Below are 57,173 nucleotides of genomic sequence, written 5' to 3' on the forward strand. Positions count from 1 at the left end.
AGTGTCGGCGAGACCGTTGTTTACCCCCACCACGGGGCCGCACTCATCGAGGCAATCGAGACTCGGGTCATCAAGGGCGAGCCCAGGGAGTACCTCGTCCTGAGGGTCGCGCAGGGTGACCTGACGGTCCGGGTGCCCGCCGAGAACGCCGAGATCGTGGGTGTGCGCGAGGTGGTCGGCGAAGAGGGCCTGGGCAAGGTCTTCGACGTGCTCCGTGCTCCGCACACCGAGGAGCCCACCAACTGGTCGCGGCGTTACAAGGCAAATCTGGAGAAGCTGGCCTCCGGCAACCCGCTGAAGGTGGCCGAGGTCGTCCGCGACCTGTGGCGCCGGGAGCGGGAGCGGGGCCTGTCGGCGGGCGAGAAGCGCATGCTCGCCAAGGCCCGTGACATCCTCGTGGGTGAGGTCGCGCTGGCCGAGAAGAGCACGAAGGACGAGGCGGAGTCGCTGCTCGACAAGGTGCTGACCGAAGCCTGATCCGCACCGCTGCCTCTACCCGCAGCACCATGAACGAAACCGAGGACCGCGACGTGACCGCGCAGCTCAATCCGCGCGGTGACGTCGCGGTCCTCGTTCCTGCGGCCGGTGCCGGCGTACGCCTCGGCCCCGGCGCTCCCAAGGCGCTCCGGGCGCTCGGCGGCGAGCCGCTGCTGGTGCACGCCGTCCGCCGGATCGCCGCCGCGCCGTCGGTGCACACGATCGTGGTGGCCGCGCCGGCCGCCGACGTCGAGTCGGTGCGGGCGCTGCTGGCCCCGGTGGCGCCGGTGACCGTGGTGCCGGGCGGCGCCGAACGCCAGGCTTCCGTCGCGGCGGCGCTCGCCGCCGTGCCGGCCGGGCCGGAGATCGTCCTGGTCCATGACGCGGCCCGGGCGCTCACCCCGCCCGAGCTGGTCGAGTCGGTGGCCGCGGCGGTCCGTGGCGGGCACGACGCGGTGATCCCGGTGCTGCCGGTGGTCGACACGATCAAGGAGGTCGACACCGTCGAGCGGGTGCTCGGCACCGTCGACCGGGCCGTCCTGCGCGCGGTGCAGACGCCGCAGGGCTTCCGCCGGCCGGTGCTGACCGCCGCGCACCGGGCGGCAGGTGATCCACTCACCGACGACGCCGGCCTGGTGGAGAAGCAGGGCGTCACGGTGTTCTGCGTGCCCGGCTCCGAGCTGGCCCTGAAGATCACCCGCCCGTTCGACCTGACCCTGGCCGAACACCTCCTGGCCACCGGCGCCTGACCTTCCGCACCCTCCGCCCTCCGGAGTTGACCAAGGGGTTTGCGTCGCCGTCCGGCCCGACGGTGACCCGAACTCCTTGATCACGGCGTACGCGTACGCTCGGCGTCATGATCGTTCCTCGGGTGGCCGTCGGCACCGACGTGCACGCGTTCGCGGCCGGTCGGCCCTGCTGGGTCGCGGGCCTGCACTGGCCGGGGCAGGACGGCCTGGCCGGCCACTCGGACGCCGACGTGGTGGCGCACGCCGCCTGCAACGCGTTGCTCTCCGCCGCCGGCCTCGGCGACCTGGGCGCCAACTTCGGCGTCGACCAGCCGGAGTGGGCCGGTGCCTCCGGGGTGGCGCTGTTGACCGAGAGCGCGCGCCGGGTGCGGGCGGCCGGTTTCGTGATCGGCAACGTGTCGGTGCAGGTGGTCGGCAACCGGCCCCGGATCGGGTCGCGGCGGGACGAGGCGCAGCGGGTGCTCTCCGAGGCGGTCGGCGCGCCGGTCACCGTGTCCGCGGCGACCACCGACGGCCTGGGCTTCACCGGGCGCGGCGAAGGACTGGCCGGCATCGCGGTGGCGCTGGTGTACCAGGCGCCGACGGCCTGACCCGGCGACCGGGGACGCCGGTCGCCGGGCCGGCGTTCAGTCCACGTCGGTGCAGACGTTGTGGGTCGTGCCGTGGAGCATCGTGATGGTCTTGTCGAAGGTGGGCGTGAACGCCACCCGGAACTGGCCGTCGACGATCCACAGCCCCTTCGGCAGCGTGCCGGCGTTCTCCCGGAAGCCGAGCAATACCGGGCCCGTGACGTACCAGGTCATCGACCCGTCCGTGGCGTGGACCACGAGCGAGGTGCCGCTCGCGTCGGCCGTGGAGGTGGCACCGGTCTCCAGGTTGGTCACCCGGTCGAGCAGGGCGCCGGTGAACAGTTCCCGCTTCGGTGAGCCGTCCGGGTAGGTCTCCAGCGTCAGCTTCCGCACCTCGTCGACGATCGGCTCCACCCGAACCGCGAACGTGCACCGGGCGCCGGCGGGCAACTCGAACGCCTCCTGCGGCGCGGGCACCCAGGCGCCCGGAGAACGGTCGGCGGCGGATGCCGGACCGGGAAGGCTCGCCACGACCGCCGCCACGACCGCCGTCACCGCGGCGCTCATCCTGACTCGCATGGTCACTCCATCCTGTTGCTGACCGGGGCCGGACCAGGATCGTGCCGCCGGCTCACCACCGGCTCACCGCTTTCGCCCCGGCAGTCGGGTCGATCGTTCGGCCGTCCCCGCCCGGCGACCGGGCTGCCCACCACGCGCTCACCGCCGGGTGACAACCGCAGGCCCCGGTCCCCCCGTCCTGTTCGGTATGGAGTTCCGCCTGCTCGGGCCGTTCGAGGCCCGCCACGACGGCCGGACCGTCGAGCTGGGCGTCCGGCGTCAGGAGCGCTGCCTGCTCGGGCTGCTGCTGCTCGACACGGGCCGGGTGGTGTCGACCGACCGGCTCGCCGACCTGCTGTGGAACGGCCGGCCACCGGCCGCGGCCCGGGGCGCGGTGCAGACGTACGTCGGGCGGTTGCGGGCCGCGTTGCACCCGTACGGGGTGCGGATCGGCACCCGGGGCGGGGGCTACGTCGTCGACCGGGTCGGGCATCGGGTCGACGTCGACGAGTTCGGCGACCTGGTCCGGGTGGCCGGCGTCACCGCCGAGCCGGACGCGCGGGTGCGGCTGCTCGACCGGGGGCTGGCCCTCTGGCGGGGGCCGCTGCTCGCCGACGTGGCGAACGGCGAGCTGCGCGACCGGCTGCACGGAACCGTCGAGGAGCTTCGCCTGGTCGCGGTGGAGCTGCGCGCCGAGGCGCAGCTCGCGTTGGGGCGGCACGGGCCGGCGATCGCGGATCTACTGCCGCTGGTGGCCCGGCACCCCACCCGGGAACAGCTCGTGGCCGTCCTGATGACCGCGCTGTACCGGGGGGCCCGACGGGCCGACGCGCTGCGGCTCTACCGCACCACGCGGGAGCGGCTCGCGGTGGACGTCGGCGTCGAGCCGGGGCCCCGGCTGCGGGAGGTGTACCGCCGGGTGCTCGCCGGTGACGACCGGCTGGAGCGGTCCGGGCGGCCGGTGTACGAGGTCCGGGTCCGCGACGAGAGCCTGCCGTGGAGCGTCGGCGGCCACCCCGCGCTCGACTTCTGCAACACGTACGCGGGGTGGGGTCGAGACTCTCCCCTGCCTGGCGCGGAGTGGCTGCGCGGCTATCGGACGCTCGCCGTCTGGGCGGGCCACGTCGGGCTGACCGACGAGGTGTCGGTGAACCGGCTGCTGCACCTCGCCCGACGTGACCCCGGCACCGCGGAGGCGGTGCTCGCCGAGGCCCGTACGCTGCGGACCGCGCTCTACGCCAGCCTGGTCGATCCGGCGGACCGTCGGGCCTTCGACGCGGTCGCCCGCGCCGCCGGAGCGGCTGCCCGGACGGCGGTGTTCCGGCGGACGGCGGACGGGCGCGGTCGCTGGTGGATCGACCTCGCCGCCGGGCTGCGGCTGCCCGTGCACGCCGCCGCGTTCAGCGCCGCGCAACTGCTCGCCGATCCGGGCCGGCTCACGGTTCGGGCCTGCCCGGACGAACGCTGCGGGTGGTTGTTCCTGGACGACAGCGGCCTGCGCAGGTGGTGCAGTCTCGGGACCTGCGGGGGCGGGGCGGGCGCGTCCTGCCGCAGCATCTGACCGCGCGCTGACGGGCAGCTGACCAGCCGGGGCGGCTAGGCTCGCCGGGATGCCGAGTGACGCCGCCCCCGACCAGTCCGCCGCCGACGGCTACCTGCAACGCGCCCACCTCCTCGCCGAGCTGGGCCGCTACGACGAGGGGATCGGCGAGCTGACCGCGCTGATCGCGGCGGAGCCCGCGCACCTCGCCGCGCTGACCATGCTGGCCCGGATGCAGCTCGCCGCCGGTCGTCCCGCCGAGGCGCTGACGGTGGCCGAGGCGGCGGTCGCCGCCGCGCCGGGGAACGCGCCGGCGCTTGTCGCACGCGGGTTCGCGCTGCTCGACCTGGAACGTTGGAAGGCCGCCGCGGGCACCGCGGACGAACTCCTGGCGCTGGGCCCGACCGACGCGTACGCGCAGCGCAGCGCCGCCGCCATCCTGTCCGCCTCGCGCAACGGGCAGCTGGCGCTGGACGCGGCCTGGCGGGGTGTCGAGCTGACGCCGGACGAGCCGGAGGCGCACCTCGTGCTCGGTCTGGTCGCGGTTCGGCTGGAGCTGTTCGACCTGGCCGAGCGGGCCTACCGGGAGGCGTTGCGGCTGGACCCGGAGCTGGCCGGCGCGGGGCGCGACCCGGGCGTGGCCCGGCTGGAGCGACGGCGGTACGCGGAGACACTGGAGCACCTGACCGAGGTGGCCGACATCTCCCCGCCCGGCCCCGATCCGGTGCGCGCCGTCGACGGGGGCGTACGCCGGCTCGTGCTGTCCGCCGCCGGCTGGTCGCTGGCCGCGACCGTGCTGGTCGCCGCGCTCGGACCGACCGCGCCGGTCGCGTCCCGGCTGCTCGCGGTGCTGGCGGCGGTCGGGGTGGGACTGCTGGCCTGGCGGCCGGTGACCCGGCTGCCCGGCGCGCGGGACGCGATGTCCCGGGGGCTGGCGCCGGCCGTCTACGCGGGGGCCGCCGCGCCGGTGCTGCTGGTGGTCTACGCGCTGGTCGGCGGCCCGTGGCCGCTGGTGGGCGCCGTCACGGCCTCGGTGGTCGCCGGATTCGCCCTGCTCAACCGGGGGTAGGAAAGTCGAATGCTGACTGTCAACGCCTACGCGGCGACGTCCGCGACCGACCCGCTCACGCCGACCACCATCGAGCGGCGGGACCTCGGCCCGGACGACGTCCTCATCGACATCAAGTTCGCCGGTATCTGCCACTCCGACATCCACACCGCGCGCAGCGAGTGGGGCCCGACCCGCTACCCGATCGTGGTCGGCCACGAGATCGCCGGCGTGGTGCGGGAGGTCGGCTCCGCGGTGACGAAGTTCGCCGTCGGCGACCGGGTCGGCGTCGGCTGCCTGGTCGACTCCTGCCGGGAGTGCGACAGCTGCCGCAAGGGTCTGGAGCAGTACTGCCTGAAGGGCAGCACCGGCACGTACGCCGGCGTGGGCCGGGACGGCAAGCCGACCCAGGGCGGCTACTCGCAGGCCATCGTGGTTACCGAGGACTTCGTGCTGCGCATTCCGGACGGCATCGAGCTGGACGCCGCCGCGCCGCTGCTCTGCGCCGGCATCACCACGTACTCGCCGCTGCGGCACTGGAACGCCGGGCCGGGCCGGAAGGTGGCCGTGATCGGCATGGGTGGTCTCGGCCACATGGCCGTGAAGCTGGCCCACGCGATGGGCGCCGAGGTGACGGTGCTGTCCCAGTCGCTGAAGAAGCGGGAGGACGGGCTGCGGCTCGGCGCCGACCACTACTTCGCGACCTCCGACGAGGACACGTTCACGGAACTGGCCGGCTCGTTCGACCTGATCATCAACACGGTGAGCGCGACCATCGACATGAACGCGTTCCTGCGGCTGCTCGCGGTGGACGGGACGCTGGTCAACGTCGGCGCCCCGGAGGAGCCGCTGTCGGTGCACGCGTTCTCGCTGATCCCGGGCCGGCGGTCGTTCGCCGGGTCGAGCATCGGTGGCATCGCGGAGACCCAGGAGATGCTCGACTTCTGCGCCGAGCACGGGCTGGGCGCCGAGATCGAGGTGATTCCGGCCGAGAAGATCAACGAGGCGTACGAGCGGGTGCTCGCATCCGACGTGCGCTACCGCTTCGTCATCGACGCGTCCACGTTCTGACGCTCCGACGTGTGACGAGGGGCCGCCTCCGGGTGGCCCCTCGTCGCGTACGTCAGGGCTTGCGCGCCCAGGTCCAGGCGTAGCCGTCGTCCTCGCAGGCGGTGCCCGCGTCGCAGAGGTCCAGCGGGCGGAACGTGTCCACCATGACCGCCAGCTCGTCGAAGAAGTCCGCCCCGATCGACCGCTCGGCGGCACCCGGCTGCGGACCGTGGGTGAAGCCGGACGGGTGCAGCGAGATCGAGCCCTGCTCGATGCCGGAGCCGCGCCGGGCCTCGTAGTTGCCGCCGGTGTAGAACAGCATCTCGTCGGAGTCGACGTTGTGGTGGTTGTAGGGCACCGGGATGGCGGCCGGGTGGTAGTCGACCTTGCGCGGCACGAACGAGCAGATCACGAAGTTCGGGCCCTGGAACGTCTGGTGCACCGGCGGCGGCTGGTGGATCCGCCCGGTGATCGGCTCGAAGTCGTGGATGGAGAACGCCCACGGGTACAGGTGCCCGTCCCAGCCGACCACGTCGAACGGGTGGTTCGCATAGACGTACCTGGTCCACCCTCGGCGGTGCTTGACCAGCACCTCCACCTCCTCGCCGTCGACCAGCAGCGGGGTGTCCGGTCCCCGGACGTCGCGCTCGCAGTAGGGCGAGTGCTCCAGGAACTGCCCGCGTACGGAGAGGTAGCGCTTGGGCGGGCCGATGTGGCCGGACGCCTCGACGGCCAGCAGCCGGGCCGGCTCGTCGCCGGTCGGCACCAGGCGGTGGATGGTCGAGGTGGGGATGACGACGTAGTCGCCGGCCACCGCGTCGAGCACGCCGAACGGCGACTCCACCCGCATCGAGCCGGACTCCAGGTAGAGGCAGTGGTCGCCGGTGGCGTCGCGGAACAGCGGGGACGGCCGGTCGGCCAGCACGTACGCGATCCGGACGTCGTCGTTGGCGAGCAGGTAACGCCGGCCGAGCACCGGGTCCGCGCCGCTGCCGTCCAGCTTGTGGGTGCGCAGGTGGCGCGGCTTGAGCGGCAGGTTCGGCACCCGGGTGACGGTGGGCGGGGCGAACTCCTCGGCGGCGAGGATCGCGGTCGGCGCGTGCCGGTGGTAGAGCAGCGACGAGTCGGAGGAGAAGCCCTCCTGACCGACCAGCTCCTCGGCGTAGAGCGTGCCGTCGGGCTGCCGGAACTGGGTGTGGCGCTTGCGGGGCACCTCGCCCACGCTGCGGTAGTACGGCATCTCGCCTCCGTTATGTCCCGTTGGCCGGCCAGTGGCGTCCGATAATCGGACGCGGTTGTCCGTTCCTCGTAGCGTCCCGTACATTCTTCTCTCGTGTCAACGCAGGTGCCTCGCCTCCTCACCGGCCTGGTCGACGACGCCGCGGTCTTCCCGCCCGGCAACGCCGCGCTGCCCGACGCGGTGACCGCGCACCGCAGGCACCGGGACGCCTGGTACGCCGGCCTGGTCGGCCCGCTGCTGCTGCCCGCCTCGGAGATCGAGGACGGCGCGCTGCACGGCCGGGTGGACCCGGCCGAGGGCTTCGTCATCGGGCTGATCGGCGACACCGGCCTCGACCGGCTGCCCGCCGCGCTCGCCGCCCTGACGCCGGACGGCGTCACCGCCCGGCAGGTCGAGGCGCCGGTCGCCAAGCGGGGCGAGGACCCGCAGCCCGGCCTCGCCGAGCTGGTCGCGCTCGCCGGGCGGCTCGACGACACCGCCGTCTACGCGGAGATCCCGCTGACCTTCGGGCTGATGGGGGCGCTGGACGCGCTCGCCGAGGCGCGGGCCGGCGGACTGCCGGTGGCGGCCAAGTTCCGCACCGGCGGGTTGGCCGCCGAGCTGTTCCCGACCCCGGTCGAGCTGGCCGCCGTCATCTGCGCCTGCCGGGACCGCGACCTGCCGTTCAAGCTCACCGCCGGGCTGCACCACGCGATCCGGCACCGCGACCCGGAGACCGGCTTCACCCACCACGGTTTCGTCAACGTGCTGGCCGCCACGCTGGCCGCGGTCGACGGCGCCGACGTGGACGGCGTGGCCGAGCTGCTTGCCGTCACCGACGTGGTGCGCGTGGTCGAGGCGGCCCGGGGCCGGCGCGAGGCGCAACGCCCGCTCTGGGTCGGGTACGGGTCGTGCAGCATCTCCGAACCACTTACCGATCTGATCCGGCTGGGGCTGGTGAACGGAGGCTTCGAGGCATGAGCGAACGCACCGAGCGGAGCGAGGGCCGTGAGGGCATGCCCGGCCAGCACGGCGTGACGTGGGTTGAGGGGGCGGCGGGCTCGCCGTACGGGGTGACGAACCTGCCGTACGGCGTGTTCCGGCACGGCGACCGCGAGCCGCGCGTCGGCGTCCGCATCGGCGACCTCGTGCTGGACCTGGCCGGCGCGGAGGCCGCCGGTCTGGTGCTGGCCGGCGGCGCGCTGGGCCGGCAGACGTTGAACGCGTTCCTGGCGCTCGGCCGGCCGCAGTGGACCGCCGTCCGGGAGCGCGTCACCGAGCTGCTCACCGATCCGGCGCACCGGCCGGCGGTGGAGCCGCTGCTGGTGCCGGTGGGTGAGATCGAGCTGGTGCTGCCGTTCGAGGTGGCGGACTACGTCGACTTCTATTCCTCGGAGCACCACGCCTCGAACGTCGGCCAGATCTTCCGGCCCGGCCAGCCGCCGCTGCTGCCGAACTGGAAGCACGTGCCGATCGGCTACCACGGCCGGGCCGGCACGGTGGTCGTCTCCGGCACGCCCGTGGTCCGCCCCACCGGGCAGCGGGCCAGCGCCCAGGGCCCCACCACCGGTGCCTCCGTACGCCTCGACATCGAGGCCGAGGTCGGCTTCGTGGTCGGCGTGCCGAGTCGGCTCGGCGATCCGGTGCCGGTGGCCGACTTCGCCGACCACGTCTTCGGCGTGGTGCTGGTCAACGACTGGTCGGCCCGGGACATCCAGGCCTGGGAGTACCAACCCCTCGGCCCGTTCCTGGGCAAGTCGTTCGCCACCTCGGTCGCCGGCTGGGTCACCCCGCTGGACGCGCTCGCCGACGCCTTCGTGCCCGCGCCCGACCAGGACCCGCCGGTGCAGGAGTACCTCCGGGACACCCCGCACCTCGGGCTGGACCTGACGCTGTCGGTGGAGTGGAACGGCGAGCGGGTGGCCGAGCCGCCGTTCGCCACCATGTACTGGACACCGGCCCAGCAGCTCGCGCACCTCACCGTCAACGGGGCGTCGCTGCGCACCGGCGACCTCTACGCCTCCGGCACCGTGTCCGGGCCGGAACGCGGCCAGGTCGGCTCGTTCCTGGAACTCACCTGGGGCGGGTCCGAGCCGGTGAAGTTCGCCGACGGCAGCCAGCGGACGTTCCTGGAGGACGGCGACACGGTGACGATCACCGCCACCGCGCCGGGACCGGACGGCACCACGATCGCGCTCGGCGAGGTCACCGGGACGGTCCTTCCGGCCCGCTGAGATCCGGCTTTCCGAGCCCACGGCCCTGGTCGCACCCACTGTGCGACCGGGGCCGTTTCCTCGCGCGTTGATCGACGCGGATCGGGTGCGCCGGGGCGGTGCCGGCCCGGGGCGCACCCAGGAGGAAGCAGAGGAAGGACCGAGCATGACCGAGTTGATCGGTGCCGTGTGGCGTACCAGCAGCCGTTCCAACGATCAGGGCCTCTGCGTCGAGGTGGCCACGAACGTGGTGGCCGCGCACGGCGTGGTGGGCGTACGCGACTCCAAGGACCCGACCGGTCCGGCGCTCGCGGTGAGCCCGCCGGGGTGGAGCGCGTTCGTCACGGCGTTGCGACGCGACGCCTTCCGCGACTGACCGACCACGGTGGCCCGGTGTCCCGCCGTGGGGCACCGGTGGCGGAAATGTCACGGTGGGGCTCCCCCACATCGGTGACGGGCCGTACCGTGGACGACACGGGAGGTGCCATGTCGACGGTGACCGTTTCCGCCTTCATCGAGGCGCAGGACGCCGACCTCTGGCGCCTGCTCACCGACCTCCCGGCGCGCGCCGACTGGCTCTCCGCGGTCGGCGCGGTCGAGGTGCTCACCGCCGGTGCGTTCGGGCCGGGCACCACCTGGCGGGAGACCCGCCTCCGCCCGGACGGCGGGGCCGAGCCGGAGGAGTTCGAGGTGGTCGAGGCCGTCGCCCCGCGCCGCCTGGTGCTCGGCTCACCCGGGTCCGGCGTCGACTACCGGATCACCTTCACGTTGCGCACCGTCGAGCGTCGGCGGCGCGGCTGCACCGAGGTCACCGTCGAGCAGGAGGCGGTGCCGAACCGGCCGTACGGCCGGGTGCTGGCGCTGATCCTCGGCGGCCTGGCCGCCCGGGCGGTGGACAGCGCGCTCCGGCGCGACCTGGCCGACCTGGCGCTGGCCGCCGGTCCCACCCGCTCCACCGAGGCGGCCTGAGCCGCCCGACCGCTCGCCGCCGTAGCGGGTGAGCGGGCCTCCCGGGCCACCGGTCGCCGTGCCGCCCGGCCGTCGGCCGGGCGACCGGATCACGGCCCGGCCCCGGCCGGTAGGGTGCCGGGGCGGAGGTGGCGGATGGCGAAGGCCGGCAGGCGGCGGGCCGTGGTGGCGCTGGTGGCGGTGCTGGCCGTCGCGGCGTCGGTCGCCGTGGTCGCCCGGGTGCTGGCTCCGGCCGAGGTCGAGACCGTGGCCCGGGACCCGTACCCGGAGGCGCCCGCCCCGACCGTCGGGGTGATCGGGCGGCTGCCGGTGGCGCCGCTGGTCGTGGACGGCCGGCTCCGCGTCTACGCCGGCACCCGCCAGGTGTACGCGGACCAGCCGGTCACCGGCCGGCACCGGGTGACCCCGTTCTGGTCCTACCGCCGGTGGCCGGCGACGCTGGTCGGGGTGCTCGCCGAGGGCACCACGGTGGTCAGCCGCTGGTCCGACGGGAAGCTGGTGGCGCTGGACGCGCGTACCGGGCGGGTGGCCTGGCGGGCCGACGGCCCGGTGCCGGGGTCGGTGCCGGAGCCCCGCCGCACGTTCGCGGCCACGGTCTGGGGCCCGGCCGGCCTGCACGTCGCCCGCACCGCCGACGGCCTCGACGTGCTACTCGCCGCCGGTCCGGGCGCGGTCGGCGGATACGCGCTGGCCGACGGCCGCCGGCTCTGGCGTGCCGACGTCGGCCGGGGCTGCCGGACCGACGTGGGCAGCACCGCGAGCGGCGACCTGGTCGGGGTGGACACCTGCGCGGGACCGGCCGCGGTCGAGCTGCGGGACGCGGGGACCGGCGCGGTACGGGCCCGCTGGCGGCCACCGGACGCACCGGGCCAACTCGTGGTCACGCCGGTCGGCTGCCGCGACGGGCACTCGGGCTGTCGTGGTCTGCGTACCGCCGGGCCGGGCGGCGAGCACAGCCGGGGCTGGCTGGTGACGGATCCCGGCGAGCCGGTGGCCGCGCCGGGCCTGGACGCCCCCGGCTCCGTGCTGGACGGCGAGCGGGTGGTGGACACGTCCGGCGGCGTGGTGGTCGGGCGGTCCCCCCGCACCGGCGAGGAGCTGTGGCGCCGGGCCGACGTCCACCCGGCCCGGGTGCTCGCACAGGAGCCGGGCCGGGTGCATCTACTGACCGACCGGCGGGAACTGGTCACGCTGGACCCGCTCACCGGCGCGTCCCGGTCGGAGTTCGTGCTGGACGTCGGGCGGGACGGGATCGGGTGGCGGCCGGGCCGGGCGTACGCGGTGGACGGCTACGTGGCGGTGGAACGGGTGCGGGAGCACGCCACCGAGACCGACGACGACCAGGGCTGGTTCCTGATGGCCGAGCCGGTGCTGCTCGCTTCCACCTGAACGGCCGGCGCCGGCCGGTGAGAAGGGGCCCCTTCTCGACGCCAGGCGTTAAGCAGGGGCCCCGCCTTGCACGTCAGGCGAGGGCGGCCTCGGCGGCGGCCAGGAACGCGCCGTTCTCGGCCGGGGTGCCGATGGTGACCCGTACGCCGTCGCCGGGGAACGGCCGCACGATCACGCCGCGCGCCTCGCACGCCTTGCCGAACTCGATCGCCCGGTCGCCCAGCGGCAGCCAGACGAAGTTGGCCTGGCTGTCCGGGACGTCCGGCACGAACTTGCGCAGCGCCTCGGTGACCCGGTCCCGCTCGGCCACCACCAGCGCGCAGCGCCGCTGCACCTCGTCGGCCTGGGCGAGCGCGGCCAGCGCGCCGGCCTGGGCGGCCATGCTGGTGGAGAACGGGGTGACCACCTTGCGGACGGCGGCGGCCACGGCCGGCGCGGCCACCAGCCAGCCGATCCGCAGGCCGGCCAGGCCCCACGCCTTGGACAGCGTGCGCAGCACGGCGACGTTCGGCCGGTCCAGGTAGCTCAGGCCGTCCGGCACCTCGGCGTCGGTGACGAACTCCCGGTACGCCTCGTCGATCACCACGAGCACGTCGTCCGGCACCGTGTCGAGGAAGCGGTCCAGCTCGGCCTTGCGCACCGCCGTACCGGTGGGGTTGTTCGGGTTGCAGACCAGGATCATCCGGGTCCGGTCGGTCACCGCCGCCGCCATCGCCGCGAGGTCGTGCCCGTGGCCGGCGTCGTTCGGCACCCGCACGCTGGTCGCGCCGCTGGTCGCCGCGATGATCGGGTACGCCTCGAACGAGCGCCACGAGTAGAGCAGCTCGTCACCGGGCAGACAGGTGGCCCGGACCAGGTGCTCGGCCAGCGCCACCGAACCGCAGCCGGTGGCGATCCGGTCGGCGTCCACGCCGTAGCGCTCGGCGAGCGCCTGACGCAGCGCGACCACGCCCATGTCCGGGTAGCGGTGCGAACCGGCGACCGCCTCGGTGACCGCCTCCACCACGCCGGGCAGCGGGCCGTACGGCACCTCGTTGCTGGCCAGCTTGATCGCCTCGGCGAGACCCAGCTCCCGGGCCAGGTCGGCGGGGCTGCGACCGGGCACGTAGTTGGGCAGCGCGTCCAGGTCGACGCGGGTGAGCCGCAGCGGAGGCTGGTGACGTCCGGTCTCGGTCATGGGGTGTCTCCCGGGGGGTCGGCGCGGTCGCGCGGGGCGGTACGGGGGTCGGGCCGGTTGCGGGGGAGTTGGACCACCACGGTCTGCGCCCGCTTGTCGTGCAGCGCCTGGCGCAGCGGCTGGTCGAACAGGGGCGAGACGGCGTCGACGAACTGGAGCAGCAGGCCCAGCCCGCAGCAGTACCAGAGCAGCGTGGGCAGGCCCATCGTGCTCCACCGCCGGGTGGCCCGGCCGAAGCCGAGCGGCTGGTCCGCGTCGACCGACACCGCGCGTACGCGGGCCACCCGCTTGCCGAACGTCTGCCCGCGCGCCGCCATCGACGGCACCTCGTACGCGAACCAGAGCGCGGTGGCGATCAGCAGGATGGCGACCTGCAACCCGCCGGCCTGGTCGTCGATCTGGGGCAGCCCCTCGGTGGAGGTGTCGCCGTTCAACGCCCGACGCATCGTCTCCCGCAGGTAGGGCTCGATCGCCTCGAAGTAGCGGTAGACGAACCAGCCGTTGACCACCACGTTGAGCAGGAACACCACGCCCAGGTCGATGAGGCGGGCGACCAGCCGGGCACCGTACGAGGCGAGCGGCAGCCCGTGCGGACGCGGCACCGGCGGCCGGCCCGGCCACTGCGGGTACGGCCACCCCGGCGGCGGCCCCTGCTGCCCGGCCTGTCCGGGCCACGGTCCCGGCTGTCCCGGCTGCCCCGGCTGTCCGGGCCACGGTCCGGTCTGGCCGGGTTGACCCGGCTGTCCGGGCCACGGGCCCGCCTGGCCCGGCTGCCCGGGCTGTCCCCACCCGGGTCCGGGTTGACCCGACGGGACCGACCCGGCCGGCTGACCGGTGGGGCCACCCGGCGCGCCGGAGGCCGGCCGGTCGGGGGCGGAGCCGGTGACCGGCGTCGTGGCGGCCGGTTCGGGCTCGGCGGGCGGTGGACCGTCGGGCGGGGTGACGTCGACCGGGATCGGCGCACCGATCCAGCCCTCCCCGTCCCACCAGCGGCGGGTCTCCGGTTCGGCGGGGTCGACGTACCAGCCAGGTTCCAGACTCACGGACATGCCTCGCTGCACTCGTTCACGCTCACAGGGCTCCCCTCAGTTCGCGACTGCGGGGCTCGCAGGCCCGGCTCGCTCCTCACGCTCACGGTGCCACCTTAACGACGACCGTGCCGGCGGCCTTGTCGTGCAGGCACTGCTGCCAGGGCTTGTCCCAGAGCTGCCAGAGGCCGTCGAGGTAGTTGAGGAACGGCACCAGCGAGGCGGCGACGAACTCGACCAGGTAGCGCTTGCCGAGCATGCCCCGGGTCAGCGTGGCGTCGGGTCGCGCCGGAATGATCCGCAGGTTCATCACCTTCTTGCCGAGCGTCTGCCCGGTCCGGCGGGCGTACTCCACGTGGTAGAGCCAGTAGAAGACCAGCAGCAGGAGGAACAGCCCCAGCTCGGCCAGGAGCACCGGCAGGAGGAGGTCGCCGAAGATCACCAACGGGTCGGGCTCGGCCACGGTGCCGTCCGGGCCGGGTGCCGGCATCTGGTCGATCATGCGGAGGACGAGCCAGATGAACACGGGCGCGAAGAGCACCATCGCCACCGCCGTGGCGACCGCCGTGTCGATCAGCCAGGCCACCAGCCGCTCGCCGAACCCGGCCAGCGGCTGGCCGTTCGGAGCCAGGGCCGGTGGCCGGGGCACGGCATGCGGGGCGTACCCGGGTGGGGGTGGCGGGTAGCCGGGGAGCGGCGGGTACGTCTGCGGGACGGGCTGTGCGGGCACCGCCGGGCCGCTGGGCGGCGCGAAGCCGCCGCCCACGGGCGGGGGCCCGGCGGGCGGCGGCGTCGTGTTCGGGGGAGGCTGGGTCACGCGGACAGTGTCACAGATTGCCGCGCTTCTCCTGCTCCCGCTCGATCGCCTCGAACAGGGCCTTGAAGTTGCCCTTGCCGAAGCCGAGGGAGCCGTGGCGCTCGATCAACTCGAAGAAGACGGTGGGGCGGTCCTGCACCGGCTTGGTGAAGATCTGGAGCAGGTAGCCGTCCTCGTCCCGGTCCACCAGGATCTTGCGGGACTGGAGCTCCTCGATCGGCACCCGTACGTTGCCGATGCGGGCGCGCAGCTCCGGGTCCTGGTAGTAGGAGTCCGGGGTGTCCAGGAACTCGACGCCGGCCGCCCGCATGGCGTCCACGCTGGCCAGGATGTCGTTGGTGGCCACCGCGACGTGCTGGGCGCCGGGGCCCTGGTAGAACTCCAGGTACTCGTCGATCTGCGACTTCTTGCGGGCCACCGCCGGCTCGTTGAGCGGGAACTTCACCTTGCGGGTGCCGCTGGCCACCACCTTGCTCATCAGCGCGGAGTAGTCGGTGGCGATGTCGTCGCCGATGAACTCGGCCATGTTGCTGAAGCCCATGACCCGCTTGTAGAACTCGACCCACTCGTCCATCCGGCCCAGCTCCACGTTGCCGACCACGTGGTCGACGGCCTGGAAGAAGCGCTTCGGCTGGAGGCCGGCGTCGATCATCGGCTGGCGGTCCACGATCGGGGCGCGGGCCACGAAGCCGGGCAGGAACGGCCCGGTGTAACGGGACCGGTCGACGAGCGTGTGCCGGGTGTCGCCGTACGCGCCGATGGCCGCCATCCGGACGGTGCCGTGCTCGTCGCTGACGTCGTGCGGCTCCAGCAGGCCGGTCGCGCCCTGCGCGGTGGCGTGCGCGTACGCGGCGTCCACGTCCGGCACCTCCAGCGCGATGTCGGAGATGCCGTCGCTGTGCTTCGCCACGTGCGCCTCGCCGTCGGCGCCCGGACGCACCACGCCGGTCAGCACGAACCGGGCCGAGCCGCTGGTCAACACGTACTGGGCGTGGTCCCGGTAGCCCTGCTCCGGGCCCCGGTACGCCACGCAGGTCATGCCGTAGGCGGTGGAGTAGTAGTGCGCCGCCTGCTTGGCGTTGCCGACCAGGAAGTGCAGGTGGTCGAGGCCCTTGACCGGGAACGGGTCCCGGCTGATGTCGTGGTTGACGGCGCCGACGAGCACGTCGGCGTCGACCTCCTCGGTCAACTGGGGTCGGTCGATCGCCTGGGTCATGGTGGCCTCCCTCGCGTACCGGCCGGCCTCGTGGGCCGCCGTGGATGTGCTTCCGGCGAGCATCTCCGGACCGCCTCCGGTTGGGCAATAGTTAGTGGTTTTCCTGGTCAGGTTGCGCATTCGGTATCGTCAACCACCGTGAACACTGGTCAGGATGTACAGCTCGACGAGTTGGACGCGCGCTTGATCGAACTGCTCGCCGAGGAACCTCGGATCGGGGTGCTGGAATGCTCCCGGCGGCTCGGCGTGGCCCGGGGCACCGTGCAGGCCCGGCTCGACAAGCTGGTCGGCCGTGGCGTGGTGGGCGGCTTCGGGCCGGAGATCTCCCCGGCCGCGATCGGTTTCGGGGTGACCAGCTTCGTCACCCTGGAGATCAGCCAGCGGCACGGCCACGACCAGGTCACCGCGCACCTGGCCGCCATCCCGGAGGTGCTGGAGGCGCACACCATCACCGGCTCCAGCGACCTGCTCTGCCGCATCGTGGCCCGGTCGAACACCGACCTCCAGCGGGTCATCGACCAGATCGTCGCCTCGGAGGGCATCCGGCGCGCCTCCACCATCATCGCGTTGGCCGAGCAGATCCCCTACCGCACGCTGCCCCTCGTGCGCTCCGCCGCCAGAGGCGAAGGAAGGGCCCCCGCTTAACGCCTCCGGTAGAGACGGGGCCCCCTCTAACACCTCGGGCCGGGCAAGAAGCGGCGCGACACGCCCCGCACGGAGCCCGGGGAACGGTGATCGTCGCTACCGTGTCCGGTGTGAAGGGCCTAGGCATACGCGGCTGGTTGCTGCTCGGGCTCATCACCGTGGTCGTGCTCGCCGCCACCGGCGTCTGGAACCCCTTCCCCCGCCTCTGGGACTGGGTCGACCGGAGCAAGCCGATCTCCGAGCCGGACGTGGTCTGGCAGCAACGCGTCGGTGGCACCCCGCGCAGCGTCACCATCGCGGGTGACACCGTGATCGTCGAGCAGCGCACCCGGATCGAGGCCCGCAAGCTCGCCGACGGCAGCCAGCTCTGGGAGCGCAAGGCCGACTGGTCGGCGGTGGCCGGCAGCGGCCGGGAGTCGGTCGTCGCCGTGGGCAAGCTGCTCGACAAGGGGTACGAGGTCCTCGACCCGACCACCGGCGTGACCCGCCGACGCGACGAGCGCGCGATCGCCGTCTGGACGTACCGCAACCTGCTGCTCGACGCGTACTGCGTGCAGGCCACCGACTGCACGCTGCGGGCCTGGGACCCGCGCGGGACCGCTCCGCTGTGGAGCGCGTTCCTGCCCGGCGTGCACAGCGGAGTGCTCGCCGACAATCCGGAGCTGCTCGGCACCCGCCGGCTGGGCGCGACCCGTATCGACGGCGGGGTGGCCGGACCGGAGTCGGTCCCGCCGCTGCTCGGCTTCCCGGTCGACGGCCGGGTGCACGTGGTGGACACCGCCACCGGCCGGGTGCTCCAGAACGTCCAGCCCGGTCGGGAGGAGCGGCTCGCGGTGGTCGGCGGCCGGCTGCTCCGGGTCGCGGCCACCTCCCGCGACGGGAGCTGCTACTTCGTCGTCACCGCCGTCGACCCGGCCACCGGCCAGCAGGTGTGGCGGCGGGCCGGGATCAACCTGCGTACCGCGGACGCCGCCGGCTGCGTGCAGCGGGAGGACCCGCAGGGTGCCCGCAACGTGCTCATCGGGGTGGCCCCGGACGGCCGGGAGGCGGTGCTCGACGGCTACGACGGCCGGCTGCTCCAGGTGGGCGCGGAGGGCGAGAAGCTGCTCGCCGTCGACGACCGGTACGCGGTGGTGCGCAGCGCCGACAAGGACTCGCTGCTCGGCCGCGAGCTGTCCGCCGACCGGACCCGGTGGACCCGGCCGGCCGGTCAGAAGAGCGGCGCGGCCCTGACCCCGTACGCGGTGGTGATCACGGAGGAGAAACCGTCCCGGCTGGTCGCTGTCGAGCCACGCGGCGGTCGGGTGCTGGCCGAGCTGCGCACGTCGGCGAACGCGCTGGCGGTCGGCCCGAACGGCATGATCGTCGGGGAGGGGCGGGAGATCGGGTACGTCCGCTGGGGCACCGGTGGCGCCGGTGCGCCGCCGGCCGACCAGGGTGCCGTGCCGGCGCCCGACCCGGGCGACACCTGGCGTCCCCCGGGCGGCCGGGGCGACTGCGGGCCGAAGAAGGAACTCTGCGCCGACGGGAAGTGACGCCGGGTGAGATCGGCGTCCCAGGACCCCACCGGCGGGTGTCACCGATCGACTGCTCTGCCCTAGGCTTTTCGGTCATGAGCAGTGCCGCCGCCTTCGCGTACGCGCCCCTCCTGCCGACCGGTCCCGACCAGACGGAATATCGCCTGGTCACCGACGAGGGCGTGGACGTCGTCAACGGCCCGGGTGGTCGCCGCTTCCTCACCGTGGAGCCGGCCGCGCTGACCGCGTTGACCGCCGAGGCCATGCACGACATCGCCCACTTCCTGCGCCCGGCCCACCTGGCCCAGCTCCGGTCGATCATCGACGACCCGGCGGCCTCGCCGAACGACCGGTTCGTCGCGCTCGACCTGCTGCGCAACGCCAACATCGCGGCCGGTGGCGTGCTGCCGATGTGCCAGGACACCGGCACCGCGATCGTGATGGGCAAGCGCGGCCGGCACGTGCTCACCGACGGCACCGACGCGGAGGCGATCTCGCGCGGCGTCTACCAGGCGTACACGAAGCTGAACCTGCGTTACTCGCAGCTCGCGCCGCTGACCATGTGGGACGAGCGGAACACCGGCAGCAACCTGCCGGCCCAGGTGGACCTGTACGCCGAGGACCCGGACGGCCACCCGGACGCGTACAAGTTCCTGTTCATGGCCAAGGGCGGGGGCTCGGCCAACAAGTCCTACCTCTACCAGGAGACCAAGGCGCTGTTGAATCCGACGCGGATGATGCAGTTCCTGGAGGAGAAGCTGCGGCTGATCGGCACCGCCGCCTGCCCGCCCTACCACCTGGCCGTCGTCATCGGCGGCACCTCCGCGGAGTACGCGTTGAAGACCGCCAAGTACGCCTCCGCGAAGTACCTGGACGCGCTGCCGACCCAGGGCTCGATGAGCGCGCACGGTTTCCGCGACCTGGAGCTGGAGGCGGAGGTGCTGGAGCTGACCCGCAACTTCGGCATCGGCGCGCAGTTCGGTGGGCGCTACTTCTGCCACGACGTGCGGGTGGTCCGGCTGCCCCGGCACGGCGCGTCCTGCCCGGTCGCCATCGCGGTCTCCTGCTCCGCCGACCGGCAGGCGGTTGCCAAGATCACCCCGTCGGGCGTGTGGCTGGAGCGCCTCGAAACCGACCCGGCCCGCTACCTTCCCGACGTCACCGACGAGACGCTGGACACCGAGACCGTCGTCCGCGTCGACCTGAACCGGCCGATGGACGAGATCCGCGCCGAGCTGTCGAAGTACCCGGTGAAGACGCGCCTGTCCCTGACCGGCCCGCTGGTCGTCGCGCGGGACATCGCGCACGCCAAGATCGCCGAGCGGCTGGACGCGGGCGAGCCGATGCCGCAATATCTGCGCGACCACGCGGTCTACTACGCCGGCCCGGCCAAGACCCCCGAGGGCTACGCCTCCGGCTCGTTCGGCCCCACCACCGCCGGGCGAATGGACGCCTACGTGGAGAAGTTCCAGGCGGCCGGCGGCTCGATGGTGATGCTGGCCAAGGGCAACCGGTCCGCCCAGGTCACCCGCTCCTGCCACACCCACGGCGGGTTCTACCTCGGCTCGATCGGCGGCCCGGCGGCCCGACTGGCCCAGGACTGCATCAAGCACGTCGAGGTGCTCGAATACCCGGAGCTGGGCATGGAGGCGGTCTGGCGGATCGAGGTGGAGGACTTCCCGGCCTTCATCGTGGTCGACGACAAGGGCAACGACTTCTTCGCCGAGGTCACCAAGCCGGTGCTCACCGTCGGCCGTCGCTGACGCCGCTCCGCGCGGCCCGGTTCCACCTTCCGACATCGGTGCGCTCGCCCGACCTCACGACCGGACGGGCGCACCGCCCCCGTCGGATGTCGTCACCGACAACCGCGACGAGTCTGTCCGGCGGCGCTGTCGATCCGCTATCAGATCACTATCGCCTCGACGCGTCATGCGGTTACCACCGGGTTACGCTGCTGTAAGTGCACAAAGGCGTACGGGGGCGGCGCATGCGGTTCGGGATCCTGGGACCACTGCGGGTAGGCGGGGGCGAAGCCACCGTCACCGCAGGTCGGGACCGGACCGTGCTCGCCATCCTGCTGCTGCGCGCCGGTCGTGTGGTGCCGTTCGGCGAGCTGATCGACGCCGTCTGGGAGGACCGGCCGCCGGCCACCGCCCGGGCCCAACTGCAGATCTGCGTGTCGCGACTGCGACAGCGCCTCACGGTGCTGGGGTTGCCGCCGGACGTCATCGTCACCGATCCGGCCGGCTACGGCATCCGGGTCGCACCGGACGACCTCGACGCCGACATCTTCGGCCGGACGGTCGACGCCGCGCGGGCCGCGGTCGCCGCGGGCCGGTCCGAGGAGGCGCGACGCCACTACCGGGCCGCGTTGGCCCTCTGGCGGGGGCCGGCGCTCAGCGGCGTTCCCAGCCGGAGCGTACGCCGGCGGGCGCTGGCCCTCGACGAGCAGCGACTGGCGGCGTTGGAGGAGCGTGTCGAGATCGAGCTGCGCCTGCGGCCGGCGACCGACCTGGTCGACGAGTTGGTCGAGAGCGTCGAGCGGAACCCGCTGCGGGAGCGGCTGCGCGGCCAGCTCATGCGGGCCCTCGCCGCGGTGGGCCGGCAGGCCGACGCGCTCGCCGTCTACCGTGATGGCCGCCGTCTTTACGCCGAGGAGCTGGGCATCGAGCCCGGTCCGGAGTTGCAGGACCTGCACCAGCGGGTACTCGCCGGCGACCTGGCCCTGGGGGTCGCGGAGCACCGGTCCACCGTGCCGGTCCGTTCGCTGCCGCGGGCGATAAGTGACTTCACCGGCCGTCAGCAGACCGTGGTCCGGCTGGTGAAGGAGATCGAGGAGGACAGGGTCCGGGTCCAGCTCATCGACGGCATGGCCGGCAGCGGCAAGACCACGCTGGCGGTGCACCTGGCCGCCGCCCTCGGCGACCGCTACCCGGACGCGCATCTCTTCGTCGACCTGCACGGGCACAGCGAGCGCATGCCGTTGACCCCGGCGGCGGCGGTGGCGGTCCTGCTGCGCCAGCTCGGGGTGCCGCCGGAGCGGATGCCGCTGGATCTGGCCGACCGGTTGACGCTGTGGCGTACCGAGTTGGCCGGCCGCCGCGCGCTCGTGGTGCTCGACAACGCGGCCGACAGCGCGCAGGTCACGCCACTGTTGCCGAACGGCCCGGACTGCCTCGTCCTCATCACGAGCCGCCGCCGACTGGTCGGGTTGGACGAGGGGCGCCCGTCGTCCCTGCCCGTGCTCGACCCGGAGGAGGCGGTGGAGCTGCTCGGCCGGATCGTCGGCCGGGACCGGGTCGCCGCCGAACCGGAGGCGGCTGCCGAGGTGGCGCGGCGCTGCGGGCACCTGCCGCTGGCGCTGCGGCTGGCGGCGGCCCGGCTGGCGCACCGGCCCCGCTGGCGGGTCGCGGATCTGGCCGAACGGCTGGCCACCAGCCGGGACCCGCTGGCCGAGCTGGCCGCCGGGGAGCGTTCCGTCGGGCAGGCGTTCGCGCTCTCGTACGCCCAGGTGTCGCCCACGGCGCAGCGGATGCTGCGGCTGCTCGGTCTGCCGCCGGGTGGCGGGTTCGACAACCGGGTGGCCGCCGCGTTGGCCGACATCCCGCTGGCGGAGGCGCAGGATCTGCTCGACGAGCTGGTGGACGCGCACCTGGTGGAGGAGGCCGACCCGGGCCGTTACCGGCTGCACGACCTGATCCGCGAGTACGCCCGGACGCTGCTCGCCGAGCCGGGTCGGGCCGGGGAGCGCCGGGCGGCCCTGGAACGGCTGCTGGACCATCATCTCGACGTGGCCTCGGCGATCGCCCGGACGATCGAGTCGGCGGGCAGCCTGCGGTCCCTGCCCGCGAACCCGCCGCGCCGGCCCGATCTGGTCGACGCCACCCTGCCACAGGGCCGGGCCTGGTTCGACGAGCACGCGGCGCTGTTGACCGCGTTGGTCCAGCTCGCCGAGGCGGAGGGCTTCCGGCGGCACTGCTGGCAGCTCGCCCGGGCCTGCTGGCGGGCCAACTTCGACAGTGGACACCTGGACGACCTGCTGGAGACGCACACCGTCGGCCTGCGCGCGGCCGAGGCGCTCGGGGACGAGGCCGCGGTGGGCACCATCTACAACTACCTGTCCTCGGTCTACTACCGGCAGGCCCGGTTTCCCGAGGCCATCCGGTTGATGCGGCGGGCCCTGGAGATCCGCCGGCGGCTCGGGCTCCGCGACGAGATGCGGGTGTCGCTGTGGAACCTCGGGGTGTCCTACTCGGCGAACGGGGATCACCAGCAGGGGATGGAGTGCCTCGACACCGCGATGCAGATGATCCGCGGTGCCGACCACACGGCGGAGCTGGCCAACCTGATCAACAACGTGGCCTACGCGCTGCTGTCGGCCGGCCGCCACGCCGAGGCGCTGCGGCTCAGCCGGTCCCACCTGGTGTTGGCGCGGCAGAACGGGGACTTCCGGCAGTTGGCGAACGCGGTCGCGCACACCGGCATGATCCGGCACCGGATGGGTCACCTGGAGCCGGCCCAACGGCTGCTGCGGGTCGCCCTGCGCCTCAAGAAGAAGTACGTCGGCCGGTACGGCGAGGCGGAGGTGCTCAACGAGATGGGCGCCCTCCAGCGGCGGGTCGGCCGGCCCGAGCGGGCGGCCGACCTGCACCGGGAGGCGCTGGTGGTGGTGACCGATTCCGGTGACCGGATCGGTCAGTGCGCCTCGCGCAACCTGCTCGCCCAGGCGCTGCTCGACCAGGGTGACGTGGCCAGCGCGCTCGACCTGCACCGCCGGGTGCTCGCCGACGCGACCCGGCTCGGGGCCCGTTACGAGCAGGCCCGTGCGCTGGACGGCATGGCCCGGTGCCTGCGCGACACGGATGCGGGACAGGCCCGCCGGTACGCCGGCCGGGCGCTGGTGTTGTTCCGTCAGATCGAGTCCCCGGGCCGGCGGGCGACCGAGGAGCTGGTGGCCGAGCTGGGCTGAGGCCCGCGTCGCTTTCCCTGCGTACCGGCCGGCGGCGCGGCAGGATGGTACGCGTGACGACTCCAGAGGCGACCGGTTACCGGATCGAACGTGACTCGATGGGCGAGGTGGAGGTGCCCGCCGAGGCGCTGTGGCGGGCGCAGACCCAGCGCGCGGTGCAGAACTTCCCGATCTCGGGGCGCGGGCTCGAACCGGCCCAGATCAAGGCGCTGGCCCAGATCAAGGGGGCGGCCGCCCAGGTCAACGGCGAGTTGGGGGTGATCGACGCGGACGTGGCCGAGGCGATCGCCACGGCTGCCGCACACGTCGCCGCCGGGGGCTACGACGACCAGTTCCCGGTGGACGTGTTCCAGACCGGTTCCGGCACGTCGTCCAACATGAACACCAACGAGGTGATCGCGTCGCTGGCGAGCCGCGAGCTGGGCCGCGACGTGCACCCGAACGACCACGTGAACGCGTCGCAGTCCAGCAACGACGTGTTCCCGACCTCGATCCACCTGGCCGCCACCCAGTTCGTGGTGGAGGATCTGCTCCCGTCCCTGACGCAGCTCGCCATGGCGTTGGAGGCGAAGGCGGCCGAGTTCGAGACCGTGGTCAAGGCGGGCCGGACGCACCTGATGGACGCCACGCCGGTCACGCTCGGGCAGGAGTTCGGCGGGTACGCCGCCCAGGTCCGCTACGGCGTCGAGCGGCTGGAGTCGGCGCTGCCCCGGCTGGGCGAGCTGCCGCTCGGCGGCACCGCGGTGGGCACCGGCATCAACACCCCGCTCGGGTTCGCGGGCAAGGTGATCGGGCGGCTGCGGGACTCGACCGGCCTGCCGCTGTCCGAGGCACGCAACCACTTCGAGGCGCAGGGCGCGCGGGACGCGCTGGTGGAGACGTCCGGGCAGCTCCGCACCGTCGCGGTCGGCCTCTACAAGATCGCCAACGACGTACGCTGGATGGGTTCCGGTCCCCGCGCGGGCCTGCGTGAGCTGCGCATCCCCGACCTCCAGCCCGGCTCGTCGATCATGCCGGGCAAGGTCAACCCGGTGGTGGCCGAGGCGATGCGGCAGGTCTGCGCGCAGGTCATCGGCAACGACGCGGCGGTGGCCTTCGCCGGCTCGCAGGGCGACTTCGAGCTGAACGTGATGCTCCCGGTCATGGGCCGCAACCTGCTGGAGTCGATCAAGCTGATCGCCGCGTCCAGCCGGCTCTTCGCCGAGCGGCTGGTGGCCGGCCTGGTCGCGGACGCCGAGGTCTGTCTGGCGTACGCGGAGGGCTCGCCGTCGATCGTCACCCCGCTCAACCGCCATCTCGGGTACGACGAGGCCGCCTCGATCGCCAAGGAGGCGCTGGCCAAGCAGGTGTCCATCCGCGAGGTGGTGATCTCGCGCGGGCACGTCGACTCGGGCAAGCTCACCGAGACCCAGTTGGACGAGGCGCTGGACCTGCTCCGGATGACGCACCCCTGAGGTCAGGGCATGGCCCGTCGTCGCGCCCAACCGAGGAAGCGGGCGAACAGGACGGCCGGGTCGAGCCGTTCGGCCGGGTGCAGCCGGTGCAGGTCGGCGGTCGCCTCGTGGAGCACGCCGCAGAGATAGACGCTGAGCCCGACCGGGTCGCCCGCGTGCTCGTCGAGCAGGATGAGGCGTGCGTCGGCGCACGGCCAGGGCGTGCCGCACGTCCGGCAGAGCCAGAGCGGGCGCAGCGGTAGGTGGGGCGGCCGGTCAGGTAGGGGCATGTGCGGTCCCTTTCGAGCTGAGTCGTCGGTGCTGTCGCTGCCGCCCCGGCGGGGGTGGGACCGCCCGGCCGGGGGAGCGGGACGGTCCCACCGCGACGCCGTCCTGGGGACCAGGCCCCATGTCTGCTCTGGACCGCCGCATGGCTCGGTTGTCGCTTGCCGAACGAGGGACCTCGCCACAGCCGCCATGTTAGAGACCTTTAGTACCTAAGGCAATGTTGGTCTTGAAGGCGGGTTTTGCTCATGATCCGATGGAAGGTGCCGAACGAAGGAACCTCCCATGCCCATACCGAGCGGTGGCTACCGAGAGGTGGCCGAAGACCTGACGACCCGGATCAGAAGTGGCGAGTACCCGCCGGGTGAGCGGTTGCCGACCTACAGGGAACTCGCCGACCTGTACAGCGTGAGCGTCACGACCGTGCAGCGGGCGATCATCATCCTTCAGGACCGGGGCCTCGTCGTGGGCTTGCAGGGTCGTGGCCTGTGGGTCGCGGAGGTGCTGCCGAGCTGACGCGGTGACCGCAGATCTTGGTACCAAACGGCCCTCGGAGGGGCGTAATTCTTCCAAGATCTACCGCAACCCAGCCCGCAACGCGGGTTTTCCTGGCTCGCCACCGCGGCGGTAATTGCCTCGCCCGGACGACGGGTCGGCGGGATGATCCGACCGTGCCTGACGACGACGGGGTGTTGCGGGAGACCGCTCGGCTGACGCTGCGCCGGTTCACCATGGCCGACGTGGACCGACTGGTCGCGCTGGACGCCGACCCGGAGGTCATGCGGTTCCTCACCAACGGCGTGCCCACGCCGGCCGCGACGATCCGCGACGAGGTGCTGCCCCGGCTGCTCGCGCAGTACGACCGGCATCCCGGGCTGGGTCGGTGGGCCACGCTCGACCGGTTCACCGGGGAGTTCCTCGGCTGGCTGGCGCTCGATCCGTCCGACGACGGCGGTGAGGCGGAGCTGGGCTACCGGCTGCGGCGCGCGGTGTGGGGGCACGGGCTGGCCACCGAGGGCGCGCGGGCGCTGGTGCGGCACGCGTTCGACACGGTCGGCGTGCGGCGGGTGTGGGCGCAGACGATGGCGGTGAACGACAGGTCCCGCGCGGTGATGACCCGCGCCGGGTTGCGCTACACCCGCACGTTCCACCTGGTCTTCGACGACCCGATCCCGGGTACGGAGCACGGCGAGGTGGAGTACGAGCTGCTCCGGGCGGACTGGCCCGCGATCCGTCAGGAGTGGGACGCCGCCCTGCGGGCCCGGTAGGCGCTGACCGCGGCCCGGTTGCCGCAGCCGGCGTCGCAGAACCGGCGGGACCGGTTCTTCGACAGGTCGACGAGCACGTTGTCGCAGTCGGGGTGGTCGCAGCGGCGCAGCCGGGTCAGCTCGCCGGAGCGGACCAGGTCGGCCACGGCCATCGCGGCCTCGACCGCCATCCGGGTGGCTAGCGGCGCGTCGCGGGGCACGGCGTGCAGATGGTACGGCTCGTCGTCGTGCCGGATGAGCTGCGGCAGGGCGTGCGACTCGCGGAGCAGCCCGTTGACGATCTCCACCACCTCGTCGGTGTCGGCGTACCAGATCCGGCGCAGCCGGGGCCGCAGCGTGCGGACCTGCCGCAGTTCCGCCTCCGTGTGCTCGTGCCGGCCGCTCCACCCGTACGCGGTGAAGAACGCGTCGAGCGCGGTGACGTCCGGCAGGTCCTCCCGGCCCGGGCCGGTGGTGTTCACCAGTGCGGCGGCGGCCACCAGCCCGCACTCGGTGTCATGAGCGAAAAGCAACTTGACTCCTGTCGGACGGCACCCCTAACGTCATCAGCGTAACGCTTCTTCACTCATGACCGGGGGAATGTCGATGCGCGAACGGTCCGGCACCGGGCTCGGCCTGGCCCTGCTCTCCGCGCTCACGTTCGCCACCTCGGGCACGTTCGCCCGGCCGCTGATCACCGGTGAGTGGTCGGCGGTCGCCGTGGTGATCGCCCGGGTCGGCATCGCCGCGCTGGTGCTGGCCGTGCCCGCCCTGCTGGTGCTGCGCGGTCGCTGGCCGGTGTTGCGCCGCAACGCGCTCACCGTGGTGCTGTTCGGGCTGCTCGGGGTGGCCCTGGCCCAGGCGTGCTTCTTCAACGCGGTCCGGTACCTCCCGGTCGGCGTGGCGCTGCTGCTGGAATACCTCGGCATCGTGCTGGTGGTCGGCTGGATGTGGCTGGTCCACGGCCAGCGACCCCGGGTGCTGACCGTGGCCGGTTCGCTCACCGCGCTGGCCGGGCTGGTGTTCGTCCTCGACCTCACCGGCGCCGGCCGGCTCGACCCGGTCGGCGTGCTCTGGGGGCTCGGCGCCGGCGTGGGGCTGGCCGGCTACTACGTCATCGCCGGCCGCGTCGACGCCGACCTGCCCTCGGTGGTGATGGCCAGCGGCGGCATGGCCGTCGGCGCCGCGATCCTGCTCCTGCTCGGCGCGGTCGGGGTGCTCCCGCTGGCCGCCGGCACCGCCGACGTCAGCTTCGCCGGGCATCGGGTGAGCTGGCTGGTGCCGATCGTCGGGCTGTCGCTGATCGCCGCCGTGGTCGCGTACCTGGCCGGGGTTGCCGGGGCGCGGCTGCTCGGCGCCCGGCTCTCCTCCTTCGTCGGGTTGACCGAGGTGATGTTCGCGGTGCTGATCGCCTGGTTGGTGCTGAACGAGCTGCCGAGCGCGATCCAACTGGTCGGCGGGGCGCTCATCGTCGGCGGCGTCGCGCTGGTCCGGGTGGACGAGCTGCGGGCCGGCCCCGGGGAGGCGTCATCGGCCCCGGTCGGGTCGGCGCTGGTCGGTGAGCGGTGACCGCACCCCGGACCGCCGTCGTCTTCGACGCCGACGAGACCCTGGTCGACCTGCGCCCGGCCGTCACCGGCGCGCTGGTGGCCGTACTCGAGGAGATGCGGCGGTGGACCCCGGCGGCGGCCGAGGTGTCGCTCGCGGACCTGGAGGGGGACTGGGGTGCGGTCTTCGGCGCGCTCAGCGCGGCCCCGGTCGGGGAGATCCGCCGCGCCGCGCTGGCCCGGTCGCTGGCCCGGGCCGGGCTCGGCGCCCACCTGGACGAGTTCGCGGCGCTCTTCTTCGCCCGCCGGTACGCCCTGAGCCGGCCGTTCCCGGACGTGCTGCCGGCGCTGGCCGCGCTGCGCCCGCACCACCTGCTGGGCTTCGCCACCAACGGCAACAGCCGCGCGGAACGCTGCGGCCTCGACGGCCGGTTCGCCTTCGCCCTGTACGCGCACGAGGGTGGCCTGCCGAAGAAGCCGGCACCGGCGTTCTTCGCCGCCGTGGTGGCCGCCGCCGGGCTGCCCGCCGCCCGGATCGTCCACGTCGGCGACTCGCCGGAACACGACGTGGTCGCCGCCCAACGCGCCGGCCTGCGGGCCGTCTGGCTCAACCGGGCCGGACTGCCCCGGCCGGCCGGCCTCGAACCCGACGCCGAGGTGTCCACGCTGGCCGAGCTGCCCGGGGTGCTCGCCGCGTTGACGAGCGCGAATGCCTGATTGTGGCGTATTCCGGGCGCACACCTGGCGAAACCCGCTCCCGTGATGTGGGATGACTGCCACGTCCCTCAACGAGAGGATCTGAATGTGGTGAGCAAGCGCTTCACCGCCGGTGCGGTCGCGGTCGCGGCCTCGCTGGCACTCACGGTGACCGGTCTGGGTGTTCCGGCGACGGCCGCGCCGTCCAGCACCCGGACCTTCACCGTGCTGGCGGAGAGCGGCGTCTCCACCGACGCCGCGATCGCCGCGATCAAGGCGGCCGGCGGCACTGTCGTCTCCCGCACCGACGACGTCGGCCTGTTCCAGGTGCGCAGCGACCGGGCGGACTTCGCCAGCCGCGCCACCGCAGCCGGCGCGCTCCTCGGCGCCGCCGAGGAGAAGGCGATCGGCCGCAAGCCCAAGCTCGACCGGGTCGAGCAGGAGCACCTGGTGGCCGCCGCCGCGACCAAGGGCAAGGTCGCCAAGGGCAACGCCAGGAAGATGGACCCGCTGGACGACAAGCTCTGGGGCCTGGACATGATCCGGGCCGACCAGGCTCGCAAGATCGAGCCGGGCGACCGCCGGGTCACCGTCGGCGTCCTGGACACCGGCGTCGACGCCAGCCAGCCCGACCTGGCCCCGAACTTCAACTGGGCGCTGTCCCGCAACTTCGCGCCGGACATCCCCGACGTCGACGGCCCGTGCGAGGTGGCGAGCTGCCTCGACCCGGTCGGCACCGACGACGGCGGTCACGGCACCCACGTGGCCGGCACGATCGGCGCCGCCGCCAACGGCTTCGGCCTCTCCGGCGTGGCCCCGAAGGTCTCCCTGGTCGAGCTGAAGGGCGGCCAGGACAGCGGCTACTTCTTCCTCAACCCGGTGGTCAACGCGCTGGTGCACGCCGGCCGTTCCGGGCTCGACGTGGTCAACATGTCCTTCTACGTCGACCCGTGGCTCTACAACTGCACCGCCAACCCGGCCGACAACCCGGAGCAGCAGGCCGAGCAGCGGACCATCATCGAGGCCATGAAGCGGGCGCTGAATTTCGCCCACCACAAGGGCGTCACGCTGGTCGGCTCGCTCGGCAACAACAACGAGGACCTGGGCGCCCCGCGGACCGACGAGAGCAGCCCGGACTACGGTGACACCCCGCCGTACCCGCGGCCGATCGACAACGCGAGCTGCTGGGACCTGCCGGTCGAGGGCCCGCACGTGATCGGCGTCTCGGCGGTCGGCCCGTCCGGCAAGAAGGCCGACTACTCGAACTACGGCACCGAGCAGATCTCGGTGGCGGCTCCGGGTGGTTGGTTCCGGGACGGCTTCGGCACCGACACCTACCGCACCGACGCCAACATGATCCTCTCCACGTACCCGAAGAAGGTGCTCCAGGAGGAGGGGTCGGTCGACGAGAACGGCAACATCGTGGCCGGCTTCGAGGACTCGGTGTTCAAGCAGTGCACGGCCAAGGGTGAGTGCGGCTACTACACCTACCTCCAGGGCACGTCGATGGCGTCCCCGCACGTCTCCGGCGTGGCCGCGCTGATCGTCAGCCGGTACGGCAAGCAGCAGGGCCGCAACGGCTACGGCATGGCGCCGGACCAGGTCGAGCAGCACCTCTACCGGACGGCGGCCGAGCACGCCTGCCCGGAGCCGCGGCTCCAGACCTACACCAACGAGGGCCGGGACGAGACGTACAACGCGTACTGCGCGGGTTCGTTGAACTTCAACGGCTTCTACGGCTACGGCATCGTCGACGCCTACGCCGCGGTGAAGACGCCGCTGAAGCCCAACGCGCGGCCGTAACGACATTCGCGGTTCCGAGAAGCCCGGGCGACGCACGTCGCCCGGGCTTCTCCGTGTCGACGATTGCGCACAGTGGTCTTCCCGTCGAGCGCTGTCCGGTTGGTGCGAAATGGCATTTGTGCAGCTCAGCCCCCGTGCGGAGGTCGAAGGTCCCTTCCGTTGACCGAACTCCTCGACTTCAATTGTCACTGAGAGTGATAATTGGGTCGACGGGCTGTGTGCCGCGGCGGCCCTCGGCGAGGAGGAGAACCATGTCCGAGGAGACCATCCGCAAGGCGGCCATCCCGAAGCAGAACGCGGTCGAGGAGCCGGCGCTCGGCCCCGGCGACCCGCCCGACTACTTCGGATTCACACCCAACTACGCCAACACCGCGCTCCCGACCGTCGTCGGGGGAGTGGTGCAACCGGGCACCGGTGTCCGCAAGTTCGTCGACTCGCTGCCCGGCGTGGGCCCGGCCAACGCCAACGACCTCAACCACTACATCCCGGTCGCGGTGCCAGACACCATCACCTACCCCGGAAGCGACTACTACGAGATCTGCGTCCAGGACTACGGGAAGATGTTCAACCGGGACATCTCGCCCCCCGCCCGCCTGCGCGGATATCGACAGGTCAACAACGGCACCGACGCCAGCGGACACAACACCATCGCGCCGCCGGTCCGCCCCTACTACTGCGGGCCGCTCATCTACGCCCGACGCGACCGGCCGGTGCGGATCAAGTTTCTCAACCTGCTGCCCACCGGCGCGGCCGGCAAACTCTTCCTGCCGGTCGACACCACCCTCACCGGCGCCGGCACCGGCCCGCTGAACACCACCGAGCTCTACACACAGAACCGGGCCGTCGTGCACCTGCACGGTGCGGAGACGCCGTGGATCAGTGACGGCACCCCGCTCCAGTGGCTCACCCCGGCCGGCGAGGTCACGTCCTATCCGCGCGGTGCCAGCTACGCCAACGTGCCGGACATGCCCGACCCCGGACCGGGCGCGGTCACGCTCTACTTCCCGATGCAGCAGAGTGCCCGGATGATGTGGTATCACGACCACACCGAGGGCATCACCCATCTCACCCCGTACAGCGGGCAGATCGCGATCCTGATCCTCCGGGACCCGGTGGAGCAGCAGATGGTGACCGACGGGGTCATCCCGGCCAGCGACATCCCGCTCATCTTCCAGGACAAGACGTTCGTGCCGCCCCCGGCCCAGCTCGCCCGGCAGGACCCGACGTGGGACACCGTCAACTGGGGTGGGCAGGGCAACCTGTGGATGCCACACGTCTACATGCCCAACCAGAACCCGTACAACGCCGCCGGCGCCAACCCCATGGGCCGCTGGGACTACGGACCGTGGTTCTGGCCGCCGTTCACCGGCATCGAGCAGGGCCCGGTGCCCAATCCGTACTTCGACCCGGTCACCCGGCCCTGGGAGCCGCCGGTGCAGCCCGGCACGCCGCTGCCCACCATCACGCCCGAGGCGTTCATGGACACCCCGATCGTGAACGGCTGCGCCTACCCGACGTTCCAGGTCGAGCCCAAGGCGTACCGGTTCCGCATCCTCAACGCCTGCAACGACCGGGCGCTCAACCTCCAGCTCTACCACGCCGCCTCGAACGGCACGATGTGGAAGCCGGACGGCACGTTGAACGACGGCGCCGCCGGCGAGGTGCCCATGGTCGAGGCGTGCCCGAACCCGGACTTCCCACCCACCTGGCCCACCGACGGCCGGGAGGGCGGCGTGCCCGCCCCGAGCGCGGTCGGCCCGGACTGGATCCAGATCGGCAACGAGGGCGGGCTCCTGCCGGAGGTCGCGATCATCCCGCCCCAACCCATCAACTACGAGTACGACCGCCGCTCGATCACCGTGCTCAACGTCTCCGACCACTCGCTGCTGCTCGGGCCCGCCGAACGCGCCGACGTGATCGTCGACTTCTCCACCGTCGCGCCCGGGTCGACGCTCATCCTCTACAACGACGCCCCGGCGCCCATGCCGGCCTACGACACCCGCTACGACTACTACACCGGCGACCCGGACCAGACCGACAGCGGCGGGGCGCCCACCACCCAACCCGGGTACGGCCCGAACACCCGCACGCTCATGCAGATCCACGTCGTGGGCACCCCGGCCGCGCCGTTCGACCTCGCCCGGCTCCGGACGCGACTGCCCCAGGCGTACGGGCAGAGCCAGCCGAAGCCGATCGTGCCGGAGGAGGCCTACAACACCGCGTTCGGGACCACCTCCACCAACCACTACGTGGCGATCCAGGACACCACCATCACCTACGTCCCGCTGGGCGGCAACACCCCGGTCACCCTCGACCTCCAGCCCAAGGCGATCGTCGAGGAGTTCGACCCGGTGTACGGCCGGATGATGCCCACCTTCGGCGTCGAACTGCCCAAGACCAGCGCGCTCATCCAGACCACGATCCCGCTCGCCTACATCGACCCGCCGACCGAGATCCTCTACATGTCGAACCTGGCCACCCCGGTCGGCTCGGCCGGTGACGGCACCCAGATCTGGAAGATCACGCACAACGGGGTGGACACCCACTTCGTCCACTTCCACTACTTCAACGTGCAACTGGTCAACCGGGTCGGCTGGGACGGCGCGTACAAGCCGCCGGACGCCAACGAGGTCGGGTGGAAGGACACCGTGCGGATGAACCCGTTGGAGGACTGCATCGTCGCCATGCGGCCCTCACTGCCGGTCAACCTGCCCTTCAAGGTCGGCGACAGCATCCGGCTGCTCGACCCGACCCAGGTCCCGGGCACCACCAACGGCTTCACCCAGATCGACCCGCAGACCGGCGACCCGGCCGTGGTCACCAACCAGCCCTACAACTTCGGCTGGGAGTACGTCTGGCACTGCCACATGGTCGACCACGAGGACTTCGACATGATGCGGCCGGTGGTGATCCGAGTGTCCCCGGCTCCGCCCACCAACCTGACCGCGACCGTCAACGCCGGCTCGGCCACCGTCCCACCCGCGATCGTGCTGAACTGGACCAACCCCACCGGACTGCCGCTCGCCACCCAGGTCGTCGTGCAGCGCTCGACCAACTCCTCCTTCACGGCCGGGCTGACCACCGTCACCCTGGCGGCCGGGGCCACCACATACTCCGACACCACCGCGGTGCCCGGTGTCACCTACTACTACCGGGCCCGGCGGGAGAACAGCGCCAGCTATTCCGCCTGGTCGAACAGCGCCTCCGGGGTGATCAGCCTGACCGCCCCGACGAACCTGACGGCCACCCAACCCGGCAACAGCCCGGTGCGGGTCAACCTGAGCTGGGTCAACCGGTCGTACTCCACCTCGGTCGAACTCCAGCGCGCCACCAACGCCGCCTTCACCAGCGGGCTGACCACTGTCACCCTGGCCGCGAACGCGACCAGCTACACCGACAGCACGGTCGTGGGCGGCACCACCTACTACTACCGGGTGCGCACCGTCTATCTCGGCGTCGGCTCGCCGTGGTCGAACACCGCCACGATCGCCGTCAGCGGCCCACCGGCCGCCCCGACGAACCTCGCCGGCACCGCCGTCGCCGCCAGCGGCGGCACCGCGACGGTGAACCTCACCTGGCAGGAGAGCGCCGCCAGCGTGGTCACCAGCTTCGTGCTCCAACGGGCGACCAACGTGGCGTTCACCGCCAACCTGGCCACCTTCACGCTGGGCGGCAGCGCCCGGAGCTACAGCGACACCGGGCGGGCCCGGTCCACCACCTACTACTACCGGATCCAGGCGGTGAACTCGTTCGGCAGCTCGGCGTTCAGCGGCACCATCGCCGTGACCACGCCGGCCTGACCGGAACCGGTGCGGCGGCGTCCGGATCTTCCGGGCGTCGCCGCCTGTCCGAGTGGTGAGGCGACACCGGCGAGGTGGCGCGACGGGGTGCGCGTGTTCGGACCGGTGCGCCGGAGTGGAGAGGTCACGGACGCCAGCCGCGGGCCACCAGCGCGGCGCGGATCTCGCGGACCAGGGCGGGGAACTCCTGGCGCAGGCGTCGACCGGTCACGTGCAGCACCAGCCAGCCAGCCCCCACGAACTGGTTGAGCCGACACCGGTCGAGGTGCATCCGATCGGGATCCGCGTGCCACCGACCGTCGTACTCGACCGCCACGCGGAACTCCGGCCACGCCAGGCCGGGATGCAGGACAGGGCCGGCCGGCACGCGTACCGGGTGCTGTGCTGCCGGGCGCGGCAGACCGGCGAGCACGAGCCGCACCCGCAGATGTGACTCGGGCGGTGACTGGGCGCATCCGTCGGTCAGGCCGAACACCCAGGACGCCCGCCGGCCGCCCGGACGGCCGGCGTTCCGCGCCGCCTCGGTGGCGAGCCCGGCCGGGCTGACCGCACGGATGCGCAGCAGCCCGTCGATGATGCCGACGGCACGCACGGGATCGGCCCAGACCGCCGTCTCCCAGGCACAGGCGACGGGTACGGTGCGGGGCGGCGGCCCGGCCGGACCGGGCGGCCTCGGGTCCGGTGGCCCGGCCGGGGCGGGTGTTCTCGGGTCCGGCGGTCCGGCCAGGTTGGGCGTTCTCAGGTTCGGTGACCCGGCCGGGGCGGGTGGTCTCATCAGTTCCGGGGGACCGGTCGGTCCGGCCGGCGATCCGGGGGGAGTCGTCGGACCGGCCGGACGCGGCGGGCGGTGCCGAACCGGTGGCCGGCCCGGGTCCACCGCGTCGGCTGGCCGGACGGCCGGGAGTCGTCTGCCCGCCCCGCGCCGAGTGGTCGTGCCGGTCGACATGGCGGCGCGTGCCGGCACCGGGCCGAAGCCGGTCGGCGCGGCGGTGCTCGTCGGTGCCGTGGCGGTGCCGGCGGGGACCAGCAGGCCGCTGCGGGTGCTGGACACCGGGGCGTGGTGCACCCGGACGCCGGGTTGGGAGTCGGCTCGGACCGTGGCCGGTAGCAGGACGTGCACGTCGTCGGTGAAGTCGGCGGCGTGCTCGACCCCGTGCAGGTAGGCCGCCGACGGGCCGGCGATCAACGTGCCGGGCGGCATGCGGAGCAACACGGCGCGGCAGGCCAGCTCGTGGTCGCGGTCGAGGCGGGCGTCGGCGTAGACGTCATGCCGGAGTCGGAGCCAGGACGCGCCCCGGAGGTGGTGGCGCGAGAGAAGGCCGCGCCGGACCGCGTCCGAGCCACGAAAGACCTGCCAGGCCAACTGCGGCGGGCGATGAGGGTGAGGTGGCATACGGCAAGCGTGGGGCTCCGAGGCGGCTGTCGACACCCCTGTGGACAACCACCACGGCCGAGTCCGTACCACGCCTGTGGACAGCCCCCACCGACACCCGAGATGTGCTAGCGAGCTGCACCCGTTCCCGAACCGCGCCGCGGCGCGGAGCGACGCCGTTCCGGCGAGATGGGCGTATCCACGGCGGGTGGCGCCGTCATTTCGCCGAGGTGGGCATATCCGACCCGGGCGGATGCCGCCACTTCCCCGAACTTGCGCCAGCCCGCCAGCCCGCCAGCCAGCCCACCCCGCAGGCCCGGCCGCCCGGCGGGGCGGGCGCGGTCAGGAGAGCGCGGCGGCGACCGCCTCGGCGGCGGCGGTCACCTGGGCGCCGACCTCGGTCACGTCGAGCGGGGTCAGCGAGACCACGCCGACGCTGCCCTCCAGACCCGGCACGCCCAGCACCGGCGCCGCCACCCCGTACGCCCCGGACTGGAGTTCCCCGCTGGTGCTCACCGGGCCGGACTCGCCGGCCCGCCCGGCCAGCACGGCCCGGCCGGCCGCGCCCAGCCCCAACGGGTGCCGGGAACCGGTCCGGTACGCCACGTGGAACGCGGTCCAGCTCGGCTCGACCACGGCCAGCGCGACCCCCTCGCCGCCCTCCACCACGGTCAGGTGGGCGGTCGCACCGGTCCGCTCGGCGAGCCGGCGCAGCGCCGGCAGCGCGCCCTCGGCGAGCAGCGGCTGCGCGCGGCGGGCCAGGTGCAGCACGCCCACGCCGAGCCGCAGCCGGCCCTCGCCGTCGCGCCGCAGCATGCCGTGCCCGGTCAGCGCGCCGACCAGCCGGTAGACGGCCGCCCGGCCGATGCCGAGCCGGTGCGCGGCCTCGGTGACGGTCAGCCCGCCCGGCGCGTCCGCGACGAGGTGCAGCAGGCGCAGACCCCGGTCCAGGGTCTGCGCGGTCTCTCCCGGGCGTGCCGCCGTGTCCACAGCACGCAGCGTACGACCCGGCTCGGGCCAACCCGGAAATGTGTGGAGGGCTACCCTTGGGAGGTGACGCTACGCCTGTATGACACCGCCACCCGATCGGTGCGGGACTTCGTCCCGCGGGAAGCCGGCAAGGTGGGGGTCTACCTGTGTGGTCTCACGCTCCAGGCGCCCCCGCACATCGGCCACCTTCGTTCCGGCGTCAACTACGACGTGCTGCGTCGCTGGCTGCTGGGCACCGGGTTCGAGGTCACGTTCATCCGCAACCTGACCGACATCGACGACAAGGTGCTGGCCAAGGCCATCGAGCAGGGCCGGCCGTTCTGGTCGATCGCGTACGCCAACGAGCAGATCCTCACCGCCTCCTACCGGGCGTTGAACGTGCTCCCGCCGACCTACGAGCCGCGGGCCACCGGTCACATTCCGGAGATGCACGAGCTGATCGCCCGACTGATCGAGACCGGGCACGCCTACCCGGCCACCGACGGCTCCGGCGACGTCTACTTCGACGTGGCGTCCTGGCCGGCGTACGGCGCACTGTCCGGGCAGTCCCCGGCCGACATGCAGCCGGCCGGCGACGCCCCCGACCGGGGCAAGCGCGACCCGCGTGACTTCGCGCTCTGGAAGGGCGTCAAGCCGGGCGAGCCGACCGAGGCCGCCTGGCCGTCGCCGTGGGGCCGCGGCCGGCCCGGCTGGCACATCGAGTGCTCGGCGATGTGCTGGCGTTACCTGGGCGCCGAGTTCGACATCCACGGCGGCGGGCTCGACCTGACGTTCCCGCACCACGAGAACGAGATCGCCCAGTCGCAGGCCGCCGACCTGCCGTTCGCCCGCTACTGGGTGCACCACGGCCTGCTCGGCATCGGCGGCACCAAGATGGGCAAGTCGCTCGGCAACACGCTCGACCTCGACTACGTGGCCTCGCTCGGGGTGCGCCCGGTGGAGCTGCGCTACTACTACGCCGCCGCGCACTACCGGTCCCGCATCGACTACTCCGAGGACGCGCTGCGCGAGGCCGCGGTCGCGTACCGGAGGATCGAGGGCTTCGTGCAGCGGGCGGTCGAGCGGGTCGGCGTGGGCCGACCCGGTGAGCTGCCCGCCGGGTTCGTGGCGGCGATGGACGACGACCTCAACACCTCGGCGGCGCTCGCCGTGCTGCACGAGGTCGTCCGGGACGGCAACACCGCGCTGAGCGGCGGCGACGATGTGACCGTCCGCACGACGCTGGCCGCCGCGCGGGCGATGCTGGATATCCTCGGCGTCGACCCCCTGGATCCGGCCTGGACCGGTGGCGACCGCACGGACGACCTGCGCGGCGTGGTGGACTCACTCATCGCGTTGGCCCTGGAGCAGCGCGCGCAGGCCCGTGGCCGCAAGGACTGGGCCGCCGCCGACGCGGTCCGTGACCAGCTCAAGCAGGCCGGCGTGGTCGTCGAGGACACCCCCCAGGGCCCGCGTTGGACTATTGGAGAGCAGGACTGATGGCCGGCAACTCGCAGCGCCGTGGCCGGCGACTGACGCCGAAGGCGGGCGCCCCCAAGGGCACCGGTGGCAAGAACAAGGACTCCCTCGCCGGCCGGGGGCGCACCCTGCCGGCCGACGAGCGTCCCTGGCACAAGGCCTACTCGGGCACCGAGAAGCTGCCCCAGCGCACCGCCTGGAAGCAGGACAAGGAGCGTCGCGCCGCGGCCGAGGAGGGCCGCGCGCCCAAGATCGGCCAGCCCGGCAGCAAGGACACCACCTGGGGCAGGGGCGGCGGTCGGGGCGTACCCACCGCCAAGGGCCGCGGCGGCGGCAAGCCGGCCGGCCGGTCCGGCGGGCCCCGGGTCTCCCCGGGGCGCAAGTCGAACCCGGCGAAGGACAGCCCCGAGCTGCTCGTCGGCCGGAACCCGGTGCTGGAGTCGCTGCGCGCCCAGGTGCCGGCGACCGCGCTCTACACCGCGCAGGGCATCGACATGGACGACCGGGTCAAGGAGATCGTCCGCACCGCCGCCGACCGGGGCATCGCGATCCTCGACGTGAGCCGCGCCGAGCTGGACCGGATGACCGGGGGGGTGCTGCACCAGGGCGTCGGCCTCCAGGTGCCGCCGTTCGCCTACGAGCCGTTCGACGACCTGGTCACCGCCGCGCTGGAGCAGGCCGCCCCGCTGCTGGTCGCGCTGGACGGGGTCACCGACCCGCGTAACCTCGGCGCGGTGATCCGGTCGGCCGCCGCGTTCGGCGCGCAGGGTGTCTTCGTGCCCGAGCGGCGGGCCGCCGGGATCACCGCGACCGCCTGGCGGACCAGCGCCGGCGCGGCCGCGCGCGTTCCGGTCGCCCAGGTCACCAACCTGACCCGGTCGCTGAAGGCGTGCAAGGAGGCCGGCTTCATCGTGGTCGGCCTGGACGCCGACGGGCAGACCGACCTGTACGACCTGGAGGCCGCGGTCGGCCCGCTGGTAGTGGTGGTCGGCTCGGAGGGGCGCGGGCTGTCCCGCCTGGTCGGCGAGACCTGCGACCTGACCGTCAGCATTCCGATGATCTCCGAGGTGGAGTCGCTCAACGCGAGCGTCGCCGCCGCGGTCACGCTCGCCGAGGTCGCCCGCCGCCGCGCGGTCGAGGGCTGACCCGCAAGCACGAAGAAGGGGCGGTCCGCCGTGGCGGGCCGCCCCTTCTGCTTCGCGTACGTCAGATCCGCTGGCCGGTGGTGGCGTGGAAGGCGTGGCTGCGGCCGGGGCGCGGCTTGACGAACACGGTGTCGCCCATGTTCGGCATGCTGCGCCGGTCGGTGCGGACCACGAACCGCTCGTTGTGGCCCTCCAGCGCGGCGTGGCCGTAGATGTTGGCGTCGGAGCCCAGGTCCTCGACCAGCTCGACCACGACCGGCATGCCGCCCTCGGACGGGCTCACCAGGTCGCAGTCCTCCGGGCGGAAGCCGACGGTGACCTTGCCGTCGCCGCCCTCGCCGCGGGCCGCCTCGATCTGCTCGCGGGTCAGCGGCATGATCATCTCGGCGAACACGCCGCCCTGGTCGGTCAGCTTCACCGTCTTGATGTTCATGGCCGGGGAGCCCATGAAGCCGGCGACGAAGACGTTGGCCGGGGTGTCGTAGAGCGCCCGCGGCGTGTCCACCTGCTGGAGCACGCCGTCCAGCATGACCGCCACCCGGTGACCCATGGTCATGGCCTCGACCTGGTCGTGGGTGACGTAGACGGTGGTGACGCCGAGCTTCGCCTGGAGCGAGGCGATCTGGGTACGGGTCTGCACGCGCAGCTTGGCGTCGAGGTTCGACAGCGGCTCGTCCATGAGGAAGACCTGCGGCTCGCGGACGATCGCGCGGCCCATGGCGACCCGCTGGCGCTGACCGCCGGAGAGCGCCTTCGGCTTGCGGCTGAGGAACTCCTCAAGCTGGAGCAGCCCGGCCGCCTCCTTGACCCGCCGGTCGATCTCCGACTTCGAGGTCTTGCGCAGCTTGAGCGCGAACGCCATGTTCTCGTACACCGTCATGTGCGGGTAGAGCGCGTAGTTCTGGAAGACCATCGCGATGTCGCGGGCCTTCGGCGGGAGGTGGGTGACGTCCCGGTCGTCGATGTAGATGGCGCCGTCGTCGACGTCCTCCAGGCCGGCGAGCATCCGCAGGCTGGTGGACTTTCCGCAGCCGGACGGGCCGACCAGGACGAGGAACTCCCCGTCACCGATCTGGAGGTCGAGCTGGTTGACGGCGGGGCGCTCGGTGCCCGGATAGATCCGGGACGCCTTCGCGTAGGTGACCGTAGCCATGATGAAGCGCTTCCTTTCACCGGCAGGAACGTGCCGGACGATCCGAGTGAAGGAGCGACCGGCACCCAGGGTGCCGGCCAACGGGAGCGTCGCCCGGGCAGCCGAGGCCGGCCGGAGTGTCGTCCGTGTCACTGCACCGTAAACGGCTTTCGCGTTCGTGCCAAGACGAGACGCAGCGGGTGGGACGGACGGCATACACATTTCGGTCAGTCGGGCACTGAGAGGCATCAATCTCCCCGCTGTGAGCGCTATCAGCGGACGATCGGCCGGGCGACCCGGTGAGGTAACTGACGTTTTCCGTGCTCGGGAGCCCTGCCAGGCGGGATTTCCCGAGCCCAGTCGCTATGCTGAGCCCGTCACACGCGCCCCTGTAGCTCAGCTGGCCAGAGCACTCGCCTTGTAAGCGAGATGTCGCCGGTTCGATCCCGGCCGGGGGCTCCAATTCCACAAGGCGTTCCCGGCCGGTGGCCGTCGTGATCTCCCCGGTTGACAGCAACGCTGACAGCAACGGGGGTCACGACAGCCGCCCGTCGAGCTTGCCGAGCGCCTGGCGCATCGCGTCGAGGTTGGCGTGAGCGTAGACCTTCAGCGTCACCTTCACGTCGGCGTGCCGGGCGATGGCCTGGACGACGTGCGGCGGTACGCCCAGCTCCATCAGGAGCGACACGACCGTGTGCCGCAGGTCGTGCAGCCGGACACCGGGTAGGCCGGCGGACTCCCGGAGGCGGGCGAAGGAGCGACTGAGGTTGGTCGGCTCCATCGGCGTACCGCGCTCGGAGGGGAAGACGAGCCCGTGATCCACCCAGACCTCGGGGAGGCCGGCCCGCTCCTCCTGCTGACGCTCCCGGTGCTCCATCAACGTGAGCCAGGTGAACTCGGGCAGCGGTAGCACCGCCTCGGAGTCCTCCGTCTTGGCGTCCAGGACGTGAAGCGTCCCGGCGACCCGCTGAACGGTCTGCTGTACCCGAAGGGTGCCGTCGTCGAGGTCGACATCCGACCAGCGGAGGCCGACCAGCTCCCCGCGGCGGAGGCCCATCGTGGCCGCCACGACGTAGAGAGCGTGCAGCCTGTGGCCGGCGGAGGCAGCGAGGATCTTGCGCACCTGGTCGACGGAGAGCCCCTTGCCGATCTTGTAGCGCGGCGAGGGGACACGCACCAGCTTCGCCACGTTGCGCGACACCAACTCCTCCCGCATCGCGTGTTGCAGCGCGTTGCGGAGGACCGCGTGCACGAACTGCACCTGACGAGCGCTCGGGTAGCTCTGGCAGCAGCGGCCGACGGAGCAGCACCGCCGGCCGGCCGGGCGGATCTGGTCGAGACCGTTGGTGCAGCAGAGGCACTTGCGGCGGAAGCCGTCCATGAACGCCTTGACGTGCTGCACCTGCAAGCCGTCGAGACGCTTCGTGCCGAGGGCCGGCACCAGGTGCAGCCGTACGGCGCTCTCATAGCCCCGAACGGTGGTCGGCTTCAGGTCACTGACGTACGTCTCCAGCCAATAGGGCAGGTAGTCGGCCAGCTTCCAGGCCCGTTCGGGGACGGGGATGCCGCGCTGAGACTGCGCCTTCAGCTCGATGAGCTTGGCGTGTGCCTCGTCCCAGGTGGCGCCGTAGACGAACTTTCGCTTGCGGGTGCCGTCGGTGGCGAGCACGTACGCCTGCCCGACCCACCGGCCGTCACTGGAGCGCTGATAGATCGAGCCTTCGCCGTTGGGGTTGCGGCGGGCGGCCGACTGTCGTTGTTTCGGGTCTTTGGGCATCAGGCGGCTTCTTCCGTGAGCGTGGCGATGGCCTCGTCGATGGCCGATGCGGGGATGAGCCGGCGGCTTCCGACCTTGAAGGAGCGGAGCCGGCCGGAGCGGATCAGGTCGTAGACGAGCGAGCGGCCGATGCCGAGCGCATGGGCGGCCTCCTCGACGCGCAGCACGCGAGGAGTGATCGAGCTGGTGGCGTTCATCGACTGGCCTTCCTCGTGTGCGGAGGGGAGTGGCGGGTTACGGGGGAGTCGGGCCGGCAAGGGCGATTACTGGGCGCAGGCCGCGAGCGCGGCGGGTTGATCGGATGAAGGCGCGAGCGTGGTTGTTCGTAGGCGTGCGGTGTCGAGGTCTGTGCGCCAGCGGATGCGGGCTGATATGGCGCGTAGGAGTCGGTGTTCCAGGGGTGGCACGTCGGGGTCTTCGGGGCGGGCTAGTTCGAACCGGTACCGTTTCGGCCCGTCTGTGTCGTCGGCCGCCTGGTCGTGCTCCTCGGTGTCGGCCAGGCCGCCGGCGAGGATGGCGCGCACCCAGGCCCGGTTGTCGGCGCGGTGGTCGGCGAGGGTTTTGCCGGACCATTGGCGGGAGACGAGGACGCGGCGGCCGGTGAAGCCGAGGGTGGAGCGTTGGTGGACCTTCCCGGTGCACCGGCCTGGGGTCAAGCCCGCCTTGACGCCGTCGGGCTGAACGCCGTAGAGCAGCCAGTTGGCGCACGTGGGCGAGCACGGCAGGACCGACAGTTCCGCGTGGAGCCGGTCGAAGTGCGCTTTCTGCGGGTCGGTTCGGGGCTTGGCCTGGTCGGTCAGATCCTTGGTGACGTACTTGGTCACGTAGCGGATGGACCGTTCGGCATCCTTGGTGCCCTGGTCGATGCCGCGGGCGTCGATGCGGCCCAGGCGGGCGACGTAGGCGGGCCGGCTGTCCGGCTCCTCCAGGGCGTCGAGGGCTTCACCCCAGGTGGGCAACGGCTCACGCGTCTTCGGGTCGACGTATGCCTGTCTGTCGACGTCCCAGACCGGGGGCTTGTCCACCCGGTAGACCGGTTCGTTGAAGGGTGGCCACCACACCTGGTGGTAGGTGGCGGCGGCGATTTGCTTGAGCAGCCGACGGGGCAGGGTGCCGCGGATGGCGAAGTGCGCGTGTGGGGCGAGGCGGCGTTGCAGTTCGACGGCGCCGGCGTATTGGACGTTCCAGCCGGCGGCGCGGCGGACGTTCTGCCACCACCGGTCGAGGACCCGGGCGAAGTGAATCGCGTCCAACGCCGCGCGCCGGTAGTCGTAGCCGGCTGGGTCAACCGGGGTGCCGAGGAGGTCATCGTGCGGGCCGTGTCTAGTGCCGCACTCGCATGGCGCGATGTAGGCGCCGCGACGGAGGTGGGAGTGCACCGGTCCATGCGAGTCGAGCGTGAGCGTGATCAGCATCGACGGCCGGTAGGTCTTGCCCGTCCGGCCCGAGTAGGCCCGGCCCACGGTGCGCGGGTCGACGGGCAGCCGGGGCAGGTCGGGTGAGTCTTGGCGCCGTCGGGTGGACCGCTTGCGGCGGGGTCGCTCGTCGCGTTCCTTCGGCGTGAGGTGGCCGCGCAGGCTGGTCTCGCCGAGGGCTTCGTCGAGTTCCGCTATGGCGGCGTCGATCTCGGCCACCTGGGCGGCCCGCTCATCCGGGGTCATCGGCTGGTACTGGACGGCTTCGCGTTCGAATTCCAGATGCGCCCGCACCCGGACCAGGGCGAGCGCTTCCTCACCGGGCTTGTCGGGGCGGACGGCCGGTTCGTCGGCGAGGTGCCAGCCCTCCCGGATCTGCTGGATGCGCAGGCGCCGGCCCTTCTCCGCGCAGGGCTTGCACTTGACGGCCAGGGTCGCCCCGCACGGCACCTCCACCACCTCGGTCAGGCCGGTGGCGGTGTCGGTGCGGCGCAGCGCCAGGGGGCGGACGCAGACGCCGTGCGACTCGGCGAGTTGCTTGAGCGCGTCCTTGGCGAGTGGTTTGCGCATCCGGTCGGCCCGCGACCCCGGCCGAGGTGGCGTCTCTGAGGGAGTCTCTGGGATGAGGGGGAGTTGGGTCACTGGTCACGCTCCCCGCTGAACGGGGTGCCGTTGCGGGCCGTGAACGCCGCCGCAGGCACGGGCACCAGTCCGGGCCGCTGCACCGCCATCGCCGCTGGCCGGGCCGGCTCAGCGATGACTGCCTGGTCCTCGTGAACCACGACAGGCCGGTGGTCCTCGGTTGGGTTGTAGCCGGGTGGCACCTCGCCCCGATCGCGGGCTGGCTGGTCAACGGGCGCCGCCGGGGTGGCGGAGAAGACCAGCTTGGACAGGCCGAGGAATGCCAGCGCGGGCACGGCCGACAGCAGCCACCCGGACGGGCTCGGCTTCGCTACCGCGAGTTGCGCGGCGAGGGACAGGGCGACGGCGCAGACGAGCAGGAACAGGGGGTAGCCGACGGGGCCGCCGGTGCGGCGGCGTCGCCGGATGGTCAGCAGCGCGGCGAAGGGGAGTAGTTCGGAGATGGCGGCGTTGGCCCAGCCGAACCAGTCCCCGGTACCGGCCGGGGAGTTGTTCATGGTCCAGTCGTGCACGTGGGTGAACGAGGCGGCGCCGGCCAGGCCGCCGACGGTGAGGACGATGAGCACCAGGGCGAGCCCTTCCAGGCGTTCGGTGTCGGCCTTCATGGGGTCACCTCCTGGTCGGTGTCGTCGCAGAGGCGGCGGTAGTCGCGGCCGAGTTGGCGGATGTCGTCGTCGGTGAGGTAGGCGAACCGGACCCGGACGGGTTCGCGGACGCCGTCGAGGACCACGAAGCCCACCCCTGGCGACGACTCCGGGATGCGGTCGCAGAGGGCTCCTCGGTCGCGGGCGGCGTCGCCGAGGACCATGTCCACCTGTTCGGGCTCGGTCAGCCGCAGCCCGATGCGGGTCGGGAAGAGGTCGCGGAACGGCAGCACGTCCTTACGGGGGTCCTGCAACGCGGCGACCACGTGCACGCCGACCGCCCGCCCCTGACTGAGCAGGAGGCCGAGCGATTCCTTGATCCGGTCACGGACTTTCCGATCCGTGATGTACGCGGTGAGCGCGGCCAGCTCGTCAACGACCAGGACGAGCAACGGATCCTCCGGCGTCGGCACATGTTGACGGGTCACCCCACGCAGCCGGGCGGCCCGCAGCCGCATGCGCTTCACGGCCTCTTCGAGAACTCCGGCCATGCTGTCCGGGTCGTCGTAGGCGAAGCGGGTAAACAGCGGCACCCCCGCTGCCAGCTCCATCCCGCCCTTCGGGTCGAACGCCCACACCTCGACCAGGCCGGACCGGATACCACCGGCCAGGGAACGGAGCAGTGACCACAGCACCGAGCCCTTGCCCGACCCCGTGGCCCCGGCGATGAGCACATGCGAGCCGGCCAGCCGCAGCCGGTACGGTTGCCCGTCCTCGTCGACGCCGAGCGGCAGCGCGTCCAGTTCCGGCACGTCGGCCACCGGCAGCGGTGTCACGACGGCGGCGAGGGGGTCACGGCGCACGAGGCGCACCACCACGCGATCCGGCCGGTTGGTGGAGCGCGCCTGTCCGCTGCGGCGGCGGAAGGCGTAGGCGAGGCGTTCCGCAGCCTGCCCCCAGTCGTCCGGGATCTGCCCCGGCAGCAGCCGAACGGTCAGCTCGTCGCCGAACCGGTCGCACCGCACCCGCAAGAGCTGCGGCACGTAGCGGTCACCCGCGAACGCGGTCGCCAGCCCACAGGTGGCCATCACGGATGCCCACCGGCGGCGGTAGACGAACAGCGCGCGGACGCGGCTGACGAGCGGGTACCAGCCGAACCGCAGCCACGACGACGGATGCCACCGCCACCACGCCACGCAGCCGGCGGCGGCGGCCAGGACGACGCCGGCCAGGACCAGGCCGCCGAACTCGACCCGGATCCACAGAGCCAGCGCCGACGGGGCGGTGAGCCACCAGTACCGGACCGCCAGCACGCAGGCGCGGAACAGGCCCCGGGCCAGCCACCAGAGCACCAGCAGCCAACCCGGAACCCGCCAGGCGGGAAGGCGCACGTTCATCGGCGCCATGGGGATCTTGTCCCCGGGAATCACGTTGATCAGAGGCACAGGTCACCACCCCGAGCCGAGCGACCCAGCGTCGAGATGCACGAGTGGCACGACATGCGGCGCAGGTCGAACCGGCGCGGCTTCACCCACCGGCAGCAACGGGGGCAGCGGATCGCGTACACCCGGGCGGAAGCCGGCGGCAGCCACAGAGCCGAACGGACAACGGCCTCGGTCTCCCGGTAGGCGTGGCGCAGGCCGGTCAGGAGCGAGCGGGTGCGGGTGAGCAGGAGGGCCGCGCCGAGGAGCAGGGGCGCGGCGATGATCAGGGCAGGGGGAATTACGGTGGGCATCGCGCCCTCCTTCGCCAGATGAGGGATGGCAGAGCGCGGGACGGGTCGGGACTCTTGGCGGGGAAACGACCCGCCCCGCGCGCACAACCGGCAGCGGTCAGGCCGCCACCGAGCCCGGCACCACCGACGCCGGACGAATCGCGGTGGCCCGCAGCGAGTACGCCATGCGGGAACGGCAGTCACCCGAGGAACGGCCCGGCTTGCAGCGCTGCGAATCCACGTAAGGCGTCAGGGTCAGGCCCTCGAACTCCACCGCTGGCGGATAGCCCGGCACGGTCGACGGCGGCGGCACCGGCTGCTGCGGAGCCACAACCTTGACCTTCACCTCGGTCGACCGACCGAACTTCCCCGCCTCCGGGTCCAGGTCCATTACCCGCACCAACCAGACCCGCTCGCCGGTGTCCTTGTCGCGCGCCTGGTTGTCCGCCTCACCCCGCCGCTCAAAGTCGATCTGCGGCGAGACACCGAGGCAAAGCGCTCCAGCGGGAAAGACGTACTCGGACGGGACCGGAACCTTCAGCGTCATCGGAACCACGACAAGACCTCCAGATCCACAAGGCAACTCGACTAGTTGACTTGTTAAGTTAGATCGAAGGTAGAGAGCACCAACTTGACTTGTCAAGTGGCTAATCCACTTTGGTCAGTCGAGCGGGTAGACGTCTTCCAGATCGTGCCGAGCGGCGGGAAGGAGCACGTCCACCGCCAGAAGCGGCGTGGCGCTTCGGTCGCAGATGACCAGAAGCACGGTCAGCACCGGATCGCTTTCGCGGACTTGCAACAGCTCGGCTTCCTCGCTGCTGGGCAGCCGCGCCGAGATGCGTTCGGTCACGTGGTCGAGCTTGAGGCGCTTGCGGGAGGCGACGTGCCTGAGCAGGCCCTCCGGCATCACGTCCTGGGAGCCCACGCCGGTTCCATCGGCCAGCTCGACGGGCAGGAACGCCGTGCCCAGTTCCACCGGGCCGACTCCGTCGACAGTGATGAGGCGCCGACGAGCCATGACCGGAGTCCCTGGTTTCACGCCGAGGGCGGCAGCGGCCCGTGGGGGAGCGGGAACGGTGCCGGCTGCCAGCAACGTCGACCCGGCCCGCTCGTCGTCGTCGAGTAGGCCATACCGGCGTTCACGTGATCGCTGGTCGGTGCCGCCCGGACGGCCCAGGACGAAGCGACCCTTGCCCTGGCGGCTCTCGATCCAGCCGTCCTGTCGCAGGAGGTCTAGGGCCCGGACCACGACGGGCCGGGACGCGCCGAATTCGCGGATGAGTTCGGTCTCGCTGGGCAGCATCGCACCCGGCGGGTAGGTGCCGTCGTCGATGCGCTGTTGCACCGCGTTGACGATCACCACGTACTTCGGCGGCGCAACCTCGATCGGCACCGTTTCACTCCAGACGACAACTCAGCTTGTCAACAGGCTATCTGCGCTGCTGATCCCCTGTCCATGCGTTGCCATCCATCTGACCCGGCCTTGGTGCGTAGCCGCCCTGCCAGTCCCGCAGGGCGTTCTTCAGCCGGGCATTCTCCTCCCGGAGACTCGCCTCGACCCGATCCCTGGCAATCAGCTCGTCGACGACGCGATGCAGGAACGCGTAGACATGTGCCTCGACGAGGCCTCGCCGGCCGAACCCGGTACGCCGGAACCGCTGCCGGCGCACCTGCTCCGGGGCCATCGGTGCGAGCCGCGATGCCACACGAAAGACTCCCACTGCCATCGAACTCTCCCATCAAGTCGTCGCGCGTTTTCCCTGCCGCGGGCCGTCCCTGGTCGGGGTCGCTGCTGTTGGCTTTCGGCGTGGTTGGCGGACCACGGCCCGAGGCGGATCCGCTCGCAGCAGGCCGGCTTTCTGCACGAAGATCTCTCGACGAGCCAGGGCGTTGCCCGTCTGGTCAAGGACGTAGCCGGTCAGCCAGATCCAGTCGTGGTGAACTAGTTCGCCGGAGACCGTGATGACCCGGAAGATCAAGGCCCGGTCGCCGCCGAACTGCACCGACGCGCGGCGATTGACATAGAGCACGTCTCCCGGCTTCGGGACCATGACCACCCGCCTTCCACGCATCGGCTGACCGGGGCGCCGAGGCGGGCGGGCCTCCGAGCGCGGCCGACACCGCGCTTCCACCAGCACCCGCCCCGGGCCAACTCAGGACACGGCAGACCGCCGCGTGATGATCGGAGGGCTGGCGGCCGTCGCTGTCAGACGACCGCCAGCCCCGCCCACTGCCCTTGGGCGCCGGTGCCCGCGCAGTCGGGGCAGTCGCGCCGTTGCAACCGGTTCGGGTCACCGGGAGCCCGGAGCGAGCGGCGAGGGCTGGCCATCTTCCAGCCCCGCCCCTCGCATGAGGGACAAGCAATCGGCGCGGACGGTGAGGGCTGGAGCGTCCCCCGCCGCGGACGCGACCCATCCACACACCGCGCGACCCGAACCCCGGTTTGCTCAGCGCCCCTCCTCGCTGAGCTCACCTCCCGGTGTCCGCGCCGACGCTGCCGCCCATGTGCATCGACGGGATGCACATGCACAATTGCGGTGGGTGAGCCGTCCATGTAGGAGAGATTGCACGGGACCTGTGGGACCGATCGAGGACCCGTAGGGACACCTCTGGCGGACATCGAGCGGACACCATGAGGACCTGCATTGCCGGAAGGACCTCACCCGGGCGAGCGTGGAGAAAGCCCATCAGGAAGGCGTAGACGGATGGCACGAGAACGCCGCGAACCTCGCACCGTGCTGGAGCACCTGATCCAGCAGAGCGACCGTACGTACGAGGAACTGGCCGACGAGTTCTCCCGGATGGACCCCCGGGCGGCGATCAGCGCCCGGCACCTCGGGCGGTTGGCACGCGGCGAACGCGACCTGGCCTCATCGACCCCCGCCACCCGGCGGGCACTACAGGCCATGTTCAGCAAGCCCATCGACGAACTACAGCGCCCTTGGACTTCCCACCAGTTGACCCCTGCGCCGGAGCGGCACCTCCTTGTCGACCCCGCCGGCGCCGGCCCGGAAAGGAACCTCCTCGCCATGGCCGCACAACGCGCCCGCCAGTACGCCATGCTCGCCGCCGAGTCCACCAGCCCGGCCGCCATCGAACAGCTCGCCGAGGACGTGCAGCGCCTGGCGCTCGCCTACCCGCAGCGTCCCGTCAGCCACGTGCTCCCCGACCTGGTCGAGACACAGGACACCCTGTTCACCCTCCTGGAGCGCCGCCAGGCCCCGAACCAGTCCAGAGACCTGCACTTCCTCGCCGGCATCACCAGCGGCCTGCTCGCCAAGGTCTCCCACGACATGGCCGACCCGCACTCGGCCATGCTCCAGGCCCGCACCGCGGTTCTCTGCGCCGAGCAGGCCGGCCACCCCGGGCTCCAGGCGTGGCTGCGCGGCCTGCAATCCCTCGTCGCCTACTGGGCCGGCCGCTACGCCGAGGCGGTCCGCTACGCCGAAGCCGGCCGCGAGTACGCCACCCGGGCCGGCGGCACCTCCGCCGTCTGGCTGCCCGCCAGCGCCGCCCGCGCGTACGCCGCCCTGGGAAACGCCGAGCAGGCCAAGACCGCCATCACCGAGGCCGAGGACGCCTGGTCCCGGGTACGCCCCGACGAGATGGACGAGATGGGCGGCATCTGCACCTTCAACCAGCCCCGCACCCTCTACTACGCCAGCGACGCCCTGGCCTGGCTCCCCGGCGAGGCCACCAACACCGAGCGATACGCCCTGCGCGCCACCCAGGCGTACGCCGACCCCAACGACCCGGCATGGGCCTTCGGCGACCAGGCCGGCTCACACGCCAACCTCGCCATTGCCCGCGTGGCCGGTGGGGACCTGGAGGCCGCAGCCGACGCCCTGGCGCCCGTGCTCGACCTGCCCGCCGATCAGCGCATCAACGGCATCGTTCACTCCGTGCGTCGGGTTCACCAGGCCATCACCCGGGCCGGCCACGCCCAGGATGCCCGCGAACTCATCGACGGCATCGAGCACTTCACCCACACCCCGGCCAACGCCCTTCCTCGATAGGGCACGATCGGGCCATGGAGCCGATCACCATCCCCGGCCGCGTCATCACCCTGCGCGACTTGCGCTCCGATGACGCGGCCGATGCTTGGGCAATCGTCGGAGACGACCGGGTCACTCAGTGGCTCTCCTTCGACAGCCGAGACCAAGCCGCCGCCGTCGCCATGGTCGAAGGCGCCATCGAGCGAGCCCAACTCACCCCGCGCACCGAGTACTACCTAGCCGTTGCCGACGCCTCAGACCGCATGATCGGCTTCGCGCGACTCGGCCTCACCGGCCACCAAGCCGCCAAACTTGGGTACGCGATTGGGGCCGACCACTGGGGCCACGGCTACGCCACCGACGCCGCCCGCACGATGGTCGACTACGGCTTCCAGACGCTGAAGCTCCACCGCATCACCGCGGCCATCGGCCCCGACAACGCAGCCTCCATCACCGTTGCCGAAAGACTCGGCATGCAGTACGAGGGCCGGCTACGCGACCACGTCTACACCAACGGCGCATGGCGCGACTCCCTGCTCTACTCCCTCCTTGCCCAGGAGTGGACCAGCAACGCCGGCTGACCAACCGCCGACGGCTCGACGGCCAACGCCGGCTGGATCATGGCGCCGGTACGATCGCCGGCATGCGCGACGCCGACACGCCGCCGCAGGAGCCCGCCGACCGCCGTTTCGCCGACACCGCCCTCACACCCCAGGAGTACGCGGCCCACATCCGCGCCGCCGCAGCCGAGGTGTACGAGCGTGTCCAGGAGTGGCGGCTCGCCCCAGGTTGGCAGGAGACACCAACGAACGCTCACCGGTACACGGTGACGGCGGACGCTGTCGCCGCGCTCAGCGGGCTACCTGAGCCGGAGACGTCGGAGGAACTGGCCGCAGTCATCGACGCGGTTCGTCCCGTGCTCGCGGAATGGCGCCCAAGCCGGCCGGGGCCGGAGCAACAGATCTTCGCGGCAGTCGAGCGACTTCGGCAGGCATGCGGATAGCGAAGTGCTCTTAGCTTTGCGCCGCTCGGCGACCCTGAAGGTCATCTCGTAGACTCGCCCAAGTGATCTTGGGGGAGGATTCGCAGGGGTGGCGGTCGCGTCGAGCCCGACAAGTTGGGCGTCCCCGACGGTGGCACTGGGTGCTCCTGGCGTTGATGGTGATCAGTTGCGCTGGCCTTGTCGCCGTGCCGGCATCGTGGGCCGTGCGCAAGCAGTTGGAGGCAGAACGCGGCGAAGCTACGCCCGAGGCCGCGGCCCGCGTGTGGCTGTTGCAGCTCAGTGCCGGCGAAGAGTTGGGGCTGTCGCGGGTGCTGGCCGGCGCGCGTCATGACGAGCTGCGGCAGCAGTGGCGGGACTACCGCGCCGAGATAACCGGCACCGGCCGGGAGCCTTCGAAGCTGGAGAGCGTGGGGCCGAGCGCGATCAAGCACCAGGCCGATGACCGAGCCACGGTGACCGAGCAGATACGCGCGGTCTGGTGGTACGACGCGCAGATTCTCGCCGGTACTGCGCACCCGTGGCGGTGGGAGCTGCGCAAGGACCGCGGTGGGTGGCGGGTGTGGTCCGTCGACCTGCCGGCCTGGTGCGGGGTACATGTCCGGGCGAACCTGTGTCCGTGACGGCGGTAAGCGAGACAGCCCTCATCTGAGCGCCTGCGGGCGAACTGACATGCCGACGAGGTCTTCGCATCGATCCCGCTGCGACACTCTTCACCATGGAACGCTTTGACGTGAGGGCGGACGCGCAGCTCGATGACGACAATGTGATCCTCGCACTGAGTGGACCCTCATGGCTGCTGAATGTGAATGCGAGTCCGGACGAATGGGCTAGGAACCTCCCTCGCGTTGCCGGTGCCGACCACGCGCAGCGCCTAGACGTAAGCCTCGGGACGTCGGCGAGACGCCCCGTGTGGTGGTGCATGAGCGACGGCCAACTCACCTTGAGCGTGGGTCACGACCCCGAGAGCTACGACTTTGTCGTAGCTCTACCCGCCGCCCTTCTGTCGGAGATTCGGGCGCAACTGGATGCCCTCGACCCGACGACTGGGGCTAGCTCAGCGACGTAACGCACGCTCATGCCGCGATGCGCACCCGTGTCGCGGACCGTGAAGGCTTCCGCACCGTACTCTGAGATCATGTCGGGAATCAGGTGGGACCTGGACGTCAGCATGTCCCGTGACGGGACAGCGAGCCTTCAGGCGCGACTGCCGAAACACTCTCTTTAGGATCAAGGGCCGCGCAGGCGCGGCCTGCCCGGCGCACTCGGCCTGCTGGCGGCCTCCGGCCGGCATCGGCCGGCACGCCGAGCAGAAGTGAGACCAGACATGCTTGCGCCTAGCCATGCCGTGACGATCGCGGGGCGGAGTGGCCGCCGGTGCGGGCAGGGCGATCGCTGCCGCGCCGCTACGCGGCTTGCCACTGAATGACCAGCTCATTGAGCAGGGCGGGCTGGCTTCAGATGGGCCGGGGCTGCGCCCTCGGGCCACGGCCAGCAGCAGGGGCGCGCCGACCGTCGCGCCGCCGCGCAATTTGAGTCGCCGCCGGCCGTGGAGGGAAGCGACGCGGCGTGTGCAGGGCCGCTCCTCCAGGTTCAAGGGCGCTTCGCGTCGCTACACGACGACCCTGCGGCCGTCCTCGGCCCGGAGCCTCTGTGCCACCAGGCCAGCGTTGCCGGTAAGCCAAGGGCTGCCCGAAGTGCTCGCACCGCATCCCCCCACAGCCCCGTGTCGCCCGTCGCATACCCGTCAAGGCGACATTGACGACAGAGTGATGATCGTGACTAGCATGCGTGATGCGTCGACTTGCCAATCAGAGCCGCGATGATGTCTACAACTCGCAAAGGGACTATCAGACAATCCACAGTGGTCAAGGAGTGCGCTTCCGCAGCCTAGGCGGGGCGCATGGGCGTATCACTCTCGCACGCCGCACCGGCGCACCCTTGCAACCCTTAGCCGGGGTGGGAGGCTACATCGCACCATCCGCGCACGCTGAGATCTACCTCTCGCTCGACTCCGGCGGGGCAGAAGCCACCCGTGGGTTTCAACTTTCCCCGGTGTACAGCAGGGTAGGCCTTGCCATGGAGCATCAGGGCGCTCCATGGCTCGTAGTAACAGTCACCTGGGAAGGTGCGAGATGGATCGACCTTTGGGGTCTGAACGCCGACGCTCTCGACCTCCCACCAGCGGTAGCTGAACGAGCATCGCTGCGGGACTTGAATAGTAAAGCGCTAGCTCCGGAGACGTTCTACCTAGACCATGAAGGACCGCTTTTGCTCGACGTCGTTGAAGACGAGAGCTCAAACCTCGCTGTAGAGGATGGCGGTCTAGTGTCTTTGAAAAAGTGCGCCTATTGCGGACGCATGCTCCCGTTGGATATGGAGCGCCAGGGAGCATTGTCGTTTCATAAGCACAGTGCTAAAAAAACGCTTCACCAAAACGAGTGTCGTTCGTGCAAAAAGTGGCGAATCAATGACGGGCTTAATCACTTGAGAACGCCTGACCAGTTTCACGAATCGTCGCTGCTTAACCGAGAGCGCAGGATTCTTCTGCGGGAGCCGCAAATTTTGCAAGAAATAAAGGACCGAACTGGCGATGGGCTAAAGAGTCAAGTGTGGAAGAGATTCGATAGGAGATGCTTTAACTGCGAAAGGCCTCTAGAATTGCGTGAAGTCCAACTTGATCACACGAGGCCGCTAGCGTACCTCTGGCCGATCGACGAGCATGCCACTTGTCTTTGTGCTGACTGCAATAATGCCAAGAAGGACAGGTTTCCAGTGGACTTCTACAATCAGCACCAACTTCACCGTTTAGCGGGTATTACAGGTCTTCCCTATGAGCAGCTAGTCATCAAAGCAGTGAACCCAGATCAGCTAGACCGCATCTTGCAAGATATCTCAGCGTTTGCAAGGGAGTCAGATCCACGCACCTTTAACGCTACTGCTCGTCGAGTCAAGATGTTGGATCCTCGGGTGGACCTCTACGAGGTGCTGCGCCGTGCAGATCCGGCCGCCTTCGATGACTTGAATCAGCAGCTTAGGACTCGGCCTTCGTCTGTCATTTAGGGAAGCAGCATTGTCACCCCTGGCGGCTAGCCGCCAGGGGTGAAAAAAAGTAGGTGATGCTTTGTCGTCCGTCGGCCCTTATCCGTCAAGCCGTGGGCTTCCAAATGCGCTACGTCTTCGATTACTTCTCCCGCAAGATGGAACCAGCCGGTAGCGAGGCCCTTCAGATCGCCGACCATGTCGTGCCGTCCAGTGTTGCCGCTACCGCTACCGAGATGCATCACCAGCAGGCCATCATCGTTAATGAGCTTTCTGCTCACTGCAAAAAAATCCTCATAGCAGTTACGAGACCTTGTCTGCTGTCTTTCAAGGAAGCCGAGGCTTCTGGTGTTAAAGTCTTCTTGTCCCCAACCGCAGAACCAAAGTCGCAGCCAGTTGGGCCGGTCAAACCGCATACCCAAGAACGGCGGGCTTGTGATAATCGCGTCGAAGGTCGTTTCGATCTTCGACGCCAGGTCTCGAAAATCGCCGTGATGGGCGCTCCCTGGTCTAAATTGAGAGGGAAGTGGTACTGCTAGGGCAGCGTTTATACGTCGAGTGACTCGGTCAATCAACGATCGATACTCGAATTCGCCTTTTGGGCTGAAGGGGGTGATTGGGTGAGAAGTTCGAGAGAGCGCATAGGGCCTGTTGCCGTGCAGTACATGGAGGGCAGACGCCCATAGGAACGGCCGGCTATCCCAGCCGTCCTCTTTCATAATGCGACGAGCCTTGAGTACCTCGACCAGCGTATCTGGATGGTAGTAGTCAGCAACCGTCGCATTCAAGCCGAAGGTTGCCGACTTGTAGTCGTCGTCGTTTATCTCCACGTCCGCCATTCGCTGCTCAAGCCAGCGGACGTCCTCTAGAGCCTGTTCCAGGGCCGGCGGAGCTACCTTGGCCGCTGCAACGACGGCGGCTAAAGGACTTAGGTCGTTAGCCACAGTTAATCGACCGTTTAACGCCGCCTCAAAAGGTACCGTCCCGACGCCTGCAATAGGATCCAGAACCCGGGACCCACGATCGGTGAAGGATTGGACCAGCCAATGCGCCAATGAAGGCTTGAGCTTGCCTTGATAGGAGCAAAGGGAGTGAAGGTTGTGTCCCCAGCTTCTGCTTGCATACTCAGCCGACGTGTAGGGGAGGTTGTCTTGGAAGCGAGCAATCCGAGCTTGAAGCTCCTTTGTGCGCACGTATTAGGCCTTCCTGAAGACTAGCTCAGCTTGGATAAGAGGAGATCTGTCACGGGAATATCGGCGTGCGATGACCGTTCTTTCCTCAAGTGCAAGGCCAGCAGCTGCGGCTGTCTCGGCCAGCAGCTTGTCGGTCGGTACATGGACTCCGTAGAACTTCGAGTCGCCCACATCCAGCACGAAGCGCCCTCCGGGCTTTAGGCCTCGATAGACGGCCTGGAATACCTCATACATGTCAGAGAAATATTGGCGAATCATTTTTGGAATCCGCTTATCAGGCGCATGTTCGTCCAGCTCTCGGGCAGCCTCTTCAACGCTTGACGCCGTAAAGGAAAGGGCCTTGCTTAGGCTGATGTTATTGATTCCGCCAGCGATGGCTTGGCTAGTGAAGGTCGGGAGCTCGCGCTCGGTTTTGATGAAGCCAAGGAGCCAAAGTTCGATTTTAGTGTTACGGAAATAGTTGGTGCCATTGAGGTACGGCGGTGAGGTAATCGCGAAATCGAAAGCTTCGCTATAGGTTTGCGGGAGCAGTCGACAATCTTCAGAGGCGTACTTGGTCTCCACCATTTTTCCTAGGTCGCCATCCCGGACCATCTGAAGGACGTCCATTACCATTCGCTCGACGGAACCTACAACGAAAGCCGGAACGTCGACTACCCGGAGCTTGTATTCATCGGGCCGCCGGCGCCGGAGGTCGGCGCGCCGGGTCATATTCGAACTCTTGACAGCGTTTGCGGCGCAAGCACATGTGAGGATCGCTTCGATCGCGGAGTTGCCTTCGGCGACTTCGACGGCTAGGTCTCGTGCTGCAAGTAGCTGCCGGATGTCTCGTTCGGCGAAGAAGTCTCGCTTTGGGAAGGCGCTGTTATAGGCGGTTAGATCAACACGTTGTGCGTGCTTGGCGAAGGTGGAGGCGTTGAGAGTAGATACAAAGTTTTTGGCTGCCCTTTCGAGCTTGCCCGGTTTTCCGGTAACGATCCTTGCTGCGTTAACCTTTGTGTCAGCAACAAAAGCCATGAATGGATTGATCTCGGAGTAGAAGGACTTGATTCCACGCCGGGAGGCTTCTAGCTGGACAGTGCCAGATCCGCCGAACGGATCATAGACCGTTTTGGAGGAAGTTAATTCCCTGTCCAACCACGTGCCGACGTAGGAGGCGGAGAAGCCCTCGACGTATGGGTACCAGCCGTGTACGGCTAGTTTCTTGCTGTCCCGGAAAGTCTTTCCCAGATTCAGCGCCTGCTTAGCCTTGCTGTCCTGTTCGGTGTTCATTCTGTTTCGTCCAATCATGCGGCGCTGAAATGGGCGGTTACCCGCGCCGGCGCGCCAAGTCAAACACTCTAATGATAGTTCACTGCGTTGTCAGCGCCCAACTAGGCGCGCTGATGACTCCCAGTGGTCAGCTGGTGCCTGCTAGTTCTCTGGCGAACGCTTCACCCAGCAGTAGGCAGCCGTAGGACCCGTTAGCTTGCCTTGCCGGGTTGGAAGGGTTGCAGCAGGCTCGCGGGTCGAGCGGTTGCCGACAGCAGTGCGGATGGAGCCTCCAGCGGAGGCGTGAACACGGGCGAGCACTGCGCGGCTCAGGGTCGGTCGGCGGCAACGGTGCAGCTGCTGACAGCTGAGCTGACAGCAACGCCGCCGGACGGCGGGAGCCCGACGGGGGTGACCCTGGACGGAACTTCGAGCGTGCAGCTGCTGCCGGACACGTGCAGACGTGACGCACAGAGCTTGTAAGCGAGATGTCGCCGGTTCG

51 protein-coding genes and 1 tRNA gene (1 of these 52 cut by a window edge) are annotated in these 57,173 nt (G+C 71.0%); 29 read left to right on the forward strand and 23 right to left on the reverse strand.

Annotated features, from left to right (window positions below; genetic code table 11):
* The 3 genes from TPA0908_RS03210 to ispF all read left to right on the forward strand — a co-directional run.
* Positions 1–477 carry the 3' portion of a CarD family transcriptional regulator gene (locus TPA0908_RS03210; protein ID WP_091610855.1) on the forward strand. The gene continues 9 nt to the left of window position 1, outside the view, so only the last 477 of its 486 coding nucleotides appear in the window; its start codon lies off the left edge, out of view; the stop codon is at positions 475–477.
* A gap of 53 nt (positions 478–530) precedes the next feature.
* Positions 531–1,226, forward strand: coding sequence for a 2-C-methyl-D-erythritol 4-phosphate cytidylyltransferase (ispD, locus tag TPA0908_RS03215; RefSeq protein ID WP_281934671.1), 696 nt, complete (start codon positions 531–533; stop codon positions 1,224–1,226).
* Between the two features lie 107 nt (positions 1,227–1,333).
* Positions 1,334–1,816, forward strand: coding sequence for a 2-C-methyl-D-erythritol 2,4-cyclodiphosphate synthase (ispF, locus tag TPA0908_RS03220; protein WP_281934449.1), 483 nt, complete (start codon positions 1,334–1,336; stop codon positions 1,814–1,816).
* Between the two features lie 36 nt (positions 1,817–1,852).
* Here ispF and TPA0908_RS03225 read toward each other — a convergent pair whose 3' ends face one another.
* Positions 1,853–2,374, reverse strand: coding sequence for a hypothetical protein (locus tag TPA0908_RS03225; RefSeq protein ID WP_281934451.1), 522 nt, complete (start codon positions 2,372–2,374; stop codon positions 1,853–1,855).
* Between the two features lie 187 nt (positions 2,375–2,561).
* Here TPA0908_RS03225 and TPA0908_RS03230 point away from each other — a divergent pair, with 187 nt between their 5' ends.
* The 3 genes from TPA0908_RS03230 to TPA0908_RS03240 are packed head-to-tail and all read left to right on the forward strand — an operon-like array spanning position 2,562 to position 6,012.
* A complete protein-coding gene (locus TPA0908_RS03230) occupies positions 2,562–3,914 on the forward strand; it encodes a BTAD domain-containing putative transcriptional regulator (protein WP_281934453.1) in 1,353 nt (450 codons plus the stop codon).
* 49 nt (positions 3,915–3,963) lie between these two features.
* Positions 3,964–4,962, forward strand: a complete 999-nt coding sequence (locus tag TPA0908_RS03235) for a tetratricopeptide repeat protein (protein WP_281934455.1) — start codon at positions 3,964–3,966, stop codon at positions 4,960–4,962.
* Positions 4,963–4,971: 9 nt separating this feature from the next.
* Complete coding sequence (locus TPA0908_RS03240) at positions 4,972–6,012, forward strand: NAD(P)-dependent alcohol dehydrogenase (protein ID WP_281934457.1); 1,041 nt, start codon at positions 4,972–4,974, stop codon at positions 6,010–6,012.
* A gap of 52 nt (positions 6,013–6,064) precedes the next feature.
* Here TPA0908_RS03240 and TPA0908_RS03245 read toward each other — a convergent pair whose 3' ends face one another.
* Positions 6,065–7,231, reverse strand: a complete 1,167-nt coding sequence (locus TPA0908_RS03245; RefSeq protein ID WP_281934459.1) for a homogentisate 1,2-dioxygenase — start codon at positions 7,229–7,231, stop codon at positions 6,065–6,067.
* A gap of 93 nt (positions 7,232–7,324) precedes the next feature.
* On the opposite strand from TPA0908_RS03245, the gene TPA0908_RS03250 reads away from it, so the two are divergent.
* The 5 genes from TPA0908_RS03250 (at position 7,325) to TPA0908_RS03270 (ending at position 11,781) form a co-directional block, all read left to right on the forward strand.
* Complete coding sequence (locus tag TPA0908_RS03250; protein ID WP_281934461.1) at positions 7,325–8,191, forward strand: hypothetical protein; 867 nt, start codon at positions 7,325–7,327, stop codon at positions 8,189–8,191.
* 53 nt (positions 8,192–8,244) lie between these two features.
* On the forward strand, positions 8,245–9,444 hold the full coding sequence (fahA, locus tag TPA0908_RS03255) for a fumarylacetoacetase (protein WP_281934673.1): 1,200 nt from the start codon (positions 8,245–8,247) through the stop codon (positions 9,442–9,444).
* A gap of 145 nt (positions 9,445–9,589) precedes the next feature.
* Positions 9,590–9,799: a DUF397 domain-containing protein gene (locus TPA0908_RS03260; RefSeq protein ID WP_281934463.1), complete on the forward strand. Its 210-nt coding sequence runs from the start codon at positions 9,590–9,592 to the stop codon at positions 9,797–9,799.
* Between the two features lie 110 nt (positions 9,800–9,909).
* Complete coding sequence (locus TPA0908_RS03265; RefSeq protein WP_281934465.1) at positions 9,910–10,392, forward strand: SRPBCC family protein; 483 nt, start codon at positions 9,910–9,912, stop codon at positions 10,390–10,392.
* A gap of 135 nt (positions 10,393–10,527) precedes the next feature.
* Positions 10,528–11,781 (forward strand): outer membrane protein assembly factor BamB family protein, encoded by a 1,254-nt coding sequence (locus tag TPA0908_RS03270; protein WP_281934467.1) that lies wholly within the window; start codon positions 10,528–10,530, stop codon positions 11,779–11,781.
* A 73-nt stretch (positions 11,782–11,854) separates the two neighbouring features.
* Here the strand turns inward: TPA0908_RS03270 and hisC are convergent, their stop codons facing one another.
* The 4 genes from hisC to hppD all read right to left on the reverse strand — a co-directional run bounded on the left by hisC (position 11,855) and on the right by hppD (position 16,019).
* Positions 11,855–12,958, reverse strand: a complete 1,104-nt coding sequence (gene hisC / locus TPA0908_RS03275; RefSeq protein WP_281934469.1) for a histidinol-phosphate transaminase — start codon at positions 12,956–12,958, stop codon at positions 11,855–11,857.
* Positions 12,955–14,001, reverse strand: a complete 1,047-nt coding sequence (locus TPA0908_RS03280; RefSeq protein WP_281934471.1) for an RDD family protein — start codon at positions 13,999–14,001, stop codon at positions 12,955–12,957. Before TPA0908_RS03280 ends, hisC begins: the two co-directional genes overlap by 4 nt.
* A gap of 88 nt (positions 14,002–14,089) precedes the next feature.
* Complete coding sequence (locus TPA0908_RS03285; RefSeq protein WP_281934473.1) at positions 14,090–14,803, reverse strand: RDD family protein; 714 nt, start codon at positions 14,801–14,803, stop codon at positions 14,090–14,092.
* A gap of 10 nt (positions 14,804–14,813) precedes the next feature.
* Entirely contained in the window at positions 14,814–16,019 is a 1,206-nt protein-coding gene (gene hppD, locus TPA0908_RS03290; RefSeq protein ID WP_107161699.1) for a 4-hydroxyphenylpyruvate dioxygenase, read from the reverse strand.
* A 138-nt stretch (positions 16,020–16,157) separates the two neighbouring features.
* Between hppD and TPA0908_RS03295 the strand changes: the two genes are divergently transcribed.
* From TPA0908_RS03295 to TPA0908_RS03315, 5 genes are all read left to right on the forward strand, one after another.
* The gene (locus TPA0908_RS03295; protein ID WP_181570690.1) at positions 16,158–16,664 is read left to right on the forward strand and encodes an Lrp/AsnC family transcriptional regulator; all 507 of its coding nucleotides are present in this window, start codon (positions 16,158–16,160) and stop codon (positions 16,662–16,664) included.
* Between the two features lie 101 nt (positions 16,665–16,765).
* Entirely contained in the window at positions 16,766–18,199 is a 1,434-nt protein-coding gene (locus tag TPA0908_RS03300; RefSeq protein ID WP_374709161.1) for an outer membrane protein assembly factor BamB family protein, read from the forward strand.
* Positions 18,200–18,276: 77 nt separating this feature from the next.
* Complete coding sequence (locus TPA0908_RS03305; RefSeq protein WP_281934474.1) at positions 18,277–19,944, forward strand: fumarate hydratase; 1,668 nt, start codon at positions 18,277–18,279, stop codon at positions 19,942–19,944.
* A gap of 224 nt (positions 19,945–20,168) precedes the next feature.
* Entirely contained in the window at positions 20,169–23,150 is a 2,982-nt protein-coding gene (locus TPA0908_RS03310) for an AfsR/SARP family transcriptional regulator (protein WP_281934475.1), read from the forward strand.
* Between the two features lie 44 nt (positions 23,151–23,194).
* Positions 23,195–24,604, forward strand: coding sequence for a class II fumarate hydratase (locus TPA0908_RS03315; protein WP_199199940.1), 1,410 nt, complete (start codon positions 23,195–23,197; stop codon positions 24,602–24,604).
* 2 nt (positions 24,605–24,606) lie between these two features.
* Here TPA0908_RS03315 and TPA0908_RS03320 read toward each other — a convergent pair whose 3' ends face one another.
* Positions 24,607–24,873 (reverse strand): hypothetical protein, encoded by a 267-nt coding sequence (locus TPA0908_RS03320; RefSeq protein ID WP_281934478.1) that lies wholly within the window; start codon positions 24,871–24,873, stop codon positions 24,607–24,609.
* Positions 24,874–25,153: 280 nt separating this feature from the next.
* On the opposite strand from TPA0908_RS03320, the gene TPA0908_RS03325 reads away from it, so the two are divergent.
* Positions 25,154–25,384: a winged helix-turn-helix domain-containing protein gene (locus TPA0908_RS03325; protein WP_281934480.1), complete on the forward strand. Its 231-nt coding sequence runs from the start codon at positions 25,154–25,156 to the stop codon at positions 25,382–25,384.
* Positions 25,385–25,539: 155 nt separating this feature from the next.
* On the forward strand, positions 25,540–26,136 hold the full coding sequence (locus TPA0908_RS03330; RefSeq protein ID WP_281934481.1) for a GNAT family N-acetyltransferase: 597 nt from the start codon (positions 25,540–25,542) through the stop codon (positions 26,134–26,136).
* Here TPA0908_RS03330 and TPA0908_RS03335 read toward each other — a convergent pair.
* Positions 26,103–26,648 (reverse strand): CGNR zinc finger domain-containing protein, encoded by a 546-nt coding sequence (locus TPA0908_RS03335; RefSeq protein WP_281934482.1) that lies wholly within the window; start codon positions 26,646–26,648, stop codon positions 26,103–26,105. The two genes, TPA0908_RS03330 and TPA0908_RS03335, sit on opposite strands and share 34 nt — an antisense overlap.
* 67 nt (positions 26,649–26,715) lie before the next feature.
* Here TPA0908_RS03335 and TPA0908_RS03340 point away from each other — a divergent pair, with 67 nt between their 5' ends.
* The 4 genes from TPA0908_RS03340 to TPA0908_RS03355 all read left to right on the forward strand — a co-directional run bounded on the left by TPA0908_RS03340 (position 26,716) and on the right by TPA0908_RS03355 (position 33,961).
* Entirely contained in the window at positions 26,716–27,684 is a 969-nt protein-coding gene (locus TPA0908_RS03340) for an EamA family transporter (RefSeq protein ID WP_374709168.1), read from the forward strand.
* Entirely contained in the window at positions 27,681–28,379 is a 699-nt protein-coding gene (locus TPA0908_RS03345) for an HAD family hydrolase (protein WP_281934486.1), read from the forward strand. Before TPA0908_RS03340 ends, TPA0908_RS03345 begins: the two co-directional genes overlap by 4 nt.
* Before the next feature lie 90 nt (positions 28,380–28,469).
* Positions 28,470–30,161, forward strand: coding sequence for a S8 family serine peptidase (locus TPA0908_RS03350; RefSeq protein WP_281934488.1), 1,692 nt, complete (start codon positions 28,470–28,472; stop codon positions 30,159–30,161).
* A gap of 251 nt (positions 30,162–30,412) precedes the next feature.
* On the forward strand, positions 30,413–33,961 hold the full coding sequence (locus TPA0908_RS03355; protein WP_281934490.1) for a hypothetical protein: 3,549 nt from the start codon (positions 30,413–30,415) through the stop codon (positions 33,959–33,961).
* Positions 33,962–34,085: 124 nt separating this feature from the next.
* On the opposite strand, the gene TPA0908_RS03360 is transcribed toward TPA0908_RS03355, so the two are convergent.
* On the reverse strand, positions 34,086–35,354 hold the full coding sequence (locus TPA0908_RS03360; RefSeq protein ID WP_281934492.1) for a hypothetical protein: 1,269 nt from the start codon (positions 35,352–35,354) through the stop codon (positions 34,086–34,088).
* 321 nt (positions 35,355–35,675) lie between these two features.
* Entirely contained in the window at positions 35,676–36,323 is a 648-nt protein-coding gene (locus tag TPA0908_RS03365; RefSeq protein WP_281934493.1) for an IclR family transcriptional regulator, read from the reverse strand.
* Between the two features lie 63 nt (positions 36,324–36,386).
* Here TPA0908_RS03365 and cysS point away from each other — a divergent pair, with 63 nt between their 5' ends.
* Together cysS and rlmB are read left to right on the forward strand one after the other, a co-directional pair.
* Positions 36,387–37,802: a cysteine--tRNA ligase gene (gene cysS / locus TPA0908_RS03370; protein WP_281934495.1), complete on the forward strand. Its 1,416-nt coding sequence runs from the start codon at positions 36,387–36,389 to the stop codon at positions 37,800–37,802.
* Positions 37,802–38,926, forward strand: coding sequence for a 23S rRNA (guanosine(2251)-2'-O)-methyltransferase RlmB (rlmB, locus tag TPA0908_RS03375; protein ID WP_281934497.1), 1,125 nt, complete (start codon positions 37,802–37,804; stop codon positions 38,924–38,926). The genes cysS and rlmB overlap by 1 nt, the downstream gene beginning before the upstream one ends.
* Before the next feature lie 61 nt (positions 38,927–38,987).
* Here rlmB and TPA0908_RS03380 read toward each other — a convergent pair whose 3' ends face one another.
* Complete coding sequence (locus TPA0908_RS03380) at positions 38,988–40,079, reverse strand: ABC transporter ATP-binding protein (protein ID WP_281934499.1); 1,092 nt, start codon at positions 40,077–40,079, stop codon at positions 38,988–38,990.
* Positions 40,080–40,443: 364 nt separating this feature from the next.
* Here TPA0908_RS03380 and TPA0908_RS03385 point away from each other — a divergent pair.
* Positions 40,444–40,520, forward strand: a tRNA-Thr gene (locus TPA0908_RS03385).
* Between the two features lie 73 nt (positions 40,521–40,593).
* Here TPA0908_RS03385 and TPA0908_RS03390 read toward each other — a convergent pair.
* The 10 genes from TPA0908_RS03390 to TPA0908_RS03435 all read right to left on the reverse strand — a co-directional run bounded on the left by TPA0908_RS03390 (position 40,594) and on the right by TPA0908_RS03435 (position 48,241).
* Complete coding sequence (locus TPA0908_RS03390; protein WP_281934501.1) at positions 40,594–41,835, reverse strand: tyrosine-type recombinase/integrase; 1,242 nt, start codon at positions 41,833–41,835, stop codon at positions 40,594–40,596.
* Positions 41,835–42,032: an excisionase family DNA-binding protein gene (locus TPA0908_RS03395; protein ID WP_181570675.1), complete on the reverse strand. Its 198-nt coding sequence runs from the start codon at positions 42,030–42,032 to the stop codon at positions 41,835–41,837. Before TPA0908_RS03395 ends, TPA0908_RS03390 begins: the two co-directional genes overlap by 1 nt.
* A 66-nt stretch (positions 42,033–42,098) precedes the next feature.
* Positions 42,099–43,892: a replication initiator gene (locus TPA0908_RS03400; RefSeq protein WP_374709162.1), complete on the reverse strand. Its 1,794-nt coding sequence runs from the start codon at positions 43,890–43,892 to the stop codon at positions 42,099–42,101.
* Complete coding sequence (locus tag TPA0908_RS03405; protein WP_281934506.1) at positions 43,889–44,497, reverse strand: DUF2637 domain-containing protein; 609 nt, start codon at positions 44,495–44,497, stop codon at positions 43,889–43,891. The genes TPA0908_RS03400 and TPA0908_RS03405 overlap by 4 nt, the downstream gene beginning before the upstream one ends.
* On the reverse strand, positions 44,494–45,921 hold the full coding sequence (locus TPA0908_RS03410; RefSeq protein WP_281934508.1) for an FtsK/SpoIIIE domain-containing protein: 1,428 nt from the start codon (positions 45,919–45,921) through the stop codon (positions 44,494–44,496). The genes TPA0908_RS03405 and TPA0908_RS03410 overlap by 4 nt, the downstream gene beginning before the upstream one ends.
* Positions 45,912–46,211 carry a hypothetical protein gene (locus TPA0908_RS03415; protein ID WP_281934510.1) on the reverse strand — a complete coding sequence of 100 codons (300 nt, stop codon included), beginning with the start codon at positions 46,209–46,211 and terminating at the stop codon, positions 45,912–45,914. Before TPA0908_RS03415 ends, TPA0908_RS03410 begins: the two co-directional genes overlap by 10 nt.
* A 97-nt stretch (positions 46,212–46,308) precedes the next feature.
* The gene (locus tag TPA0908_RS03420; RefSeq protein ID WP_281934512.1) at positions 46,309–46,737 is read right to left on the reverse strand and encodes a hypothetical protein; all 429 of its coding nucleotides are present in this window, start codon (positions 46,735–46,737) and stop codon (positions 46,309–46,311) included.
* Between the two features lie 114 nt (positions 46,738–46,851).
* Positions 46,852–47,583 carry a GntR family transcriptional regulator gene (locus TPA0908_RS03425; protein ID WP_281934514.1) on the reverse strand — a complete coding sequence of 244 codons (732 nt, stop codon included), beginning with the start codon at positions 47,581–47,583 and terminating at the stop codon, positions 46,852–46,854.
* 37 nt (positions 47,584–47,620) lie between these two features.
* Positions 47,621–47,917, reverse strand: a complete 297-nt coding sequence (locus tag TPA0908_RS03430; RefSeq protein ID WP_281934516.1) for a DivIVA domain-containing protein — start codon at positions 47,915–47,917, stop codon at positions 47,621–47,623.
* A gap of 12 nt (positions 47,918–47,929) precedes the next feature.
* Positions 47,930–48,241, reverse strand: coding sequence for a hypothetical protein (locus TPA0908_RS03435; RefSeq protein ID WP_281934519.1), 312 nt, complete (start codon positions 48,239–48,241; stop codon positions 47,930–47,932).
* Between the two features lie 654 nt (positions 48,242–48,895).
* Here TPA0908_RS03435 and TPA0908_RS03440 point away from each other — a divergent pair.
* The 4 genes from TPA0908_RS03440 to TPA0908_RS03455 all read left to right on the forward strand — a co-directional run bounded on the left by TPA0908_RS03440 (position 48,896) and on the right by TPA0908_RS03455 (position 51,808).
* Entirely contained in the window at positions 48,896–50,206 is a 1,311-nt protein-coding gene (locus TPA0908_RS03440) for a hypothetical protein (RefSeq protein WP_281934521.1), read from the forward strand.
* A 14-nt stretch (positions 50,207–50,220) separates the two neighbouring features.
* On the forward strand, positions 50,221–50,766 hold the full coding sequence (locus TPA0908_RS03445; protein ID WP_281934523.1) for a GNAT family N-acetyltransferase: 546 nt from the start codon (positions 50,221–50,223) through the stop codon (positions 50,764–50,766).
* Between the two features lie 62 nt (positions 50,767–50,828).
* A complete protein-coding gene (locus TPA0908_RS03450; RefSeq protein ID WP_281934525.1) occupies positions 50,829–51,188 on the forward strand; it encodes a hypothetical protein in 360 nt (119 codons plus the stop codon).
* Positions 51,189–51,328: 140 nt separating this feature from the next.
* Positions 51,329–51,808, forward strand: a complete 480-nt coding sequence (locus TPA0908_RS03455; protein WP_281934527.1) for a hypothetical protein — start codon at positions 51,329–51,331, stop codon at positions 51,806–51,808.
* Positions 51,809–54,274: 2,466 nt separating this feature from the next.
* Here TPA0908_RS03455 and TPA0908_RS03460 read toward each other — a convergent pair.
* Positions 54,275–55,420 (reverse strand): TRM11 family methyltransferase, encoded by a 1,146-nt coding sequence (locus TPA0908_RS03460; protein ID WP_281934529.1) that lies wholly within the window; start codon positions 55,418–55,420, stop codon positions 54,275–54,277.
* Positions 55,421–55,423: 3 nt separating this feature from the next.
* Positions 55,424–56,692 carry a TRM11 family methyltransferase gene (locus TPA0908_RS03465; RefSeq protein WP_281934531.1) on the reverse strand — a complete coding sequence of 423 codons (1,269 nt, stop codon included), beginning with the start codon at positions 56,690–56,692 and terminating at the stop codon, positions 55,424–55,426.
* Positions 56,693–57,173: the final 481 nt, after the last annotated feature.

This window comes from Micromonospora sp. AKA38 (assembly GCF_027925725.1).
In the GTDB taxonomy this organism is placed as follows: Bacteria; Actinomycetota; Actinomycetes; order Mycobacteriales; family Micromonosporaceae; genus Micromonospora.

Excerpts from the sequence above, each read along its gene's own strand:
- ispF (WP_281934449.1), top strand. The coding sequence starts at position 1,334 with ATGATCGTTCCTCGGGTGGCCGTCGGCACCGACGTGCACGCGTTCGCG.
- TPA0908_RS03225 (WP_281934451.1), bottom strand. The coding sequence starts at position 2,374 with ATGCGAGTCAGGATGAGCGCCGCGGTGACGGCGGTCGTGGCGGCGGTC.
- TPA0908_RS03230 (WP_281934453.1), top strand. The coding sequence starts at position 2,562 with ATGGAGTTCCGCCTGCTCGGGCCGTTCGAGGCCCGCCACGACGGCCGG.
- TPA0908_RS03235 (WP_281934455.1), top strand. The coding sequence starts at position 3,964 with ATGCCGAGTGACGCCGCCCCCGACCAGTCCGCCGCCGACGGCTACCTG.
- TPA0908_RS03240 (WP_281934457.1), top strand. The coding sequence starts at position 4,972 with ATGCTGACTGTCAACGCCTACGCGGCGACGTCCGCGACCGACCCGCTC.
- TPA0908_RS03245 (WP_281934459.1), bottom strand. The coding sequence starts at position 7,231 with ATGCCGTACTACCGCAGCGTGGGCGAGGTGCCCCGCAAGCGCCACACC.
- TPA0908_RS03260 (WP_281934463.1), top strand. The coding sequence starts at position 9,590 with ATGACCGAGTTGATCGGTGCCGTGTGGCGTACCAGCAGCCGTTCCAAC.
- TPA0908_RS03265 (WP_281934465.1), top strand. The coding sequence starts at position 9,910 with ATGTCGACGGTGACCGTTTCCGCCTTCATCGAGGCGCAGGACGCCGAC.
- TPA0908_RS03270 (WP_281934467.1), top strand. The coding sequence starts at position 10,528 with ATGGCGAAGGCCGGCAGGCGGCGGGCCGTGGTGGCGCTGGTGGCGGTG.
- hisC (WP_281934469.1), bottom strand. The coding sequence starts at position 12,958 with ATGACCGAGACCGGACGTCACCAGCCTCCGCTGCGGCTCACCCGCGTC.
- hppD (WP_107161699.1), bottom strand. The coding sequence starts at position 16,019 with ATGACCCAGGCGATCGACCGACCCCAGTTGACCGAGGAGGTCGACGCC.
- TPA0908_RS03305 (WP_281934474.1), top strand. The coding sequence starts at position 18,277 with ATGAGCAGTGCCGCCGCCTTCGCGTACGCGCCCCTCCTGCCGACCGGT.
- TPA0908_RS03310 (WP_281934475.1), top strand. The coding sequence starts at position 20,169 with ATGCGGTTCGGGATCCTGGGACCACTGCGGGTAGGCGGGGGCGAAGCC.
- TPA0908_RS03315 (WP_199199940.1), top strand. The coding sequence starts at position 23,195 with ATGGTACGCGTGACGACTCCAGAGGCGACCGGTTACCGGATCGAACGT.
- TPA0908_RS03320 (WP_281934478.1), bottom strand. The coding sequence starts at position 24,873 with ATGCCCCTACCTGACCGGCCGCCCCACCTACCGCTGCGCCCGCTCTGG.
- TPA0908_RS03325 (WP_281934480.1), top strand. The coding sequence starts at position 25,154 with ATGCCCATACCGAGCGGTGGCTACCGAGAGGTGGCCGAAGACCTGACG.
- TPA0908_RS03340 (WP_374709168.1), top strand. The coding sequence starts at position 26,716 with ATGTCGATGCGCGAACGGTCCGGCACCGGGCTCGGCCTGGCCCTGCTC.
- TPA0908_RS03355 (WP_281934490.1), top strand. The coding sequence starts at position 30,413 with ATGTCCGAGGAGACCATCCGCAAGGCGGCCATCCCGAAGCAGAACGCG.
- TPA0908_RS03360 (WP_281934492.1), bottom strand. The coding sequence starts at position 35,354 with ATGCCACCTCACCCTCATCGCCCGCCGCAGTTGGCCTGGCAGGTCTTT.
- rlmB (WP_281934497.1), top strand. The coding sequence starts at position 37,802 with ATGGCCGGCAACTCGCAGCGCCGTGGCCGGCGACTGACGCCGAAGGCG.
- TPA0908_RS03380 (WP_281934499.1), bottom strand. The coding sequence starts at position 40,079 with ATGGCTACGGTCACCTACGCGAAGGCGTCCCGGATCTATCCGGGCACC.
- TPA0908_RS03390 (WP_281934501.1), bottom strand. The coding sequence starts at position 41,835 with ATGCCCAAAGACCCGAAACAACGACAGTCGGCCGCCCGCCGCAACCCC.
- TPA0908_RS03395 (WP_181570675.1), bottom strand. The coding sequence starts at position 42,032 with ATGAACGCCACCAGCTCGATCACTCCTCGCGTGCTGCGCGTCGAGGAG.
- TPA0908_RS03405 (WP_281934506.1), bottom strand. The coding sequence starts at position 44,497 with ATGAAGGCCGACACCGAACGCCTGGAAGGGCTCGCCCTGGTGCTCATC.
- TPA0908_RS03415 (WP_281934510.1), bottom strand. The coding sequence starts at position 46,211 with ATGCCCACCGTAATTCCCCCTGCCCTGATCATCGCCGCGCCCCTGCTC.
- TPA0908_RS03420 (WP_281934512.1), bottom strand. The coding sequence starts at position 46,737 with ATGACGCTGAAGGTTCCGGTCCCGTCCGAGTACGTCTTTCCCGCTGGA.
- TPA0908_RS03430 (WP_281934516.1), bottom strand. The coding sequence starts at position 47,917 with ATGGCAGTGGGAGTCTTTCGTGTGGCATCGCGGCTCGCACCGATGGCC.
- TPA0908_RS03435 (WP_281934519.1), bottom strand. The coding sequence starts at position 48,241 with ATGGTCCCGAAGCCGGGAGACGTGCTCTATGTCAATCGCCGCGCGTCG.
- TPA0908_RS03440 (WP_281934521.1), top strand. The coding sequence starts at position 48,896 with ATGGCACGAGAACGCCGCGAACCTCGCACCGTGCTGGAGCACCTGATC.
- TPA0908_RS03445 (WP_281934523.1), top strand. The coding sequence starts at position 50,221 with ATGGAGCCGATCACCATCCCCGGCCGCGTCATCACCCTGCGCGACTTG.
- TPA0908_RS03450 (WP_281934525.1), top strand. The coding sequence starts at position 50,829 with ATGCGCGACGCCGACACGCCGCCGCAGGAGCCCGCCGACCGCCGTTTC.
- TPA0908_RS03465 (WP_281934531.1), bottom strand. The coding sequence starts at position 56,692 with ATGAACACCGAACAGGACAGCAAGGCTAAGCAGGCGCTGAATCTGGGA.